Here is a 57,671-nt window from a genome sequence, read left to right on the forward strand (position 1 = left end):
AGGTTATGACGCACAAATTGATTTTATGAACCGTAATTTTGTCACGTTAGCTGAGTCATTAGATGAGTTAGGTTTAGAGGAAGTTGATGGTATTTTATTTGATTTAGGGGTGTCATCTCCACAGCTTGACGAAGGTGAGCGGGGCTTTAGCTTTCACCAAGATGCACCATTAGATATGCGAATGAATCAATCGAATGAGCTAAGTGCTTATCATGTCGTCAATGATTGGACATATGAACGCTTAGTGAGTATCTTTTTCAAATACGGAGAAGAAAAATTTTCGAAACAAATCGCTCGTCAAATTGAAAAGAAACGCGAACAAGCCCCTATTGAAACAACACTCGAGCTCGTGGATATTATAAAAGAGGCCATACCAGCCGCAGCAAGACGTAAAGGTGGACATCCAGCTAAGCGTATTTTCCAAGCAATCCGAATTGCTGTGAATGATGAATTGAACGTATTTCAAGACGCACTTCATCAAGCAGCAAGGAAATTAGCTGTCGGAGGCCGGTTAGCCGTTATTACGTTTCATTCATTAGAAGACCGAATTTGTAAACAATCGATGAAAAAATGGAGTTCAGAATTACCGATTCCAAAAGATATTCCTTTGTTACCTGAACAAGTTCAACCGCCATTTGAGATGGTGACACGCAAGCCGATCGTGGCATCAGACGAAGAGTTAAGTGAAAATCGTAGGTCACGCTCAGCCAAATTGCGGATTGTCGAAAAAGTAACGGAGTGGGATGAACAATACGCGCTTGACGAAAGGAGATAATGGACTATGGCTCTTGAAGAAGTGAAATCGTATCATGTTCAACAACCAGTACAACCGAAAAGACAAGAAGAACAACACGTCCCGAAACAACCACCAGTTAAAAAACCGTGGTTTACGAAAGGGGAAAAGGTACTTTACACGTTAGGTGTGATCATTATGGCTGTTTTAGCGATTGTTGTCGTTAACTTTTCATCATCAGTAGACACACTTAATCGTGACGTGCAACAATTGAATAATCAATTAACAGACGTTAAAACGCAAAATGATTCGCTTAGAGCTGACGTACAAGAGCTTAGTAATCCAAATCGTATATTGACGATTGCGGAAGAAAATGGTCTCAATATCCGCCATGCTGAAGTGAAACAAGCGTCTAGTACGCCTTAAGGTGTGATCTTCATGAGACAAAAACGACACGCTATTACGCTGATGGTCGTCGTTTTCGTATTTTCTGCTTTATTTTTAACTATACTCGGTCGTTTTTTATACATACAAGCAACGGGCGAAGTGTATAATGTCGATTTAGAGGAATATGCTGAAAATATGCGCGAAACGGAGACGACGTTACCAGCTGAACGTGGTCTCATCTATGATCGATCAGGGATGGTTTTAGCTGATAATCAACCTGTCTATAATATGTATGCGATTCTTGATGAGGTTTATACGGGTGAATCAGAAACACCACTTCACGTCGTCGATGTCGAACGAACTGCACGGCAATTAGCAACAGTGATTGATATGAGTGAAGAAGATTTACGCTCACATTTACAAGATGCAGTCGATAACGATCGATTCCAAATTGCTTTTGGTTCAGCAGGTAGAGGATTGTCAGAGGATACGTACCAAGAGATACAAGAACTTGACTTATCAGGTATTTACTTTAATGAAACGAAAGATCGTTATTACCCGAACGGTTTATACGCCTCACACGTCATTGGCTACACGGCGTTTGATGGAGAAGATGGTTCTAAACAGGTGACCGGAATGTACGGTGTTGAAAGGCAATTAAATGATCAATTATCGGGTCAAGATGGCTACGTTAATTATCAACAAGATGCTTTCGGTGATCCGCTCCGCAATCAAGAAGAAGTAGTGCAAGCACCAGATGATGGTGATCATGTTCATTTAACGATTGATCAAAAGATTCAATCATTTTTGGAAGATGCGATGACGACGGTCGAAAATGAATATGACCCAGAACGTATTATGGCAGGCGTCATGGACCCTGACACGGGTGAAGTTCTAGCGATGTCAAATCGTCCAACATTTAATCCAAACTCACGTGAGAATATCGAGAATTGGTATAATGATATGATTTCAACCCCTTTTGAACCTGGGTCGACGATGAAAATATTCACTGTAGCTGCTGCCATGGAAGCAGGTGTTTATAACGGTCAATCAACGTATGAATCAGGTGAATTCAAGATAAGTGAACATGGACGTTCAATTAACGACCACGATGTGGACGGTTGGGGCACGATTTCATTTAACGAAGGGGTGCTTCGTTCATCTAACGTGGCGATGGCTGAACTCGTGTGGAATTATTTAGAGCCAGATCGGTTTTTAGAATATTTAAAAGCGTTTCACTTTGATCGGAAAACCGGTATTGATTTGAACGGTGAACGAATTGGTGAAATTTCTTACGGTGGCCCATGGGAACAAATCACAACGGGTTATGGTCAAGGGTCGACTTTTACACCGATGCAAATTATGAAGGCCGCGACAACACTTGCCAATGGTGGTGAAATGGTTAAACCTTACGTTGTGTCCCATTTAACTGATTCAGAGACAGGTGAAACGTATCAAAAATCTGAACGTGAAGTTGTTGGGCAACCGATTAGCGCTGATACTGTAGATGAGTTAAAAGATTTACTCGGGCGTGTCGTAACTGATGAGGAAGGAACGGCTAACAGTTTCCAATTAGACGGTTTCACGTCGCTCGGTAAAACAGGAACAGCCTCCATTCCTGATCCAGAAACAGGCCTATATATGCGTGGTGGAGGCAATTACGTCTTTTCCTACATCGGTTTGGCACCGAAAGATGACCCAGAACTCATGATGTATGTGGCGGTAAAACAGCCTGATGTTGAATATCGTTACCAAGGGAGCGAAACAACGACCTATATCTATAATACAGTTATGGAAAATAGCCTGCATTATTTAGATGTATCACCTGATCGGAATGATACGAATTCAACATCGACTCAGTCTCTGCCTGATGTCACTGGACAACAAGTTAATGAGGCTGTAAGCCAATTAGAAGAACAAGGCATGTCCGTACAAGTCGTCGGTGCTGGTGATACCATCAATGCGATGTGGCCTGCAAGTGGTAGTGACGTTGTAAGTGGTCAACGTGTGTTATTGCAAACAAATGGTGAGCTAACGATGCCTGATTTAACAGGATGGACATTACGCGATGTTCTAGCATTAGCTCGCTTGAACGACCTTGATTTAGACTACATGGGAACAGGTTTAGTACAACAACAAAGTATTAAGCCAAATGCAACATTTGATAAAGGCCAAACATTAGTTGTTGAGCTAACACAATCAGACGATGATGAAACAGAAGAAGATGTTGAAGATACAGAATAAATTGATATGACCTTAACATTAAGTTAGGGTCATTTTTTTGTTGGTTCGTATAAAACTAAAACGTCATTCATAGTCATAATACAAGCTTAACGTAAAAGGAGTATGACTATGAGACGTGTTTCTGTGACAACCGTACGCAAACGAACGGTGTTATTGTTAGGATTATGCGCCATCTATTTTTTAATCATGATTGGCAAATTAGCTTACGTGCAACTCATTTCGAGCCCTGACATTGTGGCAAAAGCAGAAGACTTATGGAGTCGGGATATTCCATTTCAACCCGTCCGCGGTCAAATACTGGATCGTGACGGTGAAGTCCTTGTCGACAATCAAATGGCGCCCAGCTTATTAGTCGTTCCAAGACAGATCGAAAACACAGACCGAGTGGTGCAATCACTAAAGGACATAATTGATATTGATGAAGCAAAACTACGTGATCATATCACGAAAGATGATGTATCTGTTGAAGCCATTCACCCTGAGGGCAGACAACTATCAGATGAACAAGCTGATCAAATTCGTGCACTCAATGAGCCGGGGTTATATTTAGCGGAAGATTCTATAAGACATTATCCAAATGGTGACGATTTAGCTCATGTCCTCGGATTTACAGGGATCGATAATCAAGGTTTAATGGGGTTAGAGGCACGTTACGATGACGTGCTTAGTGGTGAGGCAGGTGCGTTATCCTTCTTTTCAGATGCTAAAGGGAGACGGTTAGAAGATCGTTCCAATCGGTACACACCACCTGAAGATGGGGATCATTTAGCGCTTACGATCGATGAAGATGTTCAAGCGATTATTGAACGTGAACTCGATCAAGCTGTCGCAGAATATAATCCAGATGGGGCAATGGCTGTTGTGATGGACCCTGACAATGGCGAAGTATTGGCAATGGCGAGCCGACCTAATTTTCACCCAAATGATTATCAAGCTGTGGAGCCAAGCGTTTACAATCGTAATTTGCCCGTATTTAGTACATATGAACCCGGTTCGACGTTTAAAATCGTCACGTTAGCGGCAGCCCTGGAAGAAGACGTTGTTGATTTAGAAGATGATCATTATCATGACAAAGGTCATACGATGGTTGGCGGTGCGAGACTTCGCTGTTGGCAAAGCGGTGGCCATGGTGACCAATCTTATTTAGAAGTCGTACAAAATTCGTGTAACCCTGGCTTTGTAAATTTAGGGCAAAAGTTAGGGGAAGACCGTCTATTCACCTACATTGATACATTCGGTTTTGGGAAACAAACAGGGATTGATTTAGCTGGTGAAAGTACGGGAATCATGTTTGATGAAAGTCAAATTGGTCCGGTTGAATTAGCGACGACATCATTTGGTCAAGGGGTATCAGTTACGCCGATTCAGCAATTAACAGCTGTATCCGCGGCGATTAATGGTGGTTACCTCTATGAACCATATGTTGCCAAAGGAATCGTTGACGCTCAATCAGGTGAGATGATCGACTCGCGTGAAGAGAAGCTCAAAAAGCGTGTCATTTCAGAGGAGACGTCTGAAAAGGTGCGAGACGCCTTAGAACACGTCGTTGCGAAAGGGACAGGACGCGGAGCTTATGTCGATGGTTATCGTGTCGGAGGTAAAACAGGAACGGCGCAAAAAGTTGGTCCTAATGGTCAGTATTTGGATAACAATCACATTGTCTCGTTTATCGGTTTCGCCCCTGCTGATGATCCAGAAGTTCTCGTTTATATTGCGGTTGATAATCCAAAAGATGTCATTCAGTTTGGAGGAGTTGTTGCCAGCCCTATAGCGGGCCGAGTGATTGAAGATACGCTACACGTTTTAGATGTACCAAAACGTGAGGACGGGTTGGCGAAAGACTTCCAGTGGCCTGAACAACCGACTGTGACAGTACCGGACCTAGTAGGTGAATCGACCGATGATTTAACACAATATTTAACGCAATTATCGATTGATACAGAAGGTGAAGGAAATACAGTCATATCTCAATCACCGAAACCTGGAGCAGTGGTCGAATCACACGCGACGATTCGTGTATTTTTAGGAAACATAGAAAAAGGTGAAAATTGAGTACCTCGTCTTAGACAGAATTTGTTATAATAGTTAGGGTAAACTGTATTAAAGGTAGTGATGAGATGAAGTTATACGATTTAGTGTCATCGACTCAAACACTTCATGCACTTGAACGTGATGTGCTGGGTGACATTGATATACATTCAATTGATATGGATTCTAGACAAGTTGAACGGGGATCTTTGTTTGTCTGTTTAAAAGGTTTAACCGTTGATGGACATGATTACGTACAAAGTGCTGTTCAGCAAGGGGCTCGCGCTGTAATTGCTGAGAAACCAGTCGATGTTGACGTTCCCGTTGTTTTAGTCCCGAGCACGACGCATGCGCTCGCTGATTTAGCGAATGCGTTTTATGGTTACCCAAGTCAGGCAATGAACGTCGTTGGCGTGACAGGGACGAATGGTAAAACGACATTGACGTATTTACTCGATGCTATTTTTTCTGAGGCGAATCAGAAGACAGCTGTGATTGGCACGATTGATATGAAGATTGGTGATACACGTTATCCAGTTAACAATACGACACCTGATGCGCTTTTCTTACATAAAAATTTACACTTAATGCGTGAAGCAGACGTTGATACGGTCATTATGGAAGTGTCCTCACATGCCTTAAAACAAGGGCGTGTGCTCGGTATTGACTTTGATGATGCGGTGTATACGAATTTGTCCCAAGACCATTTAGATTATCACCCGCATATGGATGATTATGCTTATGCGAAGTCACTCTTATTCGCGCAACTCGGTCAGTCAACTGGACACCAAACGAAATCGGCCGTGATTAATATTGATGACGATTATCATGAGGTCATGATGCAAGCAACTGGGCAATCCATCGTCTCTTATAGTTTGGAGAAACCAGCTGTTATTCATGTCGATGATTATTCATTATCACCGAATGGGTTATCGTTTGATGTGAACACACCAGCTGGTATTATCCCGATTACGACGAAGTTATCAGGGAAATTTAACATTTACAACATTTTAGCAGCTATCGGTGTTGCTTATCGCCATCATATTGATCTGAACGTCATAAAACGTGCGATCGAACATTTAGAAGGTGTGCCAGGTCGCTTTGAACTAGTTGATGCGGATCAACCATTCACCGTTGTTGTCGATTATGCCCACACACCCGATTCGTTGATGAATGTGTTGCAAACAATTGACGAATTGAAACAAGGGCGTGTCATCACTGTTGTCGGTTGCGGTGGCGATCGCGATCGTTCCAAACGACCGAAGATGGCTGATGCGGCTATGACGTATAGCGATGAAGTCGTCTTCACCTCGGATAATCCGAGAACAGAGGACCCGCATGCGATTTTAGCGGATATGACTAATCATTTAACGGAGACGGATCGATTTGATGTGATTGAAAGTAGACGTGAGGCGATTCAAACAGCCATTGACAACGCACAAGACCGTGATATGATTTTAATTGCTGGAAAAGGCCATGAAACGTATCAAGACGTCAATGGTGCACGGTATCACTTCGATGATCGTGAAGTGGCTCGTGAGTTAATTCAAGCACGGTTGAATAATTAAAAGGGGTATGACGGTAATGATATTTGATTTAACATTTGTATCTCACTTATTTCCAACGCATCAAGGTATGGACCAAGATGGTGCAATAGTTGACCGTGTTTATACGGATAGTCGCGAAACCGTGACGAACGGATTATTCGTGCCAATAATCGGCGATCGATTTAATGGGCACGATTTTATTTTGCAAGTCGTTGAACAAGGGGCGGTTGCGGCACTTTGGCAAAACGATCAACCTGTACCTGACGATGTACCGAATGATTTTCCACTCTTTTTCGTCGATGATACCTTGCATGCTTTACAACAACTAGCACAAGCTTATCGTGACGATATCGACCCGACAGTTATTGGGATTACAGGTTCAAATGGCAAAACAACGACCAAAGAATTGATCGGCACAAGTTTAAGTCAGTTTTTCCGTGTGACTAAAACAGAGGGCAATTTAAATAATTTGATTGGGATGCCTCTGTCGATTTTAACGATGCCGCGTGATACAGACGTGCTCGTATTAGAAATGGGTATGAATCAATTCGGTGAAATTGAACGGTTATCAACGATTGCGAAACCGGACATTGCTGTGATTACAAATATCGGTGAATCCCATATTGAGTATTTAGGTAGTCGAGAAGGGATTGCGAAGGCAAAGTCAGAAATCGTCGCGGGTATGCCTGATGACGGCTTTTTAATCATTGACGGCGATGAGCCACTTCTCGATAGCCAACTTGTGCGACAAATGATTCGTTGTGGATTTGAATCAGGTTTAGATTATGTCGTGTCTAACGTTGTGCAACACGATATGAACACAACATTTCGGGTGAATGGGTCTGACGTATCGATCCCTCTTCTAGGTCGTCACCAAGCGAAAAACAGTGCTTATGCGATCGCGGCGGCGGATATATTAAAGGTTCCGCAACGCGATATGATTCAGACGTTAGCTGATTTAACGTTACCGAGTATGCGATTTGAACACATACAATCTTCATCAGGTGCTGTCTTAATAAATGATGCATACAACGCATCTGCTACATCGATGAAAGCATCTATTGATGTCGTGAAACAAATGGCGTATTCTAATAAAGTACTTGTACTTGGCGATATTTTTGAATTAGGTGAACACCGTGTCACGGAACATCAAAAAGTAGGGACTGTTATCGACCAGTCGATTTCAGCGCTTATTACGATTGGTGATGCCAGTCAACATATACATGAAGGATTAACTGCTTCGTTTTCAGGGAAAGCACATCATGTTCAAACAATAGATGAAGCGAAAGGAATTCTTGAGCCGTGGTTACAGCCTGATACCGTTATGTTATTCAAAGCATCTCGTGGTATGACGCTTGAGACATTAATTGACGCACTGGACTAACCCACTCAATCAATCACGATTACATATTAGCAGAGGAAAAAAGAAAGGAAGTTTGACGTGTCACAATCGATTATTTTACTTACAATGGCTGTCGCTTTTTTATTGACAGTCTTGGCATCACCTGTCTTTATTCCGTTTTTACGTCGGTTGAAATTCGGCCAAAGCATACGTGAAGAAGGACCACAATCACACCAAGTTAAATCAGGGACACCGACGATGGGTGGCCTCATGATTATCTTTGCTACAGCGTTAACAACGATTGCGATGACATGGTTTGATGCTACAGCACTAGTGACACCTGAGATGACGATAGTTTTGTTTGTGTTACTTGGGTATGGCTTAATTGGTTTTTTAGATGATTTTATTATTATAAAAAAACAACGCAATCTCGGTTTAACCTCAAAACAAAAGATGTTTGGACAAATTGTCATTGCTGTCGTTGTTTATGTCATTTTACACAATAGTGGCTTTTCAACAGCAGTTGCGATTCCGGGGACGGAGTTATCTTTAGATTTCGGATGGTTTTACAGTGTGCTTATTTTATTAATGCTTGTTGGCACGTCTAACGCCGTTAATTTAACAGATGGCCTTGACGGTCTCGTGGCAGGGACGGCTTCCATTGCTTTTGCTGCATTCGGAATCATTGGTTGGGCGTATGATTTACCGGGAGAAATTATTATTTTCATCTTCGCAATGGTCGGAGCCTTACTTGGTTTCCTCGTATTTAACAGTCATCCTGCGAAAGTGTTCATGGGTGATACCGGTTCACTTGCGGTCGGCGCTTCGTTAGCCATTGTTGCGATTCTGTTGAAACTAGAATTATTACTCATCCTAATCGGCGGTGTCTTTGTCGTTGAAACGCTATCTGTTATGATTCAAGTCGTGGTTTACAAAATGACAGGTAAACGTGTCTTTAAAATGAGTCCGCTTCACCATCATTATGAATTAGTTGGATGGTCTGAATGGCGTGTCGTGGCAACGTTTTGGTCAGTCGGATTTATTTGTGCCGCATTTGGTGTCTATATCGAGGTGTTCATGACGTGAAAACATTAACGAATTTTCCTTATCAACATGTGCTTGTTTTAGGCCTTGCTAAAAGTGGCCAAGCTGCGGCTCAATTACTACATGATAGTGATGTGTCATTTGTAATCAATGATAATAAGGCATTTGAAGAGAACGAAACAGCTCAACACTTTCATAACTTAGGCGTTGAAACGGTCACAGGTGGACACCCACTCTCGGTACTTGATGGGGTTGACCTAGTCGTGAAAAATCCAGGCATACCGCATCATCACGTTATTATAGCTGAAGCGGAATTGCGTGGGATACCTGTCGTGACAGAAGTAGAGTTAGCTTATTTATTAATTGACGGTCCACTTGTCGCGATCACGGGAACAAATGGTAAAACGACAACGACGACATTGATTCACCAGTTACTAGATGAAGCGGGACTGAATCCTTTGCTTGCTGGCAATATCGGTGAGGTCGCCTCAAATGTGGTTCGCCAACAAACATCAGGGCAGCCTGTCGTGATGGAGCTATCGTCATTTCAGTTAAAAGCGATCCATCAATTTAAACCAGATATCGCGGTCCTCTTAAATATTACAGAAGCTCATCTGGATTACCATCAAACTCGTGCTGATTACGTCCGTTCAAAATTGCGGATGTTAGAGCGCCAAACGGATGACGATGTTGTCGTTTATAATTCAGACGACGACACGATTGTCTCTCATTTGGACAAAGCTAAAGCGCAACAAGTCGGGTTTTCAGTAAAGCGTCGCTTGGACCATGGTGTGTCGAACGATGGTCAACACTTATTTGTTGAAGGGGACTCGCTAATGGCTAGAGAAGACGTCGCGATACCGGGGGATCATAATTTAGAAAACGTATTAGCGGCCGTTGCTGTTGTTCGTCAATTTGGTGTGTCTTTCGATGTCATTAGACGTGTATTAACGACGTTTGTAGGGGTTAAACATCGTCTGCAATTTGTGAAAAATGTTAGTGATCGCTTGTTTTATAACGACTCAAAAGCAACCAATATTTTAGCAACGAGTAAAGCAATTCAATCGTTTACACGTCCTGTTATTTTAATTGCTGGCGGTTTAGATCGCGGCGTTGAATTTGATTCATTGATCGATCAGTTTACAAATGTTAAACATTGTGTCGCATTTGGTGAGTCTGCTGACAAAATTGTCGAGGCGGCTCAGCGTCATCAATTTGATGCGGTCACAACATATGAGAATCTTCAGGAGGCAACTGAAGCAGCCTATCAGTACAGTGAACCTGGTGATGTCGTTTTGCTTTCGCCCGCATGTGCTAGTTGGGATCAATTCGACTCCTTTGAAGATCGTGGTCATATATTTATTGATGTCATGCATAAGCTCTAATGAGGGGCTTGTCTACGATAGCAAAGCCCCAACTTCACCGAATGAAGTTAGGGGTGTTTTTTTGTGTCAAAAGAGCGATCATCAATCGATATGATTTTATTAACGGCTATACTGATGTTGTTGGTAATTGGGCTTGTCATGGTTTATAGTGCGTCATCGGTTTGGTCAGACTATAAATTCGATGATGCTTTTTATTATGTAAAACGGCAAGGGCTTTTTGCATTATTAGGTTTAATCGGTATTGTAGTCATGATGCGAATGCCATATGTTAGATGGTTGAATTGGTCTGTCTATTTATATGGTATTTGTTTACTATTACTGATCATCGTTCTTATCCCAGGTATAGGGATGGTCCGTGGTGGTGCGCAAAGTTGGATAGGGATTGGTGCTTTTAGTGTGCAACCGAGTGAATTTATGAAAGTCGGTATGATTTTGTTGTTTGCTGCCCTGTTACCGAAACTGCAAGACCGTATTCATTTATTCTTTAATGGATTTTTGCCTAGTTTGCTTATGTTAGGTGTCCCATTTGCTTTAATGATGTTACAGCCAGATTTAGGGACTGGCGTCGTGTTTGTTGGGACAGGTATGGTGTTATTGTTTATAGCAGGAGCTAGTATTAAGCATTTTATGTTACTGGGTGGTGTCGGCATAGCCGGTTTTATCGGACTAATTGTATCGGCTCCTTACCGGATGAGTCGGATTACGGCGTTTTTAAACCCATGGGAAGACCCTCTAGGTGATGGCTTTCAAATTATTCAATCGTTGTATGCGATTGGTCCTGGTGGTTTATTAGGGTTAGGCTTTGGCCAAAGTATGCAGAAGTATTTTTATTTACCAGAACCGCAGACGGATTTTATATTTGCGATCATGGCGGAAGAGTTAGGATTAATTGGTGGGGCATTTATCATTGGGTTGTTTTTCATCGTTGTTTGGCGGGGAACTGTGATAGCCTTAAACGTGGAAGATTTATCCGCATCATTGCTGGCTTTTGGAATTACAGCGATGCTTGCGATACAAGTGATGATAAACATTAGTGTCGTGATCGGTTTGATCCCGGTGACAGGTATTACATTACCTCTTCTAAGCTATGGCGGTTCATCGCTCACCATTACGTTAATGTCACTTGGCATATTGTTAAATATTAGTCAGTATGCGACAATTAAAACATCATAACATGCGCAAACGAAAAGCTCGCTTATATGCGGGCTTGTTTTTGTATAGGTCAATTTATAAAATCAAAGCTTAGAAAATCGTCCATTTTCTTGAATTTAGCCCAAAATACCTTATTATTACGGACGTTATGTATGGTATAATAAGATGGTAGATTGATAAGCTTAAATGACTGTCACAATAATTATATTCAACGTGATATGTCAATAAGGGGTCACATGAACGATGGCAGAAGATAAAGAAAAAATTGTTTCCTTAGAAGATCGCTTGCCACAACTGAAACAAGCACGTAAAAAACGCGCGAATCGGCGTTTTTATATGGTATTAGCATTAATTTTATTCTTAATATTACTCATCGTTTATTTGCAGTCACCTTTAAGTCATATTCGTTCGATTGATGTTGAAGGTAATCATGTGATCGATGAAACAGAAATCATCGAATTATCTAACCTGAATGTAGACCAATCATTTTGGCAAATGAAGCCAGGTGTTGTTTCAGAAGATATTGAAACACATCCTGAAATCGAACAAGTCACTGTGAATCGGAACTGGTACAATCAAGTTGTTATTCACGTTGAGGAACTTGACCGTGTCGCATATCAGCAGTCAGACGGTCAGTTTAATCCGATTTTGCAAAATGGGGATCGTTTACAACGTGTTCAATTAGATAAGCCACGTGAAGATGCGCCCCTTTTACACGATTTTGAAGGGGATCAGCGTGTATCTATCGCTCAAGAACTAGCTGATATGAAACCATCCGTATCACGATTGATTTCCGAAGTGTATTATGAGCCGAATGATCAAGACGCAGAACGAATTCGATTGTTTACGATTGATGGTCAAGAGATAGTTGCAACCATTGACCAGTTCGCAGACAAGATGACAGCCTATCCATCGATAGCTACCCAGATTAAAGAGGAGTCGATGGACGGCATATTGCATTTAGATGTCGGTGCTTATTTCGTCCCATATGATGCGTCAGAGGACGAAGCAGTGGATCTTGAGAATGAATCGTAATTTTTTGTAGAAATTTGTAGTCTTATGAAGGGTTTTTGACCTTATAAGTTGAATTATTATACAGTAGAACGATGATGAACGAATAACAACTAAATCATGATAGATAGTGAAGCGGTTACTGGAGGTGCAATCATGAACCGAAGTGAAATATTAGTAAGTTTAGATATCGGAACGTCAAAAGTGAAAGTCATTATTGGAGAAGTGTCCAACGATACGATTAATGTGATTGGTGTCGGGACGGCTGATTCAACAGGCATGAAAAAAGGGGCCATTGTCGATATTGATCAAACGGTGCACGCGATTCAAAGTGCAGTTGACCAAGCGGAGCGAATGGTTGATATGACTATTCAACGGGTCGTCGTATCCATTAATGGTGATCATATTCAATTACAAGATTGCCACGGCGTTGTTGCTGTATCGAGTGAAACGCGTGAAATTGAACAGGAAGATGTTGCCCGGGTGATCGAGGCGTCGCAAGTGATGCAAATTCCACCTGAACGAGAAATTGTTGATGTGATTCCACGCCAATTTATTGTTGATGGACAGGATGAAATTTATGATCCGCGTGGTATGATCGGTGTTCGTTTAGAAATGCAAGGGACGTTAATCACGTGCGGTAAAACGAATTTACATAACATTTTAAAGTGTGTTGAGCGGGCTGGTTTGGAGGTTGAAGATATTTGTCTCCAACCACTTGCTGCAGGAGAAGTCGCACTGTCTCAAGACGAAAAATCATTAGGTGTCGGCCTTGTGAACGTAGGTGCTGGCAGTACGACGGTATCATTCTTCTCAGACGGCCATTTAATCAATACGTCCGTTATCCCGCTAGGTGGTGATAATGTGACGAAAGACATTTCAATCGTACTTAAGACGACGACGGAAGAAGCCGAAAACATTAAATTAAACCATGGTCATGCTCATCTTGATACAGCATCAGAGGACCATACAATTGAGGTCACCAAAATTGGTAGTGACGAAACGGATTCAGTGAGTCAAGTTGATGTTGCGGAAATTATTGAAGCAAGACTAGATGAGATTTTTCAATTTGTATTACAAGAATTTCGTCGCATGGGTTACCCAGACTTACCAGGAGGGTATGTCTTATCGGGTGGCTTAATGCAAATGCCTGGTGTTACTCAATTGGCGCGTGAGACTTTCCGGATGAATGTCCGCTTGTCAGTGCCAAAACATATCGGGGTTCGCGAACCTCAATTTACAGTTGGCTTAGGTACCTTGCAATTCGCCTATCGAAATGCGAAAATACAAGGTAAAGAGTTTAGTAGTGGCATTAAGTCGCAACAAACTGGACCTGAACCAAAAGCAAAACAACAACCAAAACAAGAACAACCGAAACGCAGAGAGAAAAATGAATCAACTGATAAAGAAGGATTCATGAAGAAACTACAAAATTACTTCTTTGATTAATCGTGCGTTTCCTTCAAAGATAGTATTAGCTGGAATAATGATAGTAGGAGGAACGGAGACATGTTAGATTTTGAAGCAAATATGGAACAACTAGCAACGATTAAAGTCATCGGTGTTGGTGGCGGTGGTTCTAATGCTGTCAATCGAATGATTGAACACGGTGTACAAAATGTTGAGTTTATTGCGGTCAATACAGATGCGCAAGCGTTAAATCTATCAAAGGCCGATACGAAGCTACAAATCGGTGAAAAATTAACACGAGGTTTAGGTGCTGGCGCTAACCCAGAAGTCGGTAAAAAGGCTGCAGAAGAAAGCAAAGATATTTTAGAAGAAGCACTTCAAGGTGCAGATATGGTCTTTGTGACAGCTGGAATGGGCGGTGGCACAGGAACAGGTGCGGCACCAGTTATCGCACAAGTAGCTAAAGAAGTGGGTGCTTTAACGGTCGGCGTTGTGACACGTCCGTTTATGTTTGAAGGGCGCAAACGTTCAACGCATGCGACTTCAGGAGTCGATACGTTAAAAGAAAGTGTTGATACTTTAATTGTCATTCCGAACGATCGTTTATTAGAATTAGTCGATAAAAACACGCCGATGCTTGAGGCATTCCGTGAGGCGGATAATGTGTTGCGACAAGGTGTGCAAGGCATCTCTGATTTAATTGCTGTCCCTGGCCTTATTAACGTTGACTTTGCCGACGTTAAAACGATTATGTCCGATAAAGGGTCAGCACTTATGGGAATCGGCATTGCGACAGGTGAAAGTCGTGCATCAGAAGCGGCGAAAAAAGCTATTTCGTCACCATTACTTGAAACATCGATTGATGGGGCTCATGGTGTGTTAATGAACATTTCTGGTGGTCAGAACTTAAGTTTGTTTGAAGTACAAGAAGCAGCCGAAATTGTCACATCAGCAGCCGATCAAGATGTGAACGTCATCTTTGGCTCTGTCATTAATGAGACGTTAAAAGAAGAAATCGTGGTAACAGTCATTGCAACTGGATTTGATGAAAATAATGATCAACAAGTACAACAAGCAAGACCAGCACAAACAAATCCAAACCCAGCACCAAATGACCAGCAACCACGTCGCGAGCGTCCGCAGCCGCAACAAAAACCAGCTTACGAGGAAGATACGTTAGATATTCCAACATTCTTACGTAATCGTAATCGTGATCAATCGTAATAAACGTAATCAGACAAAACTTTGCAAAATAAGTGAGCTAAGAAGCCGAGAAACTGACATGTTTCTTCGGCTTCTTTTTTTATACTCTGACTACAGAGTCAAGCTTGATTCGTTTTGAGATAAGGATGATTAGGTGACCATATACGTCGATTTAATTTGGCTTTTAAATCTATTTTTCGATTGGATGGTATTGTTATTAGTTTGTTGGGCGACTAAAAGCGTACACAATATTAAACGAATGGCTTTAGGTGCCGTCGTTGCCTCACTGATTATCCCAATCCATTTGTCATTTGAATATGATTGGCTGATGTCACCAATAACAAAACTAATCTATTCATGTTTTATTGTGTTAGCTGCCTTTGGGTTTAAAGGGGCTAAACGATTTTGGCTTCACATGACCGCCTTTTATTTTATTAATTTTGCTATTGGTGGAGCGATGATGGCGGTGCAATTTTTTGTGATAGGACCTGACGAATGGCTACAGTCTTCGGTGAGTCCTTATGGTGATTGGTTGAGCTGGGGTGTTGTTGCTATTTTGTTTCCAATAGCTTTTATGCTAACGAAAGGACAATTGCAACGTTTAACTGTGAATCGTATGCATGACGAATTGTATTATGAGGTGACGGTCACAGCGATGGGACAATCTGTATCCATGACAGGACTTTTAGATACAGGTAATCAATTAACCCATCCGATCACGAAACGACCAGTCATATTGCTCGATGAGTCGATGTTTGAACAATGGTTTGACCGCGATGTGATAACTCGTTTGAAAGAGTCGTCATTTGAAGAAGCTGACACGATTCCCGAAACGATTCAATGGATTCCATTTCGTCAAGCTGGGGGTGACCACCGTTTATTGCCTGTTTTATTAGTCGATGACGTCACGATTACAACAGAATCTGAGGCGATTAAAACACCTAAAGTTTTTGTTGGCCTACATACAGGCAGCCTATCACATCAAGATGATGCTCAATGCTTACTTCATCCTCATTTATTTCAGTCGAAACAGATGCGTATTAACCATGTTAAGGAGGTATCATAGCATGTATCATATTTGGTTATGGCTTCAAAGGAAGTTGTTAAAGTTATGGATGACGGTTACACGTCAGCGTGAAGAAATTTATTACATTGGAGGTCACGAAGCGCTACCACCCCCGTTGTCAAAAGATGAAGAACGTCACGTATTAGAGCGTATGATGGATGGTGATCAAGCAGCGAAATCGGTTCTTATTGAGCACAATTTACGGCTCGTTGTGTATATTGCGAAAAAATTTGAGAATACAGGCATTCATATTGAAGATTTAATTAGTATTGGGTCTATTGGTTTAATTAAAGCAGTGAACACGTTTAACCCCGAGAAAAAAATTAAACTAGCAACGTATGCGTCACGCTGTATCGAAAACGAAATTTTAATGTATTTGCGTCGGAATAATAAACGAAAAACAGAAGTATCCTTTGATGAACCATTAAATGTCGATTGGGACGGGAATGAATTGTTATTATCAGATGTTTTAGGAACGGATGATGATTTAATTACGAAAGATATCGAACATTCCGTTGATAAAACGTTATTAACATCGGCGTTAGAGTCATTAAATGGTCGGGAGAAACAAATTATGGAAATGCGTTTTGGGTTAAGTGGTCATGATGAACAAACACAAAAAGACGTAGCCGACCAGCTCGGCATTTCCCAGTCTTATATTTCACGACTAGAGAAAAAAATTATTAAGCGTCTAAAGCGTGAATTTAACAAGATGGTTTAACATATTCCACGTTTAATTCTCTACGAACAACCGCATAAATTTTTCCCATCTGGACACAATGACAACTGACATCATCTCCAGATGGGAGGGGCCATTATGACGAAAAACAAAGTGGAAATATGCGGTGTAGATACGTCAACGTTACCCGTGTTAAAGAATGACGAAATGCGGTTTTTATTTAAACGTGTCCAAGCAGGTGATGAGAGTGCACGTGAAGAGCTTGTAAATGGGAACTTACGACTTGTTTTAAGTGTGATTAAACGATTTAACCATCGTGGTGAAAATGTTGATGATTTATTTCAAGTCGGCTGTATTGGATTGATGAAATCGATTGATAACTTTGACTTGAGTCAAAATGTGAAATTTTCTACTTATGCAGTACCGATGATTATCGGTGAAATTAGACGATACTTACGTGATAACAATCCGATTCGTGTCTCTCGTTCATTGCGCGACATTGCCTATAAAGCGCTGCAAGTTCGAGAAGATTTAATGAGCAAACGCTCGAGCGAGCCGACGACACAAGAGATTGCAAAGGCGATGGACTTGCCTCAAGAAGATGTTATTTTTGCACTCGACGCGATTCAGGATCCGGTTTCTTTATTTGAACCGATCTATAATGATGGTAGTGATCCGATTTTTGTCATGGACCAGCTAAAAGATGATAAACAAAAAGATTCGTCTTGGCTTAACGAACTCGCGATACGAGAAGGCATCAAAAAATTAAATGAACGCGAAAAATTAATTATTAATCAGCGATTTTTTGAAGGTAAAACCCAGATGGAGGTCGCTGATGAAATTGGTATTTCACAAGCTCAAGTATCTCGCTTAGAAAAATCAGCGATTAAAGAGATGAACAAAACAGTATTAGATTCGTAATCAGGCACGCGAATACCATATGATTAAACCGAGCCGATCAAAATCGTTAAAGGCTCGGTTTTTTGTATAGGGTGACTTGATAGGCAAGATTGGGCTTGATTTTTCATATAATAAGGGTGAGGGGGGGCGTCACGATGTTATTGTCAGAGCTGCAAACAAAAGATATTATAGATATGGAAAGCGGTGAACGACTTGGTGTCGTAACCGATCTTGATATCGATGTGACAATCGGTATCGTCCAAGGATTGATCATCACGATTAAAGGAAAATGGTTAGGGTTTTTCGGAGCGCAAGAAGAGTTGATGATTTACTGGAATCAGATTCATATGATTGGTCACGATGTCATCTTAGTAAACCGTTCGAACCATTCTTAAGAAAAACGCGATATCATAAGCAATATCAATTGAAATATGATAAAATATTTACAAAAAGGGGTCTTGGTTATGCAAGAACCATTTCAAGATAACGGAACAGCCATATTAAATCATATGGGTTTTGAGCCATTACATGTTAACGCTGGCTTTACGACGAGGCGAGGTGGCTATAGTCAGCCGCCATATCATCAATTAAATATGGCTCTTCATGTTGATGACAGCCGTGACGCTGTTTTAGCCAACAGACAATACATAAGTGACATGATCGGTAAGCCATTAGATACATGGCGTTGTGTGAATCAAGTTCATAGTACAACGGTTATAGACTTAACGGAAATGCGTGACGATCAGACCATTCATGATCAAACAAGTGTTGATGCAGATGGTATGATTACGAACAATGTTAACCACACGTTAGCAACGTTTTACGCTGATTGTGTGCCGTTATATTTTGTAGCACCGAACCATAATTGGATTGGCCTAGCTCATGCCGGTTGGCGCGGTACTGTGAACGGTATGGGCCAAAACATGGTTGATGCGTTAAAGCAACGTGGTGTAAGCCCCGACGATATTTATGCAACGGTAGGACCGTGTATTTCACAAGACTATTATGAGGTGGATCACCATGTGACCTCACACATACCTGAACGTTTTAACTATGTGTTAAAGCCATCTCAATCTGGTCGATGGTTACTTGATTTAAAACAACTCAATCGTTTGTTTTTGGAAGAGGCAGGACTTAAAGAGGACCATATTCAAGTTTCGGATTATTGTACGTTTGCATCAAGCGATTTATTTTATTCGTTTCGACGTGACGCAGGACAAACTGGTCGTATGATGGCTTATTTATCATTAATAGAATAAGGGTGTAAGACATGGCAGTTAAACAAAACTACGATTCGATCAATCAAACCATTCAAGACGTATGTCATAATGTAAACCGTAATCCTGATGATGTCCGTGTGATTGCCGTGACGAAATATGTCTCAAATGAACGAGCACTTGAAGCTATAGAAGCTGGTATTACCGATTTAGGCGAAAATCGTTCAGACGGGTTTCTAGAGAAATTTAATGCGATTGGTAATGCCGCTAATTGGCATTTTATTGGAACGTTACAATCGCGGAAGGTGAAAGATGTGATTGATGGGGTTACATCCATTCATTCACTAGACCGTCAATCATTAGCGAAGGAAATTGACAAACGCGCCAATCGCACGATAACGTGTTTTGTACAAGTGAATACGAGTGGTGAGGCATCGAAACACGGTCTCTCACCAGAAGACGTTCGTTCTTTCATCGAATCACTAAAAGCATACGCTAACATCGAAGTTGCCGGTTTAATGACGATGGCGCCGTTAGTGGATGATGAAGCGGTTATTCGTGATAGTTTTCGTCAGTTACGGTTATTGCGCGATGACATTCAACAATTGAACTTATCTCATGCTCCATGTCATTATTTATCAATGGGCATGAGTCACGATTATCACATAGCGATTGAGGAAGGCGCGACACACGTCCGTATTGGATCAAAGCTTGTAGGACAAGACTAATTAGGAGAGGATTGCGATGAGTTTCAAAGATAAATTTAAGTCGTTTTTCGATATCGACGAACAACCGTCATTTGAAGAAACGCCGTCTTACCGTCGGCAGCCAGCAACCCATCAAGAAGAAGCGGAACAACCAAGCAAGCCACAAAGCCACGATAATGTCGTAAGTTTAACGTCAATCCAAAACGATGCCAAAATGGTTTTAAGTGAGCCAACAGATTTTGATGATGTACAAGAGATTGCTGAACATATTAAGAAGAAAAAATCAGTCGTGATTAATTTACAACAAGTCGATCATCAAACGGGTTTGCGCATCGTCGACTTTCTGAGTGGAACCGTTAATGCTCTAAATGGTGATATTCAAAAACTAGGACAAAAAACATTTTTATGTACACCAGAGAATGTGAATATTTCTGGCAGTATTTCAGATATTTTTAATGAAGAAGAGTAATGAAGTGAGAGAGGATGGGTTTCATTGAGCCTATTATTAAGTCTATTATTAACAGCTGTAAAAATATATTCGTTTATGTTGATCGGCTATATTTTGATGTCGTGGTTTCCAGGAGCTAGGGAATCAGCTATTGGACAAATTTTAGAAAAAGCATGTGAACCATATTTAGAACCGTTTCGAAAAATTATCCCGCCGCTCGGTATGATTGATATTTCGCCAATCGTCGCGATTATTGCGTTAAACTTAGCGTCTAACGGGTTAATATTTATTTTCTCTAATTTTCTATAATCTATCGTAAACGAAAGATGAGGCGACTATGGAGTTATACCAACACTTCAGACCAGAAGAACAACCATTCATCGACCAAGTCATTGACTGGCGCGACCAAGTTGAGAGGCAGTATATGCCTGTTTTAAGCGATTTTCTTGATCCACGCGAACAACTGATTTTTCGTTCAATTATTGGCCATGATGAATCATTAACTTTATCGTTTCATGGCGGTTATGACACTTCAGAGCGAAAACGCGCATTGCTAGCGCCGTTTTATGAATCGACGTCGGATGACGATTTTAATTTAACCGTTTTACAAGGGACTTATGCGACTAAGTTTGTATCGCTCACTCACCGTGATTTACTCGGAACTGTGATGTCATTAGGACTACAGCGTAAGAAGCTGGGCGACTTAATTGTTAAGGACGGCAAATTTCAAATCATTTGTGACCGAGATATGGCGATGTTTTTGCAATTAAACATTGAAAAAATCAAGAACACGCGGATTGATCTAAAGGAAGTCGGGTTAGATGATATATTAACACCAAATCATCAATGGCACGAAAAAGATGGGACCGTCTCATCGACGCGTCTTGATGCTATTTTAAAAGAGATCTATCAAATTTCGCGTCAAAAAGCACAACAGTTTATCGAAAAAGAAGCTGTCAAAGTCAACCATCGTGTTGTGAATCAACCGTCTTTTACGTTACAACCAGGCGATCTTATTTCACTTAAATCCTATGGTCGTAGCAAAGTCGTTGATATAATGGGGGAAACGAAAAAACAGAAGCAACGGATTAAAACGGCAAAATTAAAATAATGTCTAAATTTAAGGCAGGAATACAGTTCGTTTTGTCGAATTATTACGTTAAGAGGTATGTAGTTAAAGAACTAAAGGGGGTCAAGTGAATGGGTATTACGCCGTTAGATATTCATAATAAAGAATTCACTAGAGGATTTAGAGGTTATGATGAAGATGAGGTTAATGAGTTTCTTGACCAAGTCATAAAAGATTTTGAGAAAGTTATTCGTGAAAAGAAACAGTTAGAAGAGCGTGTCAACGAAGCAGAGGAAAAACTCAATCATTTTAGTGATATTGAAGAAACCCTAAATCGTTCGATCTTAGTCGCGCAAGAAACAGCAGACGAAGTGAAGAACAATGCGAATAAAGAAGCGAAGTTAATCATTAAAGAAGCGGAAAAGAACGCGGATCGCATTGTGAATGACGCGTTATCGAAATCGCGTCAAGTGTCGATGGAAATTGAAGAATTGAAAAAGCAAGCGAAAGTATTCCGTACGCGGTTAAAAATGTTAGTTGAAGCTCAACTGGACATTATTGATAATAGCGATTGGGAAGACTTGTTTGAGCTTGATTCATCTGAAGATGATGAGCAAGAACAATTGTATGAATCAACGGATTTTGCGCACGGTTATACGCATGATACCGATGTCGACTCATCGTCGTCGTGATTTTACGATGATTGTGTCTTGACTTGTTGTTTGAAATTATCTATAATTTTTTTATCATGAATTTCTATGTAATTAAATGAAATATGGAATATGCACTGATAGGAAGAGTACTTTGAGATCGTTATCGAAGCGAGCTAGGGATGGTGTAAGCCTAGTGATAACCCTTAAAGGAAGATCATCCTGGAGCATCTTTTTTGAACGTTCAGTAGAAAAAGACGGGTCATTCACGTTACGAATGTCGAGTGGGATGGCACTAGCCATTCAACGAGGGTGGTAACGCGAGCTTTCTCGTCCCTTTTATGGGATGGGGAAGCTTTTTTTGTGTCATAAATGAATTAGAGACTAAAAGGAGGATCCTCATGAGTTATAAAGAGACGTTATTGATGCCGAAGACGGATTTTCCGATGCGCGGTAACTTACCGAACCGTGAGCCGGAAATGCAACAGAAATGGGAAGAAGACAATATTTATGAGCAAGTCCAAGAACGTACGAAAGACCGACCACTTTTCGTATTACACGATGGCCCGCCATACGCGAACGGCGATTTGCATATGGGTCACGCGCTGAACAAAGTACTGAAAGACTTCATCGTTCGTTATAAGTCAATGGCAGGTTTCCACGCGCCGTATGTACCAGGTTGGGATACACACGGTCTACCAATCGAAGTCGCCTTAACGAAGAAAAAGAAAATTGACCGTAAACAAATTCCAGTCCCTGAATTTCGTGAAATGTGTAAACAATACGCGTTAGAGCAGCTCGATAATCAACGTACGCAGTTTAAACAACTTGGTGTACGTGGTGATTGGGATAATCCTTATATTACATTAAACCCATCATTTGAAGCGCAACAGATTCAAGTGTTTGGGGAAATGGCGAAAGCAGGTTACATTTATAAAGGGAAGAAGCCAGTTTACTGGTCGCCGTCATCAGAATCAGCTTTAGCTGAAGCTGAAATCGAATACCATGATAAACGCTCACCATCAATTTATGTTGCTTTTGATGTGACGAATGGTAACGGCGAATTACAAGGTGACGAGAAGTTTATCATTTGGACGACAACGCCTTGGACGATTCCAGCTAACTTAGCGATCGCCCTTCATCCAGACCTCGATTACGTTGTCGTGTCAACGGATCAAGGCAATTTCATCATTGCGGAAGACTTATTAGAAGAAGTGGCTGAGAAAGCTGAATGGCAAGAGTATTCGATCCGTTCGCGTCATAAAGGTAAAGACTTGGAGTATGCGAAAGCACAACACCCACTTTATGACCGTGAATCATTAATTATTTTAGGTGATCACGTCACAACGGAATCTGGTACAGGCTGTGTTCACACAGCGCCAGGTCACGGTGAAGAAGACTATTGGATCGGTAAACAGTATGGCTTAGATGTGCTATGCCCTGTCGATGAAAAAGGGGTGTTCACTGACGAAGCGCCTGGCTTTGCCGGAGAATTTTATGATAAAGCGAATAAATCAATTACTGACGAACTAAGTGACAAGGGCGCGTTATTAAAGCTTGAATTCATGACGCACTCATATCCACATGATTGGCGAACGAAAAAGCCGACGATTTTCCGTGCGACGTCACAATGGTTCGCATCAGTTAGCGATTTCCGTAATGACTTATTAGACGCGATTGAAGACGTTGATTGGCATCCACACTGGGGTGAAACACGGATGTACAATATGGTGCGTGACCGTGAAGACTGGTGTATTTCCCGCCAGCGTGTTTGGGGTGTACCGATTCCTGTTTTTTATGCTGAGAATGGTGAAGAAATCATTACAGACGAAACGATTAATCATGTGTCAGACTTATTCCGTGAACACGGGTCTAACATTTGGTTTGAACGTGAAGCTAATGATTTATTACCTGAAGGATTTACGCATCCAGGTAGCCCGAATGGCGAGTTTACGAAAGAAACAGATATTATGGACGTTTGGTTTGACTCAGGTTCGACTCACCAAGGTGTGTTACATGAGCGCGACGACTTAGATCGTCCAGCTGACCTTTATTTAGAAGGATCTGACCAGTACCGTGGTTGGTTTAACTCATCGTTAACGACGGCTGTTGCGACTACTGGTCAAGCGCCTTATAAAGGGATTTTAAGCCATGGGTTCACGTTAGACGGTGACGGACGTAAGATGAGTAAATCACTCGGTAACGTCATGGTACCATCGAAAATTATGAAGCAATTAGGTGCTGACATTTTACGTTTATGGGTAGCTAGTTCTGACTACGGAGCTGACGTCCGTGTGTCGAATGAAATCTTAAAACAAGTGTCAGAAGTTTATCGTAAAATCCGTAACACGATGCGTTTCGTGCTCGGTAACTTACATGACTTTGATCCTAGTGAGCATCGTTTAGCTGATCACGAACTCGAAGAAGTGGACCGTTACATGTTAATTCGTCTGCAAGAAACGGTCGATAAAGTGCGTAACGCTTACGATCATTATGAATTCGCAACGATTTATCACACGATCAATAATTTCTGTACGGTCGATCTAAGTTCGTTCTATCTAGACTTTGCGAAAGATGTTTTATATATCGAGAAACAAGATAGTCAACGTCGACGTAGCATTCAAACGGTTTATTACGAAATTGTTGTTAGTCTGACGCAACTATTATCACCTATTTTAGCGCATACAGCTGATGAATTATGGAGCCATATTCCAGGCGTCGAAGCGAAGAACGTTCAATTAACAGATATGCCTGAAGCGCGTTCTGTTGCAGGTGAAAACGAAACGAAAGCTAAATGGCAGCAATTGATGGCTGTGCGTGAAGACGTGTTAAAAGCGTTAGAAGAGGCACGAGATGATAAAGTCATCGGTAAATCGCTTGAAGCGCATGTTACGATCGTGCCGAAAGATGAGCAAACGCGTGATCTGCTTGATTCAGTTGAGCATTTACACCAGTATCTAATTGTATCTGAAGCATCTGTGGTCGATCATTATGATCCAGCGAAGACGTATGACAATGTATCGGTCGCTGTTGATCGTCATACAGGCGAAACATGTCAACGTTGCTGGGTATCATCACACTCTGTTGGTCAAAACAGTGAACACCCTGACCTATGTGAACGTTGCGCGAACGTTTTATCTTAATGTGATGAACTAGCCTAAGGCAAAAAGTGATTCAATTGTCCAAAAGACGAATGTTTGAGCAGAATACCAGTTTAGCACTAACGAAGCGGAATCAAAACGCGTAGACTCCTGTGGGAACAGCGCGAGTCTCGAGACCCCGCAGGAAGCGCTTTTTTTCCGAGGAGGCTCGAGCCGTGCCCACGGAAAGCGGAGCGTTTTGATGGAGCGTCATTCAAGCAAAAAACCCGAACGATTTATTTTTTTAAATCGTTCGGGTTTTACTTTTGTCTCAAGCTTAGTATTTTTTTATCACAAGACATTCATCGTGTTTTGGTCGCTTTTATGGTAAAATGCAATAGGTAAAATGAATATGGAGGTCACAGCCGTTGATATATTATATAATAGCATTCATACTCGTTGCGATTGACCAAATCACAAAATGGCTCGTTGTTAAAAACATGACATTAGGCGAATCAATTGAAATCATGCCTCAATTCTTTTATTTAACATCCCATCGTAATAGTGGGGCTGCTTGGGGCATGCTACAAGGCCAAATGTGGTTATTTTATATCGTCACGTTGATCGTCGTCGGGGTCATCGTTTACTTTATGCGAGAATACCGTCATGGCTATCCATTATTAAACGTCGGATTCGCATTTTTATTAGGTGGTGCGATTGGTAATTTCATCGATCGTATTCGAATTCAAGAAGTGATCGATTTCTTTGATTTTACTATTTTAGGCTACAACTTCCCGATATTTAATGTAGCAGACAGCGCACTGACGATCGGCGTTGTCATTGTGATTATATTGATGATCTATGATGAATGGCAAACGAAAAAGGGTGAAAAGGCATGACAGAAACGAAGCAATATACAATAGACGAAACCTATGCACAAAAGCGAATCGACCATGTTCTAGCGCAACTAAATAACGAAGCGTCACGCTCACAAGTTCAATCATGGGTGAAAGATGGCTATGTGACCGTTAATCAGACGCCGGTCAAAAATAATTATAAATGCCAAATCGGTGATGTCATTGAGTGGCAAGAGCCTGAACCAGAAGACATGTCACTTGAACCAGAAAATATTCCACTCGATATTCGCTATGAAGATGAACATTTACTCGTTGTGAATAAGCCTAAAGGGATGGTAGTTCATCCAGCCTTTGGTCATGAGAGTGGCACATTAGTGAATGCATTGTTATATCATTGTGATGACTTATCTGGGATCAACGGTGTTAACCGTCCTGGTATCGTGCACCGAATTGATAAAGATACGAGTGGTCTTTTAGTGGTGGCGAAACACGATCAAGCGCATGAGCGTTTATCCGAACAATTAGCCAATAAAGACATTAAACGTCAGTATGAAGCACTCGTCCATGGTGTCATCTCTCACGAATTAGGTACGATTGATGCGCCGATTGGACGCGATGCGAATGACCGACAAAAAATGGCGATTGTAGATGGCGGTAAACCGGCGATCACGCATTTTTCGGTTGTGGAACAATTTCAAGATTATACGCATGTTAGTTGCGAGCTAGAAACTGGACGGACACACCAAATTCGTGTTCATTTTAAGTATATTAACCACCCGTTAGTCGGCGATCCGAAGTATGGCTACCGAAAAACCTTAGATGTGGACGGACAAGCACTTCATGCCAAGTCGTTATCGTTTTTGCATCCGGTAAGTGGTGAAGAAATGATGATGGCAGCAGAGCCACCACAAATCTTTTTGGATACGATCGATCAAATCAAAAAAATGTCTTGACTTTTGTGTGCAACACGTTACAATGTGTAATAGTGAAAACAACATTTAAAACCTTTAAACATAGTCCCGTGAGGCTAGTAAGGTAACGATATGAAGATTGATAGGGTTAGTGTGTCTAAATGCCCCTTTCTCGTTACCTCACGTAGCGGGAAAGGGGTTTTTTGATGTTAAAGGATCGTATCTGGAGGTGATCAAATGCAAGAAAAAACCCAATTATTAGATGAAGCAGCGATTGGCCGTGCGATTAAACGTATTTCGCATGAGATTATTGAACGAAACAAAGGAACCGATGATCTCGTGTTAGTTGGGATTAAAACACGGGGGACACCGATTGCGAAGCGCATTCAGCAAACGATCGAACAAATCGAATCGGTTACAGTGCCAACTGGCGAATTAGATATTTCGCTTTACCGTGATGATTTAACCGAAATTGACAATCATGACGAAGCACAGTTAAATCAAACAAATATTCATGAACAGTTACAAGGCAAAACGGTTATTTTAGTTGATGATGTGCTTTACACAGGGCGAACAGTACGAGCGGCAATGGATGCGATCGTCGATATTGATCGGCCTAAACAAATTCAGCTCGCCGTATTAGTTGACCGTGGTCACCGTGAATTGCCGATTCGAGCTGACTATGTAGGGAAAAACATCCCAACCTCTCAAGAAGAAGTCATCAAAGTCCAATTAAGTGATACTGATGACGTCGAACAAGTAAGTATTTATGAATAGAAAATAGAAGACCTTTAAGGAAGTCCAGCGAGGCTTATAAGGTCGTGAAGTTGCGTACACGGGGGAAAAGTGTACGTATGCCTCTTTGCGATCTTATCGTAAAGAGGTTTTTTATATCACAAAAAGGAGTGGAACATATGAGTGAACAAGACAAAGTGTTAGACGTAAGAGATGTACCGAATAAAGCGAAATGGTTTTGGCTCAGTTTACAACATTTATTCGCGATGTTTGGGGCGACGATATTAGTTCCGTTTTTAGTCGATATGCCAGCAAACGTCGCGCTTGTAACGAGTGGTATCGGTACGTTAGCCTATCTCGTCATTACAAGAGGTCAGATTCCGGCTTACCTTGGTTCAAGTTTTGCCTTTATTGCCCCGATACAAGCCGCCAGTGTGGCAGATGGATTACCGGGCGCTATGATGGGTGCTTTTTTAGCAGGCCTCGTATATGGACTTGTGGCCATGTTGATTAAAGTAAGTGGCGTCAATTGGTTACTAAAATTACTACCACCTGTTGTGGTTGGTCCAGTTATTATGGTGATCGGGTTAGGTTTAGCACCAACAGCTATTGATATGGCGATGTATAACAGTGATGGCAATATTCATTTTACATACATGCTCGTGGCATTTGTCACATTACTCATTACAGTAATCGGTTCTGTTTATTTCAAAGGGTTCTTTAATGTCATTCCGATTTTACTCGGGATCGTTGGCGGTTATATGACAGCGTTGGTCGCGGGCATTGTTCAAACAGACGGTATTCAATCGAGCGTGCAAGCTTTAACGTCTAGTGATTCAATCGGCGATATGTTGAATGCGATCTTTGTTACACCAGATTTCATCATCCCGTTTGTCGATTATCAACCGCTTGATGTGCTAAGCCTATCCGTCGTCTTCATCATGGTGCCAGTGGCGTTAGTCACGATTACAGAGCATATCGGCGACCAAATGGTATTATCCAAAGTCGCTGACCGTAACTTCCTAAAATCACCTGGTTTAGGCAGTTCGATTTTAGGTGACGGTGTCGCGACGATGATTGCGTCTGTTTTAGGTGGACCACCTAATACGACGTATGGTGAAAACATCGGAGTCCTTGCAATTACACGAGTGTTTAGTGTGTTCGTCATTGCGGGTGCAGCGATGTTAGCGATTTTGTTCGGGTTCACCGATATCATTACGGTGTTCATTGAATCCATCCCAGAAGCCGTGATGGGTGGTGTGTCGATTCTATTATTTGGTGTGATCGCATCGAGTGGTTTAAGAATGTTAATCGACAACCATGTTGACCTTGGCATTAAACGAAATCTCATTATTACATCAGTCATACTCGTTATCGGAATCGGGGGTGTAGCGATTCCGGTAAGTGATCAAGCTGAAATTCCCGGTTTAGCGGTCGCAACGATCGTCGGCATTATATTGAACTCGATTCTACCTCAAGAGGACCATGCGACAGAAAACGTTGCATTATTTGATGAAGAGTAAAGGGGGATGAATTGCGCGTGAATTTATTTCGAATGGATGATTTATCAAACGACGAGATTGATGAGATCCTTCGCGTCGCAGCACAGTACAAACGAGGTGAACGGAAGCGTTCTTTTGAAGAGAAAACAGGCGCGTTATTGTTTTATGAACCATCGACTAGAACAAAGATGAGCTTTGACATGGCTTGCCACAAACTGAATATCCCGATTCTATCATTTTCGGAAGCCACATCGAGCGCCGTTAAAGGAGAGTCCTTATACGATACGGTGAAAACGATGGAGGCGATTGGTGCTGACTTTGTCGTCATTCGCCATCCTGATGACGAGTATTTTACACAACTAGATGGCGTTAACATCCCGATTATAAACGGTGGGGATGGGACTGGTGAACATCCAACCCAATGTTTGCTCGATTTAATGACGATTAAGGAGCAGTTCAACCAATTCGATGGTTTAACGGTTACGATTTGTGGTGATGTCCGTCACAGCCGTGTGGCGCGATCGAATGCGTACGCCTTAAAGCGTCTCGGCGCAAATGTGAGACTATCTGCTCCTGAAGATTGGAGAGACCATACATTACCATTTCCGTATCTATCAATCGATGACGCCGTAAAAGATTCGGATGTTTTGATGCTTCTACGTGTGCAAACAGAACGGCATGATCGCGCAGTCGTATTAAATGACTATTTAGCAACTTACGGCTTAACGGTTGAAAGGGCTGAACAGATGCGACAAAAAAGTATGATTTTGCACCCAGCTCCTGTTAACCGAGGCGTTGAAATCGATTCTAAGTTAGTCGAAAGTGATAAGTCATTTATATTTACGCAAATGGAAAATGGCGTTTATATCAGGCAAGCTGTAATCGAGTTATTACTTACTCAAGGAGGTATCCACAATGAGACAATTAATTAAAAACGTGATGTATCAAGAGGAGCTGACGCATGTATTAATTGAGCAAGGTCAGATTGCGAGTATTGGTGATGTCGATGTAGATGAAACGTCAAACGTGATCGACGGCCAAGGCCAAACGCTTGCTCCTGGTTTCGTTGATTTACACGTCCACTTGCGTGAGCCGGGTGGTGAAGCGAAAGAAACGATTGCAACAGGGACTCAAGCAGCTGCGCGCGGCGGTTTCACAACGGTTTGTGCCATGCCGAACACGAACCCGATTCCAGATGAGGAAGTGAACCTTGCTTATGTGGAAGATTTAATTAAACGTGATGCTGTCGTCCGTGTGTTACCGTATGCCGCGATTACATCGGGCCAATCAGGTGAGGCGTTAGTTGATATGAAGCGATTAACCGAGCGTGGTGCTGTTGCTTTTACAGACGACGGTGTTGGCGTCCAATCGGCTGGCACCATGTTCGAAGCGATGCAACAAGCCGCTCAAGTCGGCCAGCCCATCGTTGCGCATTGTGAAGATAATTCCCTCGTTTACGGAGGTGTCATGCATGATGGCGAACGCCAACAGTCGTTAAACTTACCAGGTATTCCATCGCTAAGCGAATCCGTCCAAATCGCACGTGACGTCCTTCTAGCAGAAGCGGCTCATTGTCATTACCACGTATGTCATGTCAGTACGAAAGAATCCGTTCGTGTCATCCGCGAGGCGAAACGAGCTGGCATTCATGTGACTGCAGAGGTCACGCCTCATCATTTACTACTATCAGAACACGATATTCCATCAGACGATGCACATTTTAAAATGAATCCACCTTTACGAAGCGAAGCTGATCGCAGGGCGTTAATTGAAGGCTTAGAAGACGGTACGATCGACTGTATTGCAACCGATCACGCGCCTCATACACAAGAGGATAAAGCAAATGGATTCTTGGCTTCACCGTTCGGTATTGTTGGATTAGAAACAGCTTTTCCTCTTTTATATACTCATTTTGTTGAATCAGGTCATTGGTCGATTCAACAATTGATCGACTGGCTAACGGTCAAACCGGCTAAAACATTCCACTTACCTTATGGCCGACTTGAAGTGGGCTCACCTGCAGACTTAGTGCTCATTAACACAACAGACGAAGTGGTAATCGACTCAGACCAATTTTTATCTAAAGGTCAGAACACGCCATTTAATGGCTATCAGGTTAAAGGCGTTCCAACGTTAACGATGATGAATGGCGACATTGTTTGGCAAAAGGAGGAGACATATGCATAAACGTTATTTGTTGTTAGAAGATGGCTCATTATTTAAAGGCGAAGCGCTAGGAGCTGATTTAAATCAGCATATCGGAAACGTCGTATTTCAAACGGGAATGACAGGGTACCAAGAAACGTTGTCCGACCCGTCTTATTGCGATCAGCTCGTCGTCATGACGTATCCGCTAATTGGGAATTACGGGATTAACCGAGATGATTTTGAAACGGTTCGACCAGCGTTATCGGCTTTGATCGTCAAAGAAGCTGCCACGCATCCATCTCATTTTAAAAGTACGATGTCATTAGACGAGTATTTGACGCAAAAACAAATCCCCGGATTACAAGGTATCGATACGCGACGCCTCGTTAAGAAAATTCGTCAAAATGGAACAATGAAAGGGAAATTGCTCGATGACCTCAATCAAGTGGACGCATGGTTAGAAACAATGAGAATCAAAACGCTTGCGAATGATCAAGTCCAACGTGTGTCTGCGGCGAAACCCTATATTGTGCCTGGCAGAGGCTATCGTGTCGTATTAGTCGACTATGGAATGAAACACGGCATGCTCCGTGAATTAACCGAGAGAGGCTGTCATGTAACCGTCGTCCCATATGATGTTACAGCAGAAGAAGTGTTACAGCTAGAACCAGACGGTGTCATGCTTTCAAATGGGCCTGGGGATCCGAAAGATGTTCAAGAAGGCATCGACCTTGTGCGAGGATTAATCGGCTATGTTCCGATCTTCGGAATTTGTCTTGGCCACCAACTCATCGCATTAGCAGCTGGAGGGGACACAGAGCCATTAGATTTCGGCCACCGCGGAGCGAATCATCCAGTGAAAGTCGTCGATACCGGTGAAGCATGGATGACATCACAAAACCATGGCTACACCGTGTCAGAATCATCATTAAGAAATACACCCCTATGCGTGACGTATCGTGCGATTAATGACGGGTCTATTGAAGGGTTAAGCCATCATGAGTATCCCGTTTTTTCTGTACAATTTCACCCTGAAAGCGCTCCTGGACCGCATGATGCGAACGGATTGTTTGATCAATTTATCGACATGATGGAACAAACGAAACAAGGAGGCGTGACGTTATGCCAAAACGAACTGATCTTAAACGAATCTTAGTGATCGGCTCAGGACCGATTATTATTGGGCAAGCAGCTGAATTTGATTACTCAGGGACGCAAGCGTGCCAAGCGCTAAAAGAAGAAGGGTACGAAGTGATTTTAGCGAACTCCAATCCAGCAACGATTATGACCGATGAAACAGTGGCAGATGTCGTTTACATGGAGCCGTTAACGGGTGACTTTTTAGCCAAAATTATTCGTCAAGAGCGACCAGATGCACTACTTCCAACATTGGGTGGTCAAACAGGCCTTAATATGGCGACTGAATTGCATCAGCGCGGTGTGCTGGATGCTTATGATGTTGAACTGTTAGGGACGAACTTGGAAGCGATCGAAAAAGCAGAAGACCGTGATCTCTTTCGCCAATTAATGCTAGACCTTAACGAGCCGATTCCTGAAAGTACGATTGTCAGTTCAGTAGATGAAGCGGTTAAGTTTGCCGGTCAAATCGGCTATCCGACGATCGTACGACCGGCCTACACGTTAGGCGGCACAGGTGGTGGTATGTGTGAAGATGAAGCGACGTTAATCGAAACGGTTCAAAACGGGTTAGCTGTTTCACCTGTGAGTCAATGTTTAATCGAACGAAACATCGCCGGCTATAAAGAAATTGAATACGAAGTCATGCGTGATGGCGAGGATCATGCGATTGTTGTTTGTAATATGGAGAATATTGATCCAGTTGGAGTGCATACGGGTGATTCAATCGTCGTTGCCCCGTCGCAAACGTTAAGTGACCGTGAGTACCAATTGTTACGTGACGTGTCGCTTAAACTAATTCGCGAGTTAAACATCGAAGGAGGTTGTAATGTTCAACTGGCGTTAGATCCACACAGTTTTCAATATTATGTGATTGAAGTGAACCCGCGAGTGAGTCGTTCGAGTGCCCTTGCGTCAAAAGCGACGGGTTATCCGATTGCGAAACTAGCAGCCAAGATTGCTGTCGGATTAACCCTAGATGAAATGCAAAACCCGGTCACAGGTCGAACGTATTCGCATTTTGAACCAGCATTAGATTATGTCGTCACGAAAATTCCGCGTTGGCCGTTTGATAAGTTTCAGGCTGCCAATCGTCGGCTTGGTACGCAAATGAAAGCAACAGGTGAAGTGATGGCAATTGGGCGCAACTTCGAAGAATCGCTTCATAAAGCGGTGCGCTCACTAGAAATCGGGACGGATGAATGGCATTTACCTGCTTTAAAACAGGTCGATTCAGTTGACATAGAAGAGCGTTTAGCTAAACCGGATGATGAACGCTTATTCGTTTTAGGCGAGGCGTTGAGGCGCGGCTACTCAGTTGACAGAATTCACGCTATGACACAAATTGATCCGTGGTTTTTACACAAATTTAACCACCTTATCACTCTAGAACACCACTTAGGCCAACAACACTGGCAAGTGGATATGTTAGCCCGTGCTAAACAGTTAGGCTTTTCCGATCAAGCGATTGCTCGTGTATGGGAAGCAGATGAACAAACGGTATACGATTTCAGGCGAAACCAACATATAATGCCCGTTTATAAAATGGTGGATACGTGCGCAGCTGAATTCGCATCTGAAACGCCTTATTTTTATAGTACGTACGAAGAAGAAACGGAATCCATTCGCACAACGCGTCCGAAAGTCGTCGTCCTCGGTTCAGGGCCTATCCGCATTGGCCAAGGCGTTGAATTCGATTATGCGACGGTCCACTCTGTATTAGCTCTTAAAGAAGCGGGTTATGAAGCGATTGTCATTAATAATAATCCTGAAACTGTCTCAACCGATTTTCAAATATCTGATAAATTATATTTTGAACCGTTAACGATTGAAGATGTCATGCACGTGATTGACCACGAACAGCCAGAAGGGGTCATCGTCCAATTCGGAGGTCAAACGGCAATATCACTCGTCGATGAATTAGAAGCTCGGGGCGTGACGATTTTAGGAACGTCGAAAACATCAATTGACCGAGCAGAAGACCGTGACCAGTTCGACCAGTTGTTAGAAGACTGTCAAATCGCAAGACCAAAAGCAGGGATGGCAACAACGGAAGAAGAGGCGAAAAAACTGGCCCGAGAAATCGGTTACCCCGTTTTAGTCAGACCATCATACGTTTTAGGTGGTCGCGCGATGGAAATTGTTCATGAAGAATTTGAATTGATGCGATATATGCATGAGGCGGTTAGTGTTCATCCAGAGCGGCCTGTGTTAATCGATCGGTATTTAATTGGTCAAGAGCTTGAAGTCGACGCGATCAGTGATGGAGAGACAGTCGTTATTCCGGGGATCATGGAACATATTGAACGCGCAGGTGTTCATTCTGGGGATTCGATGGCTGTTTATCCAACCCAAAACATTCCTGATTCAGTCAAAGCACAATGTACTGAGATTACGACGGCGATCGCGAGGGCATTAAACGTGAAAGGCTTACTTAATATTCAATTCGTTTATCATAACGGCGATGTTTATGTGTTAGAGGTCAATCCACGCTCAAGTCGCACGGTGCCGTTTCTCAGTAAAGTCACAAGCGTTAAAATGGCGAACGTTGCTACACGTGTCATGCTAGGTGAAACATTAACGGACCTCGGATTAGAGAGTGGTTTATGCGAAGAAGACGATATGATTTCGGTTAAAGTCCCTGTCTTCTCATTTGAAAAATTACGACAAGTGGAGATTACACTCGGGCCAGAGATGAAATCAACTGGCGAAGTGATCGGTCGGGATCAAACGTTAGAGAAAGCGTTGTATAAAGGCATATTAGCATCAGGTTTAAAGGTTCCGACAGCAGGTAGTGTGCTCTTAACTGTAGCAGATCAAGACAAACAAGAGATGGTTGCCTTAGCTAAACGATTGAACGCGTTAGGATTCCAACTGTATGCGACGACAGGTTCGGCACAAGCGATCAGAGAAGCTGGCTTAGCGGTTGAAGAAGTGAACAAAATTAAGGATGATCAGTGTCACATTTTACACGTCATTGAAGAAGGGCATGTTCAACTCGTCGTCAATACGTTATCGCGAGGGAAACAAACAGAGACAGACGGCTTCCGCATTCGTCGTAGTGCGGTCGAACACGGCATTGCCTGTTTAACATCATTGGATACGGCTGAGGCCATGGTCAGTGTGATCGAGTCGATGAGTTTTGCGGCGAGTCCTATGCCGAAACAAGAGGTTGTGACGGTATGATAGTAGAGGATATGATCATTCAGAAGCATCAAGAGATTGCGCTCGATACATTTGAGATGGTGTTATCAGGGCAGGAGATTCCACTTCAAATTCAATCAGGTCAGTTCGTTCATGTGCAAATTGGCGACGGGAAACATCATGTGCTCCGTCGTCCGATATCGATTGCGGATATTGACCGTGTGGCGCAAACGGTGACCCTGATCTATCATGTAACCGGTGATGGTACAGATTGGCTGTCTTCTCGTAGATTAGGAGAGACGTTAAATGTACTCGGTCCACTCGGTAATGGATTTGATCTGCATGATATAGCTGGTGACACTATTTTAATCATCGGTGGCGGTGTTGGAGTACCTCCGCTTTATCATTTAACGAAACAATTAATACCACATTACCACGTGATCGTTGTTTTAGGGTTTGCGACAGGTGAAGCCGTCTTTTATGAGGATGATTTCCGGCGGTTAGCTGAAACGTATGTCGCAACAGATGATGGTTCTTACGGCTACCATGGTGTGGTGACAGATATCGTTAAGCAATTAGAAAGGGATTATCAACATTATTATGCTTGCGGTCCAACGCCAATGTTACAAGCGGTGCAAACACAACTGGCAGGTACGCCCGGACATTTATCATTCGAAGAGCGCATGGGGTGTGGCATCGGCGCTTGTTTTGCCTGTGTGTGCGAAGCCCGCAATGACAAAGGGTATGTGAAGATATGTCAAGATGGTCCTGTATTACGAGCAGATGAGGTGATGTTATGACATTGAACGTAACACTAGGTGGTCTTCATCTAAACAATCCGATTATGCCAGCATCAGGCTGTTTTGGTTTCGGGCGTGAATTCAGTACGTTTTATGACTTAAATCAATTAGGCGCGATCGCGATTAAAGCGGCTACTGGTGAGGCGAGATTTGGTAATCAGACACCTCGAGTCGCTGAGACGTCATCAGGTATGTTGAATGCAATTGGCTTACAAAATCCTGGCGTTGACGGAATCATTGCGAATGAACTACCTTTTTTAAGTCAGTATCATGTACCGATCATAGCGAATATTGCAGGCAGTACCCTTGAAGAGTATGTTCATGTTGCGAGTCAAATGGCAAGTCAATCTGTTGTTGCAGCTTTAGAGTTAAATATTTCATGTCCGAATGTGAAAGAAGGTGGCGTACAATTTGGAACGGATGCTACCTTAGCTTATCGCGTTACTCAAGCCGTCAAATCAGTGTCAACAAAACCCGTTTTTGTTAAACTCTCTCCTAATGTCACAGATATAACGGACGTTGCCACAGCGGTCGAAGAAGCAGGGGCAGACGGCCTGTCGATGATTAATACTCTAACAGGAAGACGTCTAGATTTGCAGCAACAAAGACCGATTATCGCGAATGGGTCGGGTGGATTGTCGGGACCTGCAATTAAACCGATTGCGATCCATATGATTCATCAAGTCCGACAAAAAACGTCGCTACCGATTATTGGAATGGGCGGCATTCAATCAACCGAAGACGTCCTTGAGTTTTTACTAGCTGGCGCTGATGCAGTCGCTGTAGGAACAGCGAATTTCCAAGATCCGTTTATATGTGAGCGTTTAGTTCAAACTTTACCTGACACGTTAGAGAAGTATGGGTTTCATTCTGTGAAGGAAGTGAGGGATGCAAGGTGCAACCACCCATCTACCTCGCGTTAGATGTTCGTAGCGTTGAAGAAGCCAAGTCGTTGTTAGACAATCATAATTTACATGGGGTTCCAGTCAAAGTTGGTATGCAGTTGTTTTACAGTGAAGGAAGGCGGATTATCGAGTATTTGAAGAGGAATCAGCACCCGATATTTTTAGATCTGAAATTACACGATATCCCAAACACCGTCTATGAAGCCATGCGTCGTTTGGCGCAGTATGAGCCTTCGATCGTGAATGTCCATGCAGCGGGTGGCAGCCGAATGATAGAAGCGGCCAAAAATGGTCTAATCGGTGAAAACAGTCAAGCTCAATTGTTAGCCGTCACTCAATTAACATCAACCGATGAGACGATGCTTGAATCGGAATTATTAATTGAAAAGAACATGGAGGAGACGGTGCAACATTACGCATATGTCAGTCAACAAAGCGGTGCTGATGGTGTTGTCTGCTCCGTTCATGAAGTACCGTCTATTAAACAGACGTGTGGTTTAGGTTTTACGACATTAACACCGGGTATTCGTCTTCAGAACGATGGTCATCACGATCAAACCCGTGTGGCGACACCTGCTAAAGCAAAAGAAGCGGGAAGTGACATCATCGTCGTCGGTCGTGCAGTCACACAAGCAAAAAATCCAAAACAAGTGTATCAATCAATCGTAGAGGAGTGGTCAAATGCATCAACAACCAATAGCTGAACAGTTAATCGACATCGGAGCATTACAAATTAATATGGATCAACCGTTTACGTGGTCGTCAGGGATTACGTCACCTGTTTATTGTGATAATCGTTTGACGATGTCTTACCCGCAAGTTCGCCGACAAATTGCCAAGCAGTTCGCAGACCAAATTGATCCCTCACACGTTGATGTCATCGCAGGGTGCGCGACAGCGGGCATTCCTCATGCAGCATTCACTGCTGAATCGTTACATTTACCGATGATTTATGTGCGTAGTAAACCGAAAGGCCACGGTTTAGAAAATATGATTGAAGGCCATGTTGAAGCTGGTGATCGTGTTGTCGTGATTGAAGATTTAATTTCGACGGGACAAAGTGCTCTTAATGTCGTTCAAGCTTTAAAAGATAAAGGGTGCGAAGTTGTGCATGTGCTATCGATTTTTACATATGGATTAGATGAAGCAGAAAAACAGTTTAAAAAAAGCGGTATGATTTATAAGAGCCTAGCGACATTTGATGAGGTGGCAAGCTTACTAAAAGGAAAAGGTGAGTTAAGCCAAGGTGAATACGATGCATTACATCAGTGGCGTGATCACCTTGTGCTAAAAAATGCTTAATCATAAGATTAAAGCACGCCATTTAAGAAGGAAACCCGAACGATTTATTTATATTAAAATCGTTCGGGTTTAACTTTGCATAATTAGGTTTTGTCTCAATCTCTTACGGTTGTTGATTTCCAGTTACTTTCATCTGTTCAATTTGTCTCTCATCTGGTGTCACATAAACGGTTTGTTGATTGTCATATGTCACGTAGCCCGGCTTGGCGCCGTTTGGTTTGCGGACATGTTTAATCGCCGTATAATCGACTGGAACAGATGATGACTCTTTGGCTTTACTGTAGAATGCCGCAATCATCGCCGCTTCTAAAATCGTTTCTTCACTCGGATCACTGTGACGGATGATGACGTGTGAACCTGGAATGTCTTTCGTGTGCAACCAGATATCATTTTTATTCGCCATCCGGTTCGTTACGAATTCGTTTTGTTTATTGTTTCGACCAACGATAAGTTCCGTGCCATCTGAGGCCTGGTAATGGTCAGGTTGTAACCATTTTTGTTTTTTCTTCTTCGACTTTTGTTGCTTCGCTTTCAAATAGCCTTCTTCTTCTAATTCATCTCGAATATCTTGGACATCATCTTGTCTAGCTTGTTCGAGTTGTTGAATGAGTCGCTCAAAATAGTCAATTTCTTGTTTGGCTTTCTCGATTTCAACGAGCACGACTTCTTTCGATTTCTTTAATTTTTGATACTGTTTAAAATAATATTGCGCATTATCACTAGGCGATTTGTTCGGGTCTAACTGAAGCGTAATCGTGTTTTGTTCTGGATCATAATAATCCATCACATCGACCGATTCATCACCTAATTTCACAAGGTGTAAATGGGCCGTCAACAATTCCCCGTATTTTTGATAGTCATCAGCTTTTTCGGCTTTCGCTAACGTTTTTTCTTGTTTTTTGATTTTGCGTTCGTTTTTCGCTTTTTCGTTTTTTAAGAAGCGCATGAGATCGTGCGTTTGGTTTTTAATTCGATCGCGTTCGGCTTTGCCAGCATAGTAATCATCTAGCATGGTACTAATGGAATCAAACGTTTTCGTTTCTTGGTCAAATGTGACTTCGGGTAACACGTGAAAGTCTTCGTTTTGTCCGATTGCGCGTTTCGGTTCATAACGGTGATGACTTAAGTTGTCTTTGAATGCATCAAACACATCGGCATAAGCTTGATTATCGCCTAAATAAGCTTTGCTTGCTAATGCTTTCGTGACGAGTGGTGAGCATCCCATTAATACGTTCAACATTTGGCGGTCGATTTTTCCTTGGAGGAAATCGAGTTTGCGGACAAATGTATCACCATCTAATTGAAGCGGGTTAAGTTTACCTTGTTCAGGTGGTGCAATGTAAGTTTGGCCAGGCAAAATAGTACGGTGACGGTTTTGTGCTGGACTAATATGTTTTAAACTGTCTAATATGACATTACGCTCTGGATCAACGACCATCACATTACTATGTTTGCCCATTAATTCGATAATTAACGTCTTGTACTGTTCGTCGCCAATTTCATCTTTGCTACGAACCTTCATATGAATAATGCGTTCTAATTCAACTTGTTCGACTGATTCAATAAAACCAGCGCCTAAATATTTGCGTAACACCATACAAAACATGGGTGGTTCTTTCGGATTGGTATATTTCTCGCTCGTTAAGTGAATACGAGCATAACTTGAGTGCGTCGAGATCAATAAGCTATGGTTTGTCCCGCCGCTACGGACTGTTAAAACAAGCTCGCTGTCAGTTGGTTGGTATATTTTTTGAATGCGGCCACCTTCTAAGTTCGTTAATTCGTGTGTGACTGCACGGGTTACAATTCCATCAAATGGCATGTTTATCACCTCATAGATTATTAGTATAGCATGAATAAATATTGATTTAATACCGTTTAATAGTTGAAATGTCATCTCATTTAATGCGAAAATATATTACGTACTTAAAAAAAGTTGGTGATGAACGTGGTCCAAAGTATGACTGGCTACGGCCAAGCTATAGGTCAATTAGGCGAGCAACAAGTCTCAATCGAAGTGAAAACGGTGAATCATCGCTTTTTAGATTGTTCACTAAAAATGCCTAATGAATTACTACCTCTAGAAGAAACATTAAAAGCACGTATTAAAAACTGGTTTGAGCGCGGCCGAGTCGATGTTTGGATTCAAATAAACGGTGAGGCGTTAAGCGAGCAGTCAATACGCGTAAACTGGCCATTATTAAATCAATACTTAGAACAGATTCATAATATCCAAGATAAAACTCATGTTTCAGGTGACGTCACGATCGATCATCTATTACAACTCGATGGTTTGTTTGAAAAAGATCAAACGACTCACATCGATGATCAATTAGAAGATGTGGTACTTAACACATTAGATGATGCCTTAAAGAGTGTTGCCGACATGCGTCGTGATGAAGGCGAAAAACTTAAACGTGACGTATTACATTATAATGCTGACATTAAGCGTCTTGCAAAAGAGTTAGATGATAACCAAGAAACGTTAAAAGAGCATTATTATGAACGCGTGTTAAATCGAATGCAGGATGCTCTCCGAGACGTTTCCATTGATGAACAACGACTTGTTCAAGAAGTGGCCTTTTTAGTCGATAAAGGTGATATTTCTGAAGAAGTGACGAGGCTTTTATCACATGTGGACCAAGTGGATGAGTTGCTCGTATCGAATGAAGCGATCGGGCGTCGGTTAGATTTTTTAACACAAGAATTGCACCGAGAAGCAAATACGATTGGGTCAAAAGCAAATGATGTTGCTTTGAGTAAGCAAGCGGTCGCATTAAAGAGTGTCATCGAGAAAATTAAAGAACAAGTCCAAAATATAGAATAATATTTGAGTTTTTGCCTATATTTAGACTATAATAGAAGTATTATATATAGTGACACAAAAGTTAGGGGAGACAAGAATGAATTTGAAATTAATTAATATCGGGTTTGGTAACGTCGTATCTGCCAATCGGATTATCTCGATCGTATCGCCCGAATCCGCCCCGATCAAACGTATTATTACGGTCGCACGTGATAGTAATAAACTCGTAGATGCTACATATGGAAGACGAACACGCGCAGTCATTGTAACGGACAGTGACCACGTCGTCTTATCGGCTGTACAACCCGAAACAGTTGGACAGCGTGTCGTGAATGAAGATATGAACATCGACAACTAGGAGGACCTGTCGTGAGAGATGAAAAAGGTATTTTATTTATCCTTTCTGGCCCATCTGGGGTTGGCAAAGGAACGGTTCGAAAAGCACTTTTCGACCAAGATCCAGATTTAGCGTATTCGATTTCCGTGACAACTCGAGACCCTCGAGAAGGGGAAGAAGACGGCGTCGATTATTTCTTTAAAACTAAAGAAGACGTCCAACAAATGATTGAACGAAATGAATTAATCGAGTATGCTGAATATGTAGGCAATTATTATGGCACACCGAAAGCCTATGTCGAACAAACATTAGAACAAGGGCGAGATGTCTTTTTAGAAATTGAAGTCCAAGGTGCCTTACAAGTAAAAGAGAATTTTCCTGAGGGCGTTTTTATTTTCTTGTTCCCACCGAGCTTAGAAGAACTGAAAAATCGTATTATAACGCGTGGAACAGAAGATGAAGGGGTAGTCCGCAATCGTTTATCAGAAGCGAAAAAGGAAATTGAGATGATGGATGCTTATGATTATGTTGTCGTCAATGATGACGTTCATGCGGCCGTTCGTCGTATAGAATCAATTGTTGAGAGTGAACATTTAAAACGCGAGCGCATCGCATCACAATATAAAAAAGCGTTAGGGAGTGTTGATTTATGATTTTAGAGCCGTCAGTTGACAATTTGCTTAACAAAATTGACTCAAAGTATGCCATTGTGAGAGCATCGTCAAGTCGTGCGCGTGAACTGCATGATAACCAAAATTATATGCTTGATGATTACAAATCACCGAAGTATGTCGGCCGAGCATTAGAAGAAATTATTGAAGACAAATTATCGATCGAAGAATACAAATAATAGGCAGTCAAATAGCGTATGCAGGTTGGTGATGAGATGGGTTTATTCCATGCACCACCTAGCGCAAAACACGATGCCCGATGATTGGAACAACCTGCTGTATTACAGGTTGTTCTTTTTTGATAGGGCATCTTCAGACAAAGGCGTGTTTTATGATGGAGGCGAGATAGATGAACCAAACAGAAAATGTACTACTCGGAGTCTCAGGAGGAATAGCGGCGTATAAGGCGTGTGCTATAACGAGTAAACTCGTACAACGCGGTTATGACGTAAAAGTAATCATGACTGAAGGAGCAACGGAATTCGTCAGTCCCTTAACGTTTCAAGCATTATCTCGGAACCCTGTTTACACAGATGCGTTTGACGAAAAGAATCCCGAAAAGATTGCTCATATTGACTTAGCGGATTGGGCAGACGTCACAATTTTAGCGCCTGCAACCGCTCATTTGTTAGGCCGAATCGCAAATGGCTTAGCCGATGACATGTTAACGACAACTTTACTTGCGACTACGAGTCCTGTTTATATTGCGCCAGCTATGAACGTTCATATGTATGACCACCCTGCGGTAAAAGCCAATTTGCAAACACTTGATTCGTATGGTTATCATTTTATCGAACCAGGAGACGGTTATTTAGCTTGTGGCTATGTCGGTAAAGGACGGCTAGAGGAACCAGAGCGAATTATTGATGTTGTCGAAGAACATAAAACGAAGCGACAGTATCAGCCACTCAGCGGTAAACGCGTACTCGTTACGGCAGGCCCAACGATTGAGTCGATTGATGCCGTTCGTTATTTCACGAATCACTCGTCCGGTAAAATGGGATATGCAATTGCTGAATCGGCACGCGACCTCGGAGCTAGTGTCACGTTGGTGAGCGGCCCAGTGACATTAGAAAAGCCACACGGTATCACAGTAAAAGACGTTACGACTGCTGAGGAAATGTATAATACCGTTTTGAATGACTATGACGAGCAAGATATCGTCGTCAAAGCAGCAGCCGTCGCTGATTATAAGCCAGTTGAACAAGTCGAGAATAAAATGAAAAAACAATCGGGTCCATTATCAATAGAAATGAAGCGTACCCGTGATATTTTACAAGCACTCGGAGAACGCAAAACGAAGCAATACTTAGTCGGCTTTGCGGCTGAAACGGACGAGCCTCTTGTTTATGGTCGTGATAAAATGGCGCGCAAGCATTTAGATGCGATTGTCGTTAATGACATAAGCCGTGACGAACAGGGCTTTAAAACCGATACGAATGCGGTTGACGTCTTAACTGCGCAAGAACGTCATGAGACGATTCCGTTACAGTCAAAAGAAGCCGTCGCTAAGCAGTTATGGTCAATTTTACTCGAAGAAATGTAGGTGAAAAACGTGGACATCGCTAAAGTCGTCGTAGATGTACCCGTGTCGGCAACAGATGCATTATTTGATTATCATATTCCTGACCATTTAAAAACGGTCGTTAAGCCTGGTGTGCGTGTTGTGGTGCCATTTGGGCCTCGCCATATCATGGGGTTTGTCGTCGATTTAACAGATGATAGTGACTTCGACAAATTAAAACCGATTCAACGTGTGATGGATTATGAACCGATATTAACACCAGAATTACTCAAATTATCTAAGTGGTTACAACACGAAACACTCTGCTTTCGCATTTCTGCCTTACAAGCCATGTTACCGGCCGTCTTTAAGGCGAAATACGAAAAGGAAGTGTGGCTATTAACAGAGGAAGACGCTTTACCAGACAATTGGCAACGAGTCACACAAGGACGCGAAGTCATCCCGTTTCAAGATTTGCAAGATGCCCAAATTCCCGACTCACAAATTACAAAACACATTGAAGTGGGCGATATTGAGTTAAAATATGTCGTAAAAGGGAAAAACCGCGTGAAGACCGATACATATGTTAAACTGGCGTTAAGTGAACCTGAAACGTTAGAAAAGTTAGACGATATCAGTAAACAAGCGAAGCAGCAACGTCAAGCCCTAATGTGGTTAATCGACCAAGAAGAGCCTGTTCGGTTGAAGCAACTGCAACAAACATTAGATGTCACGAGAGGGCCAATTAAAGCATTAGAGGATAAAGGGTTCATTTCATTAGTCCAACGCGAAATTTATCGTGACCCTCATGGAGCAGAACAACAACCGTCGCAATCACTTCCGTTAACGGAACAACAGCAAAACGTGATCAACCCCATTATGGACAATATTGAACAGTCTAAGCATGACGTTTTTTTACTCCATGGTGTCACAGGAAGTGGAAAGACAGAAATTTATCTACAATCGATTGAAAAAGTACTCGCTAAAGGGGAAGAAGCGATTGTATTAGTGCCTGAAATAGCTTTAACGCCACAAATGGTGACACGTTTTAAGTCACGTTTTGGTGCTGATGTTGCGGTTCTTCACAGCGGGTTGTCGACCGGCGAGAAATATGATGAATGGCGAAAAATTCACCGCCGTGAAGTGAAAGTTGTGGTCGGCGCAAGGTCAGCGATTTTTGCACCGTTTGACCGTCTCGGTATTATTATCATTGACGAAGAACATGAAACGACGTATAAACAAGAAGATTATCCGAAGTACCATGCCCGAGAAGTCGCTAAATATCGTGGCGATTATCACCAGTGTCCAGTCGTGTTAGGGAGCGCCACACCAACGTTGGAGAGCTATGCTAGGGCGCAAAAAGGTGTTTACCGTTTGTTAGAGTTAACTGAGCGTATTAATCAACAAGCACTCCCTGACATGGAGATCGTCGATATGCGTAAAGAATTAGAAAAAGGGAACCGGACGATGTTTTCTGATGCTTTAGTGGACAAAATGAGCGAGCGGATTAATCGTGGTGAACAAGTTGTTCTGATGTTGAACCGCCGGGGTTACGCATCGTTTGTTATGTGTCGCGAATGCGGAGAGACCGTACAATGTGAGCATTGTGATATATCGATGACGTATCACCGGACGCAGCATCGATTGAAATGCCACTATTGTAATGCAGAACGTCCGATGCCAGATGTTTGTCCGAATTGCGAAAGCGATGCGATTCGCTTCTTTGGAACAGGGACACAAAAAGTCGAAGAAGCGTTGCGGGAACAGATGGATAATGCTCGGATTATACGGATGGATGTCGATACGACGAGTCGTAAAGGAGCTCACGAACGGTTGTTGCAACAGTTTGCCGATGGTGAAGCGGATATTTTGCTCGGAACCCAGATGATCGCGAAAGGATTGGATTTTGAAAACGTCACGCTCGTTGGTGTCATTGCAGCGGATGCAATGTTACATTTACCCGATTTTCGTGCTGCTGAGAAATCGTTTCAATTATTAACGCAAGTGAGTGGTCGAGCTGGACGGCATGAATTACCTGGTGAAGTTGTGGTCCAAACGTACACACCTGAGCATTACACAGTAGAAATGGCTGCGGCTTATGATTATCAAGCGTTTTACTTACGTGAGATGCAAGTAAGAAAACGATTTGGTTATCCGCCTTATTATTATCTCGTATTAGTGAATTTATCGCACAGCCATCACGTCAAGGCAGTTGATGCTTCTAAACGTGTCGCTGAGTTATTAGCGAGAGAATTAGGGGATGACGCGCAGTTGTTAGGACCTTCACCATCTCCTATGTTACGGATTAAAGATCGCTATCGTTACCAATGCATGATAAAATATAGACAGCGTGACGATGTGGAAAGTGCATTGTCCCAACTTCTCAATCAATTTCAAAAAGAAATGACCCAAGATGATTTACAATTAACTGTCGATTTTGAGCCATATTATTTTATGTAATCGAACGAAGAATAGATGAAGGAGTTTATTATGACGAAACGAATTGTATTTATGGGGACGCCTGATTTTAGCGTTCCAGCTTTAGAACAATTAATCGCATCCGATTATGACGTCGTGGCTGTTGTGACACAACCTGACAGACCAAAAGGGCGCAAAAAACATCTGACGCCTTCCCCTGTCAAAGAATGTGCAACCACGTATGATATTCCCGTTTTACAGCCGGAGAAGATTAAACACGACTACGAAACGATTTTAGAATACGAACCCGACTTAATCGTCACAGCAGCATACGGACAAATTTTGCCCGAACCATTATTAAATGCACCTGAATACGGTTGCATCAATGTCCATGCCTCATTATTACCTAAATGGCGCGGTGGAGCTCCTATTCATTACTCGATCTTAAATGGGGATAGTGAAACAGGGATTACCATCATGTATATGGTAAAAGCCCTGGATGCCGGTGCGATGTTGGCCCAAGAGCGTGTCACGATTCACGAAGAAGATACAGTTGGTGATTTGCATGACCGATTATCTGACGTCGGACGCGATTTGTTGCTTAAGACGATACCACGTTTGTTTGCTGGTGACATTGAGCCAGAAGAGCAACAGCATGAAAAAGCGACGTTCGCTCCGAACATTACGCGCGATATTGAACGAATCGATTGGTCGGAGCCACAAGAGACCGTTTACAATCAAGTGCGCGGTCTTAATCCATGGCCAGTTGCTTTTACGACCTACCACGGCGAAACGGTCAAAGTGTGGGCGGCTGAGAAAGTGAATCAATCAACAGAGCTAGCACCGGGTACGATTGTCCAAGTCGATGTGAATCAAGGGATCGATATTGCGACTGGCGATCAGAAGGTAATTCGTTTAACGCAAATTCAACCAGCTGGTAAAAAGCGTATGAACACTATCGATTTTTTACGCGGATCGGCAGACTTTTTCCAAGTTGGTGACCAATTAGGATGATCATATGTCAACAGTAAAAACAGTACGTGAAATTGGATTAAATATATTAGAACGTGTGAGCCAAGATGGTAGTTTCAGTCATATTTTAATTAACCAAACGATGGCCAAGCACGATTTGAAAGTAGAAGATCGAGGGTTGTTGACCGAACTCGTATATGGGACGTTACAACGACAAATGACGCTCGACTATTACATTAAACAATTTGTAGGCAAAAAGAAACTCGACCAGTGGGTTCGGATTTTGCTGCGGATGTCGTTATACCAAATGGTCTATTTATCACGAGTGCCTGACCACGCTGTGATAAACGAAGCCGTTACGATTGCGAAAGCGAGAGGGCATAAAGGCATTAGTGGATTCGTAAACGGTGTGTTAAGACAAGCACAACGCGAAGGCGTTCCGTCGATAGACGATATTGAAGATCCGATCAAACAATTAGCGGTCCGAACGAGTCATCCAACATGGCTTGTTCGACGTTGGATCGATCAATATGGCTTTGAAACGACTCAAGCGATGTGTGAGTCTAATATTCAATCGAAACAAGTCGCCGTCAGGGTCCAGCCACTTCGAATGACTCGAGATGAAGCGATGCAGTCATTGATTGAAGAAGGCATTGAAACGGAACGGTCTCGTTTATCGCCGCAAGGGTTGATTGTGACGAAAGGCAATGTATTGCATAGTCAGTTATTCCCTGATTATTTAACGATACAGGATGAAACGTCCATGCTCGTTTCAGAGATGGTCGCACCGACTGGTGAGATGACTGTTCTCGACGCGTGTAGTGCCCCTGGTGGCAAAACAACACACCTTGCAGAAAAGATGAATAATGAAGGATCAATCTACGCTTACGATTTGCATCACAATAAAATCAAACTCGTCCAAGAAAAGGCTGAAACGTTAGGGTTAACGAATGTAGCTGTTCATACGTCGGATAGCCGTCACCTTAAGAACTTACATAGTGATGCGACATTTGACCGTATTTTATTAGATGCGCCATGTACAGGGCTTGGTGTTTTACGAAGCAAGCCGGATATTAAATATCAAAAGTCTGAACAAAACATTTCAGAGTTAGCGGACGTGCAAGCTCAATTACTCGACGCTGTTTTGCCGCTTTTAAAACAAGAAGGGCATTTAATTTATAGTACGTGTACGGTCGATCAGGAAGAAAATGAACAACAAATTCACGCCTTACTCGAGCGTCATCCAGATTTAGAAGTTGATCCAACCTTCTTCTCGGATTTACCTGTTGAATGTCAAACATTATCTGGCTTGAGTTCGGTTGGGTTACAAATATTCCCGCATGATTTCCAGGCAGATGGATTTTTTATAACACGATTACGATACCGTAAGTGATTAGATGTGAAGTGAGGTGCATGACATCGATGCAAGCAGTATATAAGTCTGATAAGGGTCAAATACGCGAAACGAATGAAGATAGTGGTGGCTTATTTTATAACCGTGGGGGGCAACTGTTAGCCGTTGTTGCAGATGGCATGGGGGGTCACCAAGCAGGTGATGTCGCAAGCCAAATGGCCACAGAGGAAATGAAATCCTATTGGGAAGAAGCAGAAGCTTTCAACGATATTCGCGAATTAGATGTTTGGCTTGATACCGTTATTCAAACTATGAATGATACATTACGTGATTACGCACAACAACGCCAAGAGTTAGCTGGAATGGGGACGACATTAGTAGCTGCTGCTTTTGTTAATCAAACCGTTGTCGTTGCGCATGTAGGCGATAGTCGTTTATATCATGTGACAAATGAAACCATTGAACAAAAAACGTATGACCATTCCTTCGTTAATGAACTCGTCTTACAAGGGCAAATCACACAAGAAGAAGCGGAGTATCATCCGAAGAAAAATATTTTAACACGAGCGCTTGGTACATCAGAATCGATTGCCGTGGATGTGGTGGATTATGAATGGCATGAAACAGGTTATGTTTTATTGTGTACGGATGGTTTAACGAATAAAGTATCGGATCGTGACTTGCTTGATATGTTGCTAAAGCATGACACAATCGAGCAAAGCGTGGACGAATTACTTCATGAAGCGAACGAACGTGGCGGTGATGATAATATCACAGCGATAGTCGTTGAATTAACGCCGGATGAAGCAGGTGATCCGACATGGTCTTAGGAAATGTCTTAAATGATCGTTACCGGATTATCCGCTATATTGGTGGCGGTGGAATGGCGAACGTTTATTTAGGCCAAGACTTAGTGTTGAACCGCGATGTAGCCATCAAAATACTTCGGATGGAATATGCTGATAATCCTGAGTTTATCGAACGGTTTAACCGTGAAGCAGAAGCAGCCATCAGCTTGTCTAACGAACATATTGTTAGCATCTATGATGTCGGACAAGAAGATGATATTCATTATATAATTATGGAATATGTCGATGGGATGACGTTAAAGCAATATATCCAAGCCTACGGTATGATACCGATGCAAGAATCGGTTCAGATAATGTTGCAATTAACAGACGCCGTTGAACACGCTCATCAAAATGATATTGTACACCGTGATATTAAACCACAAAATATTTTGATCGATGGCCATGGACATGTAAAAATTACGGATTTCGGTATCGCTCGAGCATTAAGTACGACGTCTCTAACGAAAACGAATGACGTCATGGGGTCTGTTCATTATTTATCACCAGAACAGGCCCGCGGCGGACTCGCAACGAATAAGTCTGATGTTTATTCACTTGGTATTGTTTTGTACGAATTGTTGACGGGTCGATTACCGTTTTCAGGCGAATCTGCTGTATCGATTGCGCTCAAACATATGCAAACAGAACCGCCATTTGTCAGAAGTTTTAATCCAGACATTCCACAAAGTTTAGAAAATGTTGTGTTAAAAGCGACGGTGAAAAACCCTTTAGAACGCTTCAGTACAGTGGGAGAATTAAGACAAAGTTTAGAGACAGTATTTGACGCTTCAAGAGCTAATGAAGCACGTTATGTTCCGCCTGTAGAAGAAGGGGAAGACACCAAAGCCATCCCGGCCATACAAGAAGGTAGTCATTCATCAGCTCAAAGCCATACTGATCAATCCGAAACGATTGTACCTGGAGCGCAAACGTCACCAAAACGGTCGAAAAAATGGGTAGCTTGGTTAACGACAGCAGTTTTTTTACTGATTGCAGCAATTATGGTTGCATTGTTTGTTTTACCAGGAATGTTCATGCCAGATGATGTGACGATACCAGATGTAGAAGGCTTTACTTACGAAGATGCTGTAACAGAGTTGTCCAATTTAGACTTAGTTGTTGAGCGTGAATCGGTTTTTTCTGAAGAAATAGAGGAAGGATCTGTCGTTCGTTCGTCGCCTAATGCTGGTTCGACCGTAAAAGAAGGGGCAACTGTGACATTGTATACGAGTTTAGGTCAAGAAAAACTTGAGTTTCCTGATTACGTTGGCGATGATTTTGATGAGGTGCGTCGTTATTTAGAGGCGAATGGCTACCAAGAAGTGATTTACTATGAAAGAACGTCAGATCAACCAGAAGGAACGATTATCGAACAGATACAGCCTGAACCAGGTGCTGACATTATCCCCGAAGAAACTCGGGTCATTTTCGATATTAGTCAAGGACCGCCATCGGTTGAAATTCCATCATTCACGAATTGGACATTAGATGAAGTACAAGATTATGCGAGCGAACATTCGTTGACCTTGTTAACAGAAGAAGAGCATTCAGGTGATTTCGCACAAGGTCGAATTACACGCCAAGAGCCACGCCCTGAAAGTGAACTCGAACAAGGTGATGAGATTAAAGTGTATGTTTCGCAAGGGCCTGAACCTCAGCCAAGAACAGAAACGGTCTCTTTTACCGTTGACTATCAAGAGCCGAATACGAGTCAAGACGACCAGTCACAAGGTAATGATCAATCGAATCAAAATGATAATTCGAACCAAAACGATAATCAGACAGATACATCAAATCAATCACCAGAAGGACAAGAAGTCGCGATTTATATTGATGATCAAAACAATAATATCAATGACATTTATGAAGATGACGTCATTTATGAAGACACGACGTATTCCGTTGATGTCACAATCGAACCGGAGACGACAGCTGAAGTGTTAGTCTTACGCGAAGGTGAACAAGTTTATCACGAAACGATACCATATGATTCAGAAGAGAGTGAGTAAATGGTTCAAGGAAAAATAATGAAAGCATTAAGTGGGTTTTATGATGTCATGGTCGGGGATCAAATCTACCGGTGCAAAGGACGAGGTGTGTTTAGAAAGCAGAAAATCACCCCACTTGTCGGAGATTACGTTGACATCACGTTAGAAGAAGACGAAACAGGAACGGTTACAGACGTTTTACCTCGAGATCATGAACTTATTAGACCGCCTGTTGCGAATGTTGACCAGGCGATTATTGTGACGTCGATGATTGAACCAGAATTTAACCCTTTACTTCTTGATCGTTTTTTAGTTTTAGTTGAACATAAACAACTCGATGCTTTAATTGTGTTAACAAAAGACGATTTAATTGATGACGAGACGAGGAAGAGAATCGATTATTATCGATCGGTTTATGAAGCGATCGGTTATGACGTGATTCAAACGTCGCAAGAAACAGCAGACTTAACCGAACAACTTAAACCTTATTTGCGTGATAAAACGTCCGTGATAGCAGGACAATCTGGCGTTGGAAAATCGACGTTACTTAATCGATTAGACGACACGTTAAACATTGAAACAAATGATATTTCCCAAAGTCTTGGGCGTGGCAAGCATACAACTCGCCATGTTGAGCTGTATCAATTAGGTGGTGGATTAGTAGCGGATACGCCAGGTTTTAGTGCTCTTGATTTCGATGAACTGGCTTTAGAAGACCTACGTCACTGTTTTCCTGATTTAATGGCATTTGAAGAGGGTTGTAAATTCCGCGGGTGTTACCATATTAATGAACCGAAATGCGCGGTGAAACAGGCTGTCGATGATGGTGACATTGCTCCATTTCGATATACGCATTATCAACAATTTTACGATGAAATTAACCAAAGAAAGCCGAGGTATTAACGATGACAAAAATTGCTCCATCTATTTTATCTGCTAATTTTGCAACATTAAAAGAAGATATTCAGTCAGTTGAAGCGGGAAGTGATTACATTCATGTTGACGTGATGGATGGTCATTTCGTGCCGAACATTACGATTGGCCCGATGATTGTTGAAGCGATTCGCCCCGTGACAGACCGACCGCTCGATGTTCATTTAATGATTGAAAACCCGGAACAGTACATTGATGCGTTCGCTGAAGCGGGAGCGGATATTATCTCTGTTCATCAAGAAGCGTGTCCGCATTTGCATCGTGTGATTCAACAAATTCAAGCACACGGTGTGAAACCTGGAGTCGTTATTAATCCAGCGACCCCTGTATCAGCGGTCGAGCCCATTTTACAAGATGTTGACCTCGTCTTAGTCATGACGGTGAACCCTGGTTTTGGTGGCCAATCGTTTATCACGTCGACATTAGGCAAAATTGAAGAGCTCGCTCAATTGAAAGCTGATTATGGATTTGATTTTGAAATCGAAGTAGATGGCGGCGTTAAAGCTGAAACAGCACCTGACTGTGTTAAGGCGGGAGCAGACGTGTTAGTCGCTGGTAGTGCCATTTTTAAACAGTCAGATCGCCAAGCTGCGATTGAATCCATTCGTTCAAGCATCGAAATATCTTAGGAGGTCTGTGATATGCGTGTCATTGCGATTGTTGCAGGAGGACCTGTTGACGACATGCCATCTTTTCACCATTACCCTCATATCACAACGTGGATCGGAGTGGATTCAGGTGCCTATAAGCTTAGTCAATCGTTCGACCAATTTGATTATGCGATTGGCGATTTCGATTCCGTTAATGATGACGAATTGGCTGCGATTCATGAAGCATGCGCGAGTGTTCATACGTATCCATCAGATAAAGATGATACCGATTTGGAGTTAGCGATTAAACTCGCGATTTCACTTGATCCTGACCAAGTATTAGTATTTGGCGCTTTAGGCGGACGACGCGATCATGAATGGGTTAACATGTTCATGTTGCAATCATTTATGCCCCATCACATTGATGCATGGCTCGTTAATAAGCAAAATGAAATCACCTTAAAGCAACCCGGCACATATCATATAGAACGAGATGATACCTTTCCGTACGTTTCATTTTTAGCGTTAACACGAACGGTTAAAGGCTTGACGTTAGAAGGATTCAAGTATCCATTAAAGGACCAGACGATTCAAAGCGGGTCGTCATTAACCGTTTCAAATGAATGGAAAGAAAAAATCGGTACTTATTTGTTTACTGACGGCATATTAATAGTGATAAAGAGCCGTGATGGTTAAGCTGTTTGAAACGTGCTGAGCTAGGAGGGGGAAGATGACGTTTTATACGATTAAATTGCCAAAATTTTTAGGTGGTATCGTGAAGTCGATGATCGGGGTTGTGAAAAAAGAATAGGACACAAAAAAACTCGCTTACATTTAAGTTGTAAGCGAGTTTTTATTCTGTGTTTAGCATTATACGCGCTGAACTTTGCCAGATTTTAAAGCACGTGCTGATACATAAACTTTTTGTGGTTTACCGTCTACCATGATACGTACTTTTTGAACGTTTGATTTCCATTTACGTTTATTGGAATTCATCGCGTGTGAACGGTGGTTACCTGTTGACGTTTTACGTCCAGTAACTTTACATTTACGAGCCATTTAAAATCCCTCCTACTTCTGAATCAATCACTTTTATACTTTATCATATGGTTTCTTTGATTTCAACGATGGAATCAAAGTTTATCAAGTTTATTTCCTTGACACATTATGAAAACGTTGTCATGCCTTTTAATCTGTTTGACAATATAGTAAAATAACGATAGTTATCGTCATCAACCAAGGAGGATGGTTATGTCAATAGAATTTAACAATCAATATGGACAAGTATCAATTACGAAAGAAGTCGTCTCAACAATTGCTGGTGGCGCAGCAATGGAATGCTATGGTATAGTTGGTATGGCTTCCAAAAAGCAGTTAAAAGACGGCTTATCGGAAATGTTAGGCAAAGAAAACTTTACGAAAGGTGTCGTTGTACGTCAAGACGATGACGAATTAGCTATTGATATGTACATCATAGTTGGCTACGGAACGAAGGTTTCTGAAGTCGCGCATAATGTTCAAAACCAAGTGAAATATGCGTTGAAGCGTATGCTCGGTTTGGATGTTGTATCAGTCAATATTTATATTCATGGCGTTCGTGTAACGACATAGAGGATTGTTGTGGATGAAGGAGGAAATGTTGTGTCTAAACATACATTAACAGGTGAACAATTCGCTCACATGGTGTTATTAGGGGCGAATCATCTATCGAACCAATCGCAAATGATTGATTCATTAAACGTATTCCCTGTACCAGATGGCGATACGGGTACGAATATGAATTTAACAATGACATCTGGTGCATCAGAAGTTGAAAAGGTAACTTCTGATCATATAGGTGACGTTGCGAATGCACTTGCGAAAGGATTATTAATGGGAGCACGCGGTAATTCGGGTGTTATTTTATCTCAATTATTTCGTGGCTTTTCGAAAAGTATTCAAGACAAGGAGTCTGTTACGGTAGCAGACTTGGCTGATGCGTTACAAGCGGGTGTTGAAACAGCGTATAAAGCTGTTATGAAGCCTGTTGAAGGAACGTTATTAACTGTGGCAAAAGACGCTGGTAACCATGCACAAGAAGTAGCTAAAACGACAGATGATTTTGTGGAATTTTTTACGGCAGTACTTGATGAAGCCAAATCTTCACTCGAACGAACGCCTGAGTTATTACCTGTCTTAAAAGAAGTGGGTGTCGTTGATAGTGGTGGACAAGGTTTAGTAACGGTTTATGAAGGTTTTTTAGCATCACTAAAAGGAGAAGACGTACCACAAACGCAAAGCCAACCATCATTAGATGAGATGGTGAGTGCTGAACATCATAAAATGCACCAAGATTTCATGGAAACTGAAGATATTGAGTTCGGTTACTGTACCGAGTTTATGGTGAAATTTGAAGATGATAAATTACAACAAAACCCATTTGATGAAGATGCTTATCGTGAAGAATTAAGTGAGCATGGTGACTCATTGCTTGTTGTAGCAGATGATGAAGTTGTGAAAGTCCATATTCACGCTGAATATCCAGGCGACGTGATGAGCCTAGGACAAAAATACGGTAGTTTAATCAACATTAAAATTGAAAACATGCGCGAACAACATACGTCGATTGTCGGTGAACAGTCGAAAGAGGAAGAAGTGACCCCTAAACAACCGCTTGCGGTCGTAACAGTCGGGATGGGAAGTGGCATTAGAGAAATGTTTGAAAGCCTTGGTGCTTCTGTCGTTATTGAAGGCGGTCAAACGATGAATCCAAGTACGCAAGATATCGTCGAGGCAGTCACAGAAGCGAACGCTGACCAAGTGTTGGTTTTACCAAATAATAAAAATATTGTGATGGCCGCAGAACAAGTGAACGACTTAGTCGATGTCGATGTGCAAGTGGTCCCAACGAAAACGGTGCCACAAGGTATGGGAGCGATGTTAGCTCTTAATTTAGAAGCTAGTTTATCTGATAATGCGGATGCGATGCGTGAAGCGATGCAACATGTGAAAACAGGCCAGCTAACGTATGCGGTGCGTGATACACAGATCGACGGTCGTAATATCGAAGAAGGAAACTTCATGGGTATTGTCGATGGAACAATTAGTGCTGTTAATCGTGACAAACTCGAAGCGATTTATGAACTATTAAATAATCTTATTGATGATGAAGAAGACGAGATTGTGACGATTTTACAAGGTGAAGAAGGTACTGACGAAGAAGTCGAACAAATGGAAGCATACATTGAACAACACTTCGAAGAAATCGAAGTCGAAGTACACAAAGGCGAACAACCGATTTATTCCTACATTTTTTCAGTTGAATAACAATAAAGGTCCGAGCTCGAATGATGTCATACGAGTTCGGACCTTTTGTTTTACATCATACCTTTTAAAATAAATTCGATTAAAAATAAAATCGAAATGAAAATCATTAATGGATTAAGTTCATGTTTTCGTCCTGAGACGATTTTGACAATTGGATAAGCAATAAATCCAAACGCCATACCATCCGCAATGCTGTACGTAAACGGAATCATAAACATGATTAGAAATGTCGGGAATGCTTCCGTCATATCATCAATATGAATATGTTTGATCGATTGCATCATTAACACACCAACGATAATTAAAATCGGACTAATCGCATTTGCTGGTACGAGTGAAATATATGGGATCAAGACAAATGTCGATAGAAATAATACCCCAATGACAACACTCGCAAGCCCTGTACGACCTTTTGCCGCGGTGACAGCAGCCGTTTCAGCAGCAGGGATCGTCGGTGATGTTCCTAGAAATCCGCTTAACATTGCCGTTAGAGCACTACTTTTATTCGCGCGGTGAAATGCTTCGTGTCGGTCAATCATATCGAGTTGACCGTGCAATAACCCCATGCTTTCAAAGATCAACACAATCGCAAGAGGTAATACGGCAATCCAAAACGTAGCGCTAATCATGTGGTCAAATGCTGGCATCACAAAGAAATTCGCGATGTTATCAGCGGTGATCGTTGTCGGTTCTGTATCAAGCGTACCGAACATATAAGCAATACCCGTACCGATTAACATCGTTAACAGGAAGTTGGCTGGTACATTTTTGACAAATAATACAATACCAACGAGTAATGATAATAAACTGACTATAACAAACGGTGATGAAAAGTCTCCGAGTGAAATAATCGAATAGTCACCACTGACGATAAGGCCACCGTTTTCGAGTCCGATTAAGACGAGGAAAAGTCCAAGCCCGATCGTAATGCCATGCTTAAGTGCATCAGGAATGGCTTGCTTAAACGCTTCGCCAAGCGGGGTGATAGCTGTTAATAGAAAGATAGCCCCAGCGACTACAACGACACCTAACCCTTGTTCATAAGAAAAATCGTATTGCTCAACGATTGAATAGGCGAACAGGGCATTAACACCCATGCCTGGAATGATAATAATCGGGACACGTCCCCAAATACCGACGAGTAAACAACCGACGGCACTGGCTAAGATCGTCGCAATCATAGCGTCTTCTCGGTTTA

Annotated in this window: 54 protein-coding genes and 1 other annotated feature (2 of these 55 running past the window's edge); of the genes, 51 read left to right on the top strand and 3 right to left on the bottom strand. The window is 42.1% G+C overall.

Features of this window, described 5'->3' with window-relative positions:
- The 35 genes from rsmH to pyrE all read left to right on the top strand — a co-directional run.
- On the top strand, window positions 1-775 hold the 3' portion of the coding sequence (rsmH, locus tag ABID56_RS00610) for a 16S rRNA (cytosine(1402)-N(4))-methyltransferase RsmH (RefSeq protein ID WP_354218420.1). The gene continues 197 nt to the left of window position 1, outside the view; only the last 775 of its 972 coding nucleotides appear in the window; its start codon lies beyond the left edge, outside the window; its stop codon occupies window positions 773-775.
- Window positions 776-781: 6 nt separating this feature from the next.
- Window positions 782-1,159, top strand: coding sequence for a cell division protein FtsL (ftsL, locus tag ABID56_RS00615; RefSeq protein WP_354218421.1), 378 nt, complete (start codon window positions 782-784; stop codon window positions 1,157-1,159).
- A gap of 12 nt (window positions 1,160-1,171) precedes the next feature.
- Window positions 1,172-3,364: a penicillin-binding protein gene (locus tag ABID56_RS00620; protein WP_354218423.1), complete on the top strand. Its 2,193-nt coding sequence runs from the start codon at window positions 1,172-1,174 to the stop codon at window positions 3,362-3,364.
- Between the two features lie 108 nt (window positions 3,365-3,472).
- Complete coding sequence (locus ABID56_RS00625; RefSeq protein ID WP_354218424.1) at window positions 3,473-5,416, top strand: stage V sporulation protein D; 1,944 nt, start codon at window positions 3,473-3,475, stop codon at window positions 5,414-5,416.
- A gap of 65 nt (window positions 5,417-5,481) precedes the next feature.
- The gene (locus tag ABID56_RS00630) at window positions 5,482-6,960 is read left to right on the top strand and encodes a UDP-N-acetylmuramoyl-L-alanyl-D-glutamate--2,6-diaminopimelate ligase (RefSeq protein ID WP_354218425.1); all 1,479 of its coding nucleotides are present in this window, start codon (window positions 5,482-5,484) and stop codon (window positions 6,958-6,960) included.
- A 16-nt stretch (window positions 6,961-6,976) separates the two neighbouring features.
- Entirely contained in the window at window positions 6,977-8,323 is a 1,347-nt protein-coding gene (locus ABID56_RS00635) for a UDP-N-acetylmuramoyl-tripeptide--D-alanyl-D-alanine ligase (RefSeq protein ID WP_354218426.1), read from the top strand.
- 84 nt (window positions 8,324-8,407) lie between these two features.
- Entirely contained in the window at window positions 8,408-9,367 is a 960-nt protein-coding gene (gene mraY / locus ABID56_RS00640) for a phospho-N-acetylmuramoyl-pentapeptide-transferase (RefSeq protein ID WP_377946543.1), read from the top strand.
- The gene (gene murD / locus ABID56_RS00645; protein ID WP_354218429.1) at window positions 9,364-10,710 is read left to right on the top strand and encodes a UDP-N-acetylmuramoyl-L-alanine--D-glutamate ligase; all 1,347 of its coding nucleotides are present in this window, start codon (window positions 9,364-9,366) and stop codon (window positions 10,708-10,710) included. Before mraY ends, murD begins: the two co-directional genes overlap by 4 nt.
- Before the next feature lie 63 nt (window positions 10,711-10,773).
- The gene (gene spoVE / locus ABID56_RS00650) at window positions 10,774-11,883 is read left to right on the top strand and encodes a stage V sporulation protein E (RefSeq protein WP_354218431.1); all 1,110 of its coding nucleotides are present in this window, start codon (window positions 10,774-10,776) and stop codon (window positions 11,881-11,883) included.
- 222 nt (window positions 11,884-12,105) lie between these two features.
- Window positions 12,106-12,897, top strand: a complete 792-nt coding sequence (locus ABID56_RS00655) for a cell division protein FtsQ/DivIB (protein WP_354218433.1) — start codon at window positions 12,106-12,108, stop codon at window positions 12,895-12,897.
- 132 nt (window positions 12,898-13,029) lie between these two features.
- The gene (ftsA, locus tag ABID56_RS00660) at window positions 13,030-14,322 is read left to right on the top strand and encodes a cell division protein FtsA (protein WP_354218434.1); all 1,293 of its coding nucleotides are present in this window, start codon (window positions 13,030-13,032) and stop codon (window positions 14,320-14,322) included.
- A gap of 60 nt (window positions 14,323-14,382) precedes the next feature.
- Window positions 14,383-15,507 carry a cell division protein FtsZ gene (gene ftsZ / locus ABID56_RS00665; protein WP_354218436.1) on the top strand — a complete coding sequence of 375 codons (1,125 nt, stop codon included), beginning with the start codon at window positions 14,383-14,385 and terminating at the stop codon, window positions 15,505-15,507.
- 133 nt (window positions 15,508-15,640) lie between these two features.
- Window positions 15,641-16,552, top strand: a complete 912-nt coding sequence (gene spoIIGA, locus ABID56_RS00670) for a sigma-E processing peptidase SpoIIGA (RefSeq protein ID WP_354218437.1) — start codon at window positions 15,641-15,643, stop codon at window positions 16,550-16,552.
- On the top strand, window positions 16,533-17,273 hold the full coding sequence (gene sigE / locus ABID56_RS00675) for an RNA polymerase sporulation sigma factor SigE (RefSeq protein WP_354218439.1): 741 nt from the start codon (window positions 16,533-16,535) through the stop codon (window positions 17,271-17,273). Before spoIIGA ends, sigE begins: the two co-directional genes overlap by 20 nt.
- Window positions 17,274-17,369: 96 nt before the next feature.
- Window positions 17,370-18,152: an RNA polymerase sporulation sigma factor SigG gene (gene sigG, locus ABID56_RS00680; protein ID WP_354218440.1), complete on the top strand. Its 783-nt coding sequence runs from the start codon at window positions 17,370-17,372 to the stop codon at window positions 18,150-18,152.
- Between the two features lie 134 nt (window positions 18,153-18,286).
- Window positions 18,287-18,526, top strand: a complete 240-nt coding sequence (locus ABID56_RS00685; RefSeq protein ID WP_354218441.1) for a YlmC/YmxH family sporulation protein — start codon at window positions 18,287-18,289, stop codon at window positions 18,524-18,526.
- Window positions 18,527-18,595: 69 nt separating this feature from the next.
- Window positions 18,596-19,390: a peptidoglycan editing factor PgeF gene (gene pgeF / locus ABID56_RS00690; RefSeq protein ID WP_354218442.1), complete on the top strand. Its 795-nt coding sequence runs from the start codon at window positions 18,596-18,598 to the stop codon at window positions 19,388-19,390.
- Between the two features lie 11 nt (window positions 19,391-19,401).
- The gene (locus ABID56_RS00695) at window positions 19,402-20,076 is read left to right on the top strand and encodes a YggS family pyridoxal phosphate-dependent enzyme (protein WP_354218443.1); all 675 of its coding nucleotides are present in this window, start codon (window positions 19,402-19,404) and stop codon (window positions 20,074-20,076) included.
- A 16-nt stretch (window positions 20,077-20,092) separates the two neighbouring features.
- Complete coding sequence (locus ABID56_RS00700; protein ID WP_354218444.1) at window positions 20,093-20,524, top strand: cell division protein SepF; 432 nt, start codon at window positions 20,093-20,095, stop codon at window positions 20,522-20,524.
- A gap of 24 nt (window positions 20,525-20,548) precedes the next feature.
- Window positions 20,549-20,812, top strand: coding sequence for a YggT family protein (locus tag ABID56_RS00705; protein ID WP_354218446.1), 264 nt, complete (start codon window positions 20,549-20,551; stop codon window positions 20,810-20,812).
- 28 nt (window positions 20,813-20,840) lie between these two features.
- The gene (locus ABID56_RS00710; RefSeq protein ID WP_354218447.1) at window positions 20,841-21,614 is read left to right on the top strand and encodes a YlmH family RNA-binding protein; all 774 of its coding nucleotides are present in this window, start codon (window positions 20,841-20,843) and stop codon (window positions 21,612-21,614) included.
- 89 nt (window positions 21,615-21,703) lie between these two features.
- Complete coding sequence (locus ABID56_RS00715; protein ID WP_354218449.1) at window positions 21,704-22,264, top strand: DivIVA domain-containing protein; 561 nt, start codon at window positions 21,704-21,706, stop codon at window positions 22,262-22,264.
- A gap of 86 nt (window positions 22,265-22,350) precedes the next feature.
- Window positions 22,351-22,563 (top strand) — a binding site (T-box leader).
- A 60-nt stretch (window positions 22,564-22,623) separates the two neighbouring features.
- Complete coding sequence (gene ileS, locus ABID56_RS00720) at window positions 22,624-25,365, top strand: isoleucine--tRNA ligase (RefSeq protein ID WP_354218450.1); 2,742 nt, start codon at window positions 22,624-22,626, stop codon at window positions 25,363-25,365.
- Window positions 25,366-25,730: 365 nt separating this feature from the next.
- Entirely contained in the window at window positions 25,731-26,201 is a 471-nt protein-coding gene (gene lspA, locus ABID56_RS00725; protein WP_354218451.1) for a signal peptidase II, read from the top strand.
- Window positions 26,198-27,112 carry an RluA family pseudouridine synthase gene (locus ABID56_RS00730; protein ID WP_354218452.1) on the top strand — a complete coding sequence of 305 codons (915 nt, stop codon included), beginning with the start codon at window positions 26,198-26,200 and terminating at the stop codon, window positions 27,110-27,112. Before lspA ends, ABID56_RS00730 begins: the two co-directional genes overlap by 4 nt.
- Before the next feature lie 195 nt (window positions 27,113-27,307).
- Window positions 27,308-27,847, top strand: a complete 540-nt coding sequence (gene pyrR, locus ABID56_RS00735) for a bifunctional pyr operon transcriptional regulator/uracil phosphoribosyltransferase PyrR (RefSeq protein WP_354218453.1) — start codon at window positions 27,308-27,310, stop codon at window positions 27,845-27,847.
- Between the two features lie 137 nt (window positions 27,848-27,984).
- Window positions 27,985-29,328 (top strand): uracil-xanthine permease family protein, encoded by a 1,344-nt coding sequence (locus tag ABID56_RS00740; RefSeq protein WP_354218454.1) that lies wholly within the window; start codon window positions 27,985-27,987, stop codon window positions 29,326-29,328.
- 32 nt (window positions 29,329-29,360) lie between these two features.
- Window positions 29,361-30,239 (top strand): aspartate carbamoyltransferase catalytic subunit, encoded by an 879-nt coding sequence (locus ABID56_RS00745; protein ID WP_354218978.1) that lies wholly within the window; start codon window positions 29,361-29,363, stop codon window positions 30,237-30,239.
- A complete protein-coding gene (gene pyrC / locus ABID56_RS00750) occupies window positions 30,223-31,494 on the top strand; it encodes a dihydroorotase (protein WP_354218456.1) in 1,272 nt (423 codons plus the stop codon). Before ABID56_RS00745 ends, pyrC begins: the two co-directional genes overlap by 17 nt.
- Window positions 31,487-32,611: a carbamoyl phosphate synthase small subunit gene (locus ABID56_RS00755; protein WP_354218458.1), complete on the top strand. Its 1,125-nt coding sequence runs from the start codon at window positions 31,487-31,489 to the stop codon at window positions 32,609-32,611. The genes pyrC and ABID56_RS00755 overlap by 8 nt, the downstream gene beginning before the upstream one ends.
- Entirely contained in the window at window positions 32,578-35,778 is a 3,201-nt protein-coding gene (gene carB / locus ABID56_RS00760) for a carbamoyl-phosphate synthase large subunit (RefSeq protein WP_354218459.1), read from the top strand. The genes ABID56_RS00755 and carB overlap by 34 nt, the downstream gene beginning before the upstream one ends.
- Window positions 35,775-36,536 (top strand): dihydroorotate dehydrogenase electron transfer subunit, encoded by a 762-nt coding sequence (locus ABID56_RS00765; RefSeq protein ID WP_354218461.1) that lies wholly within the window; start codon window positions 35,775-35,777, stop codon window positions 36,534-36,536. The genes carB and ABID56_RS00765 overlap by 4 nt, the downstream gene beginning before the upstream one ends.
- Entirely contained in the window at window positions 36,533-37,459 is a 927-nt protein-coding gene (locus ABID56_RS00770) for a dihydroorotate dehydrogenase (RefSeq protein ID WP_354218463.1), read from the top strand. The genes ABID56_RS00765 and ABID56_RS00770 overlap by 4 nt, the downstream gene beginning before the upstream one ends.
- Window positions 37,432-38,145, top strand: coding sequence for an orotidine-5'-phosphate decarboxylase (pyrF, locus tag ABID56_RS00775; protein ID WP_354218464.1), 714 nt, complete (start codon window positions 37,432-37,434; stop codon window positions 38,143-38,145). Before ABID56_RS00770 ends, pyrF begins: the two co-directional genes overlap by 28 nt.
- Complete coding sequence (gene pyrE, locus ABID56_RS00780) at window positions 38,123-38,743, top strand: orotate phosphoribosyltransferase (protein ID WP_354218466.1); 621 nt, start codon at window positions 38,123-38,125, stop codon at window positions 38,741-38,743. The genes pyrF and pyrE overlap by 23 nt, the downstream gene beginning before the upstream one ends.
- Window positions 38,744-38,846: 103 nt before the next feature.
- On the opposite strand, the gene ABID56_RS00785 is transcribed toward pyrE, so the two are convergent.
- Entirely contained in the window at window positions 38,847-40,565 is a 1,719-nt protein-coding gene (locus tag ABID56_RS00785; protein ID WP_354218467.1) for an Rqc2 family fibronectin-binding protein, read from the bottom strand.
- Window positions 40,566-40,691: 126 nt separating this feature from the next.
- Here ABID56_RS00785 and ABID56_RS00790 point away from each other — a divergent pair, with 126 nt between their 5' ends.
- The 14 genes from ABID56_RS00790 to spoVM all read left to right on the top strand — a co-directional run bounded on the left by ABID56_RS00790 (window position 40,692) and on the right by spoVM (window position 53,978).
- Window positions 40,692-41,570 carry a YicC/YloC family endoribonuclease gene (locus ABID56_RS00790; RefSeq protein ID WP_354218468.1) on the top strand — a complete coding sequence of 293 codons (879 nt, stop codon included), beginning with the start codon at window positions 40,692-40,694 and terminating at the stop codon, window positions 41,568-41,570.
- 76 nt (window positions 41,571-41,646) lie between these two features.
- Window positions 41,647-41,907 carry an extracellular matrix/biofilm regulator RemA gene (gene remA / locus ABID56_RS00795; protein WP_354218469.1) on the top strand — a complete coding sequence of 87 codons (261 nt, stop codon included), beginning with the start codon at window positions 41,647-41,649 and terminating at the stop codon, window positions 41,905-41,907.
- A gap of 11 nt (window positions 41,908-41,918) precedes the next feature.
- On the top strand, window positions 41,919-42,539 hold the full coding sequence (gmk, locus tag ABID56_RS00800; protein WP_354218470.1) for a guanylate kinase: 621 nt from the start codon (window positions 41,919-41,921) through the stop codon (window positions 42,537-42,539).
- The gene (rpoZ, locus tag ABID56_RS00805; RefSeq protein WP_354218472.1) at window positions 42,536-42,736 is read left to right on the top strand and encodes a DNA-directed RNA polymerase subunit omega; all 201 of its coding nucleotides are present in this window, start codon (window positions 42,536-42,538) and stop codon (window positions 42,734-42,736) included. Before gmk ends, rpoZ begins: the two co-directional genes overlap by 4 nt.
- 170 nt (window positions 42,737-42,906) lie before the next feature.
- Window positions 42,907-44,103, top strand: a complete 1,197-nt coding sequence (gene coaBC, locus ABID56_RS00810) for a bifunctional phosphopantothenoylcysteine decarboxylase/phosphopantothenate--cysteine ligase CoaBC (RefSeq protein WP_354218474.1) — start codon at window positions 42,907-42,909, stop codon at window positions 44,101-44,103.
- Between the two features lie 9 nt (window positions 44,104-44,112).
- Entirely contained in the window at window positions 44,113-46,521 is a 2,409-nt protein-coding gene (priA, locus tag ABID56_RS00815; protein WP_354218475.1) for a primosomal protein N', read from the top strand.
- A 30-nt stretch (window positions 46,522-46,551) separates the two neighbouring features.
- The gene (fmt, locus tag ABID56_RS00820) at window positions 46,552-47,493 is read left to right on the top strand and encodes a methionyl-tRNA formyltransferase (protein WP_354218477.1); all 942 of its coding nucleotides are present in this window, start codon (window positions 46,552-46,554) and stop codon (window positions 47,491-47,493) included.
- Between the two features lie 4 nt (window positions 47,494-47,497).
- Window positions 47,498-48,844 carry a 16S rRNA (cytosine(967)-C(5))-methyltransferase RsmB gene (gene rsmB / locus ABID56_RS00825; RefSeq protein WP_354218478.1) on the top strand — a complete coding sequence of 449 codons (1,347 nt, stop codon included), beginning with the start codon at window positions 47,498-47,500 and terminating at the stop codon, window positions 48,842-48,844.
- 29 nt (window positions 48,845-48,873) lie between these two features.
- On the top strand, window positions 48,874-49,635 hold the full coding sequence (locus tag ABID56_RS00830; protein WP_354218479.1) for a Stp1/IreP family PP2C-type Ser/Thr phosphatase: 762 nt from the start codon (window positions 48,874-48,876) through the stop codon (window positions 49,633-49,635).
- A complete protein-coding gene (pknB, locus tag ABID56_RS00835; protein WP_354218480.1) occupies window positions 49,626-51,665 on the top strand; it encodes a Stk1 family PASTA domain-containing Ser/Thr kinase in 2,040 nt (679 codons plus the stop codon). The genes ABID56_RS00830 and pknB overlap by 10 nt, the downstream gene beginning before the upstream one ends.
- Window positions 51,666-52,547: a ribosome small subunit-dependent GTPase A gene (rsgA, locus tag ABID56_RS00840; protein WP_354218481.1), complete on the top strand. Its 882-nt coding sequence runs from the start codon at window positions 51,666-51,668 to the stop codon at window positions 52,545-52,547.
- 2 nt (window positions 52,548-52,549) lie between these two features.
- Window positions 52,550-53,206 carry a ribulose-phosphate 3-epimerase gene (rpe, locus tag ABID56_RS00845; RefSeq protein WP_354218483.1) on the top strand — a complete coding sequence of 219 codons (657 nt, stop codon included), beginning with the start codon at window positions 52,550-52,552 and terminating at the stop codon, window positions 53,204-53,206.
- A 12-nt stretch (window positions 53,207-53,218) separates the two neighbouring features.
- Complete coding sequence (locus ABID56_RS00850) at window positions 53,219-53,863, top strand: thiamine diphosphokinase (RefSeq protein ID WP_354218484.1); 645 nt, start codon at window positions 53,219-53,221, stop codon at window positions 53,861-53,863.
- 34 nt (window positions 53,864-53,897) lie between these two features.
- Window positions 53,898-53,978, top strand: a complete 81-nt coding sequence (spoVM, locus tag ABID56_RS00855) for a stage V sporulation protein SpoVM (RefSeq protein WP_354218980.1) — start codon at window positions 53,898-53,900, stop codon at window positions 53,976-53,978.
- A gap of 59 nt (window positions 53,979-54,037) precedes the next feature.
- On the opposite strand, the gene rpmB is transcribed toward spoVM, so the two are convergent.
- Entirely contained in the window at window positions 54,038-54,226 is a 189-nt protein-coding gene (gene rpmB / locus ABID56_RS00860) for a 50S ribosomal protein L28 (protein WP_354218486.1), read from the bottom strand.
- A 192-nt stretch (window positions 54,227-54,418) separates the two neighbouring features.
- On the opposite strand from rpmB, the gene ABID56_RS00865 reads away from it, so the two are divergent.
- Both ABID56_RS00865 and ABID56_RS00870 read left to right on the top strand, forming a co-directional pair.
- Window positions 54,419-54,778, top strand: coding sequence for an Asp23/Gls24 family envelope stress response protein (locus ABID56_RS00865; RefSeq protein ID WP_354218487.1), 360 nt, complete (start codon window positions 54,419-54,421; stop codon window positions 54,776-54,778).
- Between the two features lie 30 nt (window positions 54,779-54,808).
- Window positions 54,809-56,473 carry a DAK2 domain-containing protein gene (locus tag ABID56_RS00870; protein WP_354218489.1) on the top strand — a complete coding sequence of 555 codons (1,665 nt, stop codon included), beginning with the start codon at window positions 54,809-54,811 and terminating at the stop codon, window positions 56,471-56,473.
- Between the two features lie 50 nt (window positions 56,474-56,523).
- Here ABID56_RS00870 and ABID56_RS00875 read toward each other — a convergent pair whose 3' ends face one another.
- Window positions 56,524-57,671, bottom strand: partial view of an NCS2 family permease gene (locus ABID56_RS00875; protein ID WP_354218490.1) — the 3' portion only. It continues 115 nt past the right edge of the window; 1,148 of the gene's 1,263 nt are visible here — the last part of the coding sequence; the start codon falls outside the window, past its right edge; the stop codon is at window positions 56,524-56,526.

This window comes from Alkalibacillus flavidus, assembly GCF_040545925.1.
GTDB lineage: Bacteria > Bacillota > Bacilli > Bacillales > Alkalibacillaceae > Alkalibacillus > Alkalibacillus flavidus.

Bases quoted from the DNA above. Each gene is read 5' to 3' on its own strand.
- ftsL (WP_354218421.1), top strand. From the start codon at position 782: ATGGCTCTTGAAGAAGTGAAATCGTATCATGTTCAACAACCAGTACAA.
- ABID56_RS00620 (WP_354218423.1), top strand. From the start codon at position 1,172: ATGAGACAAAAACGACACGCTATTACGCTGATGGTCGTCGTTTTCGTA.
- ABID56_RS00625 (WP_354218424.1), top strand. From the start codon at position 3,473: ATGAGACGTGTTTCTGTGACAACCGTACGCAAACGAACGGTGTTATTG.
- ABID56_RS00630 (WP_354218425.1), top strand. From the start codon at position 5,482: ATGAAGTTATACGATTTAGTGTCATCGACTCAAACACTTCATGCACTT.
- ABID56_RS00635 (WP_354218426.1), top strand. From the start codon at position 6,977: ATGATATTTGATTTAACATTTGTATCTCACTTATTTCCAACGCATCAA.
- mraY (WP_377946543.1), top strand. From the start codon at position 8,408: ATGGCTGTCGCTTTTTTATTGACAGTCTTGGCATCACCTGTCTTTATT.
- ABID56_RS00655 (WP_354218433.1), top strand. From the start codon at position 12,106: ATGGCAGAAGATAAAGAAAAAATTGTTTCCTTAGAAGATCGCTTGCCA.
- ftsA (WP_354218434.1), top strand. From the start codon at position 13,030: ATGAACCGAAGTGAAATATTAGTAAGTTTAGATATCGGAACGTCAAAA.
- ftsZ (WP_354218436.1), top strand. From the start codon at position 14,383: ATGTTAGATTTTGAAGCAAATATGGAACAACTAGCAACGATTAAAGTC.
- sigE (WP_354218439.1), top strand. From the start codon at position 16,533: ATGTTAAGGAGGTATCATAGCATGTATCATATTTGGTTATGGCTTCAA.
- sigG (WP_354218440.1), top strand. From the start codon at position 17,370: ATGACGAAAAACAAAGTGGAAATATGCGGTGTAGATACGTCAACGTTA.
- ABID56_RS00685 (WP_354218441.1), top strand. From the start codon at position 18,287: ATGTTATTGTCAGAGCTGCAAACAAAAGATATTATAGATATGGAAAGC.
- pgeF (WP_354218442.1), top strand. From the start codon at position 18,596: ATGCAAGAACCATTTCAAGATAACGGAACAGCCATATTAAATCATATG.
- ABID56_RS00695 (WP_354218443.1), top strand. From the start codon at position 19,402: ATGGCAGTTAAACAAAACTACGATTCGATCAATCAAACCATTCAAGAC.
- ABID56_RS00700 (WP_354218444.1), top strand. From the start codon at position 20,093: ATGAGTTTCAAAGATAAATTTAAGTCGTTTTTCGATATCGACGAACAA.
- ABID56_RS00710 (WP_354218447.1), top strand. From the start codon at position 20,841: ATGGAGTTATACCAACACTTCAGACCAGAAGAACAACCATTCATCGAC.
- ABID56_RS00715 (WP_354218449.1), top strand. From the start codon at position 21,704: ATGGGTATTACGCCGTTAGATATTCATAATAAAGAATTCACTAGAGGA.
- ileS (WP_354218450.1), top strand. From the start codon at position 22,624: ATGAGTTATAAAGAGACGTTATTGATGCCGAAGACGGATTTTCCGATG.
- ABID56_RS00730 (WP_354218452.1), top strand. From the start codon at position 26,198: ATGACAGAAACGAAGCAATATACAATAGACGAAACCTATGCACAAAAG.
- pyrR (WP_354218453.1), top strand. From the start codon at position 27,308: ATGCAAGAAAAAACCCAATTATTAGATGAAGCAGCGATTGGCCGTGCG.
- ABID56_RS00740 (WP_354218454.1), top strand. From the start codon at position 27,985: ATGAGTGAACAAGACAAAGTGTTAGACGTAAGAGATGTACCGAATAAA.
- ABID56_RS00745 (WP_354218978.1), top strand. From the start codon at position 29,361: ATGGATGATTTATCAAACGACGAGATTGATGAGATCCTTCGCGTCGCA.
- pyrC (WP_354218456.1), top strand. From the start codon at position 30,223: ATGAGACAATTAATTAAAAACGTGATGTATCAAGAGGAGCTGACGCAT.
- ABID56_RS00755 (WP_354218458.1), top strand. From the start codon at position 31,487: ATGCATAAACGTTATTTGTTGTTAGAAGATGGCTCATTATTTAAAGGC.
- carB (WP_354218459.1), top strand. From the start codon at position 32,578: ATGCCAAAACGAACTGATCTTAAACGAATCTTAGTGATCGGCTCAGGA.
- ABID56_RS00765 (WP_354218461.1), top strand. From the start codon at position 35,775: ATGATAGTAGAGGATATGATCATTCAGAAGCATCAAGAGATTGCGCTC.
- ABID56_RS00770 (WP_354218463.1), top strand. From the start codon at position 36,533: ATGACATTGAACGTAACACTAGGTGGTCTTCATCTAAACAATCCGATT.
- pyrE (WP_354218466.1), top strand. From the start codon at position 38,123: ATGCATCAACAACCAATAGCTGAACAGTTAATCGACATCGGAGCATTA.
- ABID56_RS00785 (WP_354218467.1), bottom strand. From the start codon at position 40,565: ATGCCATTTGATGGAATTGTAACCCGTGCAGTCACACACGAATTAACG.
- remA (WP_354218469.1), top strand. From the start codon at position 41,647: ATGAATTTGAAATTAATTAATATCGGGTTTGGTAACGTCGTATCTGCC.
- rpoZ (WP_354218472.1), top strand. From the start codon at position 42,536: ATGATTTTAGAGCCGTCAGTTGACAATTTGCTTAACAAAATTGACTCA.
- coaBC (WP_354218474.1), top strand. From the start codon at position 42,907: ATGAACCAAACAGAAAATGTACTACTCGGAGTCTCAGGAGGAATAGCG.
- fmt (WP_354218477.1), top strand. From the start codon at position 46,552: ATGACGAAACGAATTGTATTTATGGGGACGCCTGATTTTAGCGTTCCA.
- rsmB (WP_354218478.1), top strand. From the start codon at position 47,498: ATGTCAACAGTAAAAACAGTACGTGAAATTGGATTAAATATATTAGAA.
- ABID56_RS00830 (WP_354218479.1), top strand. From the start codon at position 48,874: ATGCAAGCAGTATATAAGTCTGATAAGGGTCAAATACGCGAAACGAAT.
- pknB (WP_354218480.1), top strand. From the start codon at position 49,626: ATGGTCTTAGGAAATGTCTTAAATGATCGTTACCGGATTATCCGCTAT.
- rsgA (WP_354218481.1), top strand. From the start codon at position 51,666: ATGGTTCAAGGAAAAATAATGAAAGCATTAAGTGGGTTTTATGATGTC.
- rpe (WP_354218483.1), top strand. From the start codon at position 52,550: ATGACAAAAATTGCTCCATCTATTTTATCTGCTAATTTTGCAACATTA.
- ABID56_RS00850 (WP_354218484.1), top strand. From the start codon at position 53,219: ATGCGTGTCATTGCGATTGTTGCAGGAGGACCTGTTGACGACATGCCA.
- spoVM (WP_354218980.1), top strand. From the start codon at position 53,898: ATGACGTTTTATACGATTAAATTGCCAAAATTTTTAGGTGGTATCGTG.
- rpmB (WP_354218486.1), bottom strand. From the start codon at position 54,226: ATGGCTCGTAAATGTAAAGTTACTGGACGTAAAACGTCAACAGGTAAC.
- ABID56_RS00865 (WP_354218487.1), top strand. From the start codon at position 54,419: ATGTCAATAGAATTTAACAATCAATATGGACAAGTATCAATTACGAAA.